Raw genomic sequence first — 57671 nt, 5'->3', positions numbered from 1 at the left:
ACCGTACGGTCCACCCCCGCGTCGTCCAAGGCGGACAGATGGATGTCGAGCGGGTCGTGGACATGGCTGTGGCCGTCGATGATCACGCATGTGCCTTCCGGTGGTACGAGCCGCCCGCGGAATGCGGGCAGGCGCAGTCAGTGTTGATCCCTGACACGGTTGGAAGGTCAAGCGAGGGGGACGGGGCCGTGCGGATCGGGGAGTTGGCCGAGCGGTCCGGGACCAGCGAGCGGCTGCTGCGCTACTACGAGCGGGCGGGTCTGCTGCACCCCGAGCGCCTGGCCAATGGCTACCGGGACTACGCCGAGTCCGACGTCGCCGTCGTACAACGCGTCCGCGCGCTCCTCGCCGCCGGTCTCCCCACCCGCATCATCCGTCAGGTACTGCCCTGCACGACCGGCACCGCCGCCGTACACCCCTGTCCCGGGGTGCTCGACGCCCTCCGGAACCAACTACGTGCTCTCGACCGCCAATTTGCGGACCTCGCTGCTGCCCGTCAAGCACTGCGCGAGACCATCGAAGAGACAACGGCGCGACAGGCGACGGCGCCCACGGACGGCAAGCCGCATGCGGCCGGCAGGGCGCCCGCGGACGGCAATCCGCCTGCGTCACGTACGGATACCCCTCACTCCGCCTCCCCCTCACCCGTCCCCTCCGAAAGCAACGGAAACAACCGGGTGATGAGCGCCACCGGCCGGGCACCATCCGGCCGGGCCAGCGGACGCTGCTCGCGGTCCTGATACGGGGCGAGTGCCCGACGGACGGCATCGGCGACCCGGCGCATCTCTTCGGGCGTCAGGTAGGCGACGGCGCTGAAGGCTTCGTCATGGCGCCATTCGGCCGGTGCTTGGTCGCGTTGGGTGAGCCAACGCTGCCAGCTCTCGTCCTCCAGGCCGCGAGCCAGGTTCCCGAACGCTTCCTCCTCGGACGTACCGGGGGCGGAGCCGCGCCGCGTCAGGCGCCACGGGCGAGCCCGGCCCCCGCGGTGCGGGGCTTCCTCGATGAGGCCGTGGCGTGCGAGTTGCCGAAGGTGAAACGAGCAGAGCCCGGAGCTGTAGCCCAGCCGTGCGGCGGCTTCGGTCGCCGTTACGGTGCCGACTTCCGCCAGCAGGTCCAGCAGGGCCGTACGAACCTCGTGCTCGGGCAGTGCGGCGCCGGCATGCCGCGTGCGGTCAGGGCGGGCGGTGAGATCATCCTCAGTCACTTTGCAAACTCTGCTACTTTGCAAAGCGGGGCGCAAGCACTCCTTGCCCGGAGACATCAGCCACGGTGACGGCCGCGGCACCTGTGACGTGCGCAGAAGGGGAGACAGCGATGTCTGTTCGTCACGAGATCACCCGTACCGCTGACCGGCGGGTCCGTGTGCAGGGCCGGCCCGTCGACGCCTATCCCGCTCTGCCCCCGGAGGCGGAGCGGGGCGCGGTGCGCCGGATCACGGAGGTCGGTGAGGACGTGCTGAGCCGTCCGTGCCAGGAAGTGACCTACTTCGGCTCCGCCGAGTTGTCCACGCTCATCGACGACATGTTCCTGACGATGCATGTGGCCGACGGCGCCGGCCTGGCCGCCAATCAGGTCGGCATCGATTTGCGGCTGTTCGTGTACGACTGCCCGGACGACGACGGGATCCGGCACGTCGGCCACATCATCAACCCGGTCCTGGACGTACTCGACCCCGGAACCCGTCGGCTCGTCGACGCATACGAGGGCTGCCTGTCCGTGCCGGGTGCCACCATGACGGTCCCCCGTACGGACCGTGCCGTCGTCCGCGGTCTCGACAAGGACGGCAGCCCCCTCGTCATCGAGGGCACGGGTTACTTCGCGCGGTGCCTGCAGCATGAGACCGACCACCTTCTCGGCCACACGTATCTCGACCGGCTGTCCAAGCGGGACCGCAAGGAAGCACTCCGGCAGATGGCAGACCGTCGCGAAGAGGTCTTCGCGCGACGCGTGCGGAAGGCCGCCCGTTTGACTTGCGGGTGATGTTCACAGAGTGATCGCCATCGCACCGCAGGCCCCCAGCGAGTTCGAGCGGTTCATCATCGCGAGCAGTCGGCGTCGCCTTTCACCCGCCCCCGGCCACGGCCAACCGCGCCCCTGACGACCGCTCGCAGCAGGTCAGACGGCTGCCCAGGCCGCCTCGATCATCCGGAAGATCTCGTCCACGGCGGCCTGCGGGTCGGCAGCCTCGCGGGCCAGCGCATAGGCATCGATCACGAATCTCGCGATCGTCCGACAGGCCGTCGTGGTCTGCGGCAGGCCGGGATCGGCGGCGATGGCCGAGGCCAGCGACTCCGCGTGGCGCAGCCGCATCGACTCCTCGTACTCCCGCAGGGCCCGCGACTCGTCGATCATGCGGTAGATCGGTGCGGAGCCGTCCGCCGTGCAGTGCCGGACCATGGCCAGGATCTCGCGGCGCAGTGCGGGGATGAGCGGTTCGTGCGGCGCCCGGTCGGTGACCGCCTGCGTCAGGCGTTGTTCGAAGTTGTCGTCCTGCTCGAACACCAGGGCCTCTTTCGAGGCGAAGTGGGAGAAGAGCGTGGTGACGGCCACGTCGGCCTCGGCGGCCACGTCACGGATGCCCACCGCGTCGTACCCGCGTTCCAGGAAGAGCCGCAGAGCGGTGTCGGCGATCTTCTGACGGGTCGCGGCCTTCTTGCGCTCGCGGCGCCCGGTCGGCACGGTCATGCCGCTGACACTACCAAATCCAAATCAATAACCGTTCCAAAAAGCTAACCGTTAGTGCTACGGTCGGCCGCATGAAGAGAGTGAGCTTCGCCGAGTTCGGCGGCCCCGATGTTCTCCGCCTCGAAGACGCCGAGGAGCCCCACGCGGGACCTGGGCAGATACGTATCGCCGTGCGGGTGGCGGGCGTGAACCCCGTCGACTGGCGGATCCGTGAAGGCCAGTTCCAGGAGGCCCACCCGATCGCGTTGCCCGCCGGAGTCGGGCAGGACGCCGCCGGGGTGGTGGACGAGGTCGGCGAGGGAGTCGAAGGGATCGCGGCCGGCGACCACGTGCTCGGGCGGGGATCGAGTACCTACGCCGAGTTCGCCGTGCTGTCGGCCTGGGCCCGTATGCCCGGGAACCTGACCTTCGAAGAGGCGGCCGGATACCCCTCCGTCGTGGAGACCGCGCTGCGCATCATCCGCCAGGTCGGTGTGCAGTCAGGGCAGACGCTGCTGGCCAGCGGCGCGTCCGGGGGAGTCGGATCGGCGGTGCTGCAGATCGCCCGCGACCGCGGCATCAAGGTGATCGGCACCGCCGGGGCCGCGAACCAGGACTACCTGCGGTGCCTGGGCGCCCTCGCCACGACGTACGGCGAGGGCTGGGTCGAGCGGGTGCGGGCACTCGGCCGGGTCGACGCGGCGCTCGACCTGGCCGGCTCGGGCGTCATCCGCGAACTGATCGAACTGACCGGGGATCCGCAGAAGGTGGTCTCCATCGCCGATCTCGGCGCGCCGGAGCTCGGTGTCCGGTTCTCCGGCGTGACCGGGGACGTGCCGCAGGCCCTCGCCGAGGCCGTCGACCTCATCTCTCGGGGGAAGCTCCACATCCCGGTCGAGAAGTCGTACCCGCTCGCCGAGGCCGCGGCAGCACACATCGACAGCCGGGCCGGTCACTCGCGCGGGCGCCGGGTCATCGTCGTCTGAGCCGTATCCCACCCAGCCCCACGGCCCGGCAAGCTGCCTTCCTTCCAGCACGTCTGCCGGCCCACCTGGCAGGCGTACCACCCCCAAGGAGCCCCATGCACACTCCTGTCACGATCATCGGCGCCGGACTCGGCGGCCTCGTCCTGGCCCGTGTCCTGCACCTCCACGGCATTCCGGTCACGGTCTACGAGGCGGATTCCTCCCCGACGTCGCGCTCGCAGGGCGGGATGCTCGACATCCATGACCGCAACGGCCAACCCGCCCTCCAGACGGCCGGCCTGATGGACGAGTTCCGCGGCCTCATCCTGGAGGGCCGCCAAGCGATACGGCTCCTCGACCGGAACGGAACCGTCCTGTTCGACGAGGCCGACGACGGAACGGGCACCAGCCCCGAGGTCCAGCGCGGCGAGCTGCGGCAGATGCTGCTGGACGCGCTCCCCGACGGCACCGTCCGATGGGGCCACCGGGTCACCGGCGTCCGCGCCCTCACCGAGGGGCGCCACGAGGTGACCTTCGCAGACGGCGCCACCGTCGCCACGAGCCTGCTGGTCGGCGCGGACGGCGCGTGGTCACGCGTCCGGCCACTGCTCTCCGACGCCACGCCCGCATACGTCGGCCGGTCCTTCGTCGAGACCTACCTGCACGACGCCGACTCCCGGCACCCGGCCACCGCGAAAGCGGTCGGCGGCGGGACGCTCGTCGCGCTCGACCCGGACGGGAACGGGAATTGGCTCGTTGCCCACCGGGAGAAGGGCGGCACCCTCCACGCCTACATCACCCTGGTCAAGCCGCAGGACTGGTTCGCCACCATCGATTTCACCGATGCCGCCGCGGCCGCCGCGCGGATCGCGGAGGAGTACGACGGCTGGGCACCGGAACTCACCGCCCTGATCACCGCCGGCCGGACCGCACCGATCCTGCGCCCCCTCCACGCCCTGCCGGTCGGACACCGCTGGGAGCGGGTGCCGGGAGTGACCCTGCTCGGCGACGCCGCCCACCTCTCGACGCCCAACGGCGAAGGCGCCGGCCTGGCCATGGAGGACGGCGCCGCACTCGGAAAGGCCCTCGCCGCCCACCCCGACGACATCGAGACCACCCTCGCCGAGTACGAGCGGGAACTGTTCCCCCGCAGCGCCGCGGCTGCCGCGGCAGTCGCACACAACCCCACGCCACAGGAGTTGATCAATTTCTTCACCGTCCAGGCACGGCTGGGCGGCTGACAAGGACGGCGAAGTGGGAGAGGCGGTGACCGGCACCGCCGTGAGGGACGAAGTCTTCGGCCTCGTCCCTCGAACGAGGTACGGACGCGCCCTGCGCGTCTCGGCACCACGACGCATCCGGCTTCCGTCCGGCGCCAACGGTGCTGCGCCGGTACGGAATTCGAGGACCTGAATCAGGTTTGCGCCATGTCCACGAACCGCGAGTAGTGACCCTGGAACGCCACCGTGATCGTCGCCGTCGGGCCGTTACGGTGCTTGGCCACGATCAGGTCGGCCTCGCCCGCTCGGGGGGACTCCTTCTCGTAGGCATCCTCACGGTGGAGCAGGATGACCATGTCCGCGTCCTGCTCGATCGAACCGGACTCACGCAGGTCCGAAACCATCGGCTTCTTGTCCGTACGCTGCTCGGGACCACGGTTGAGCTGCGAGAGCGCGATGACCGGCAGCTCCAGCTCCTTGGCCAGCAGCTTGAGGTTACGGGACATGTCCGAGACCTCCTGCTGGCGGCTTTCGGCGCGCTTGGAGCCGCCGGACTGCATCAGCTGGAGGTAGTCGATGACCACCAGTTTGAGGTCGTTGCGCTGCTTGAGGCGGCGGCACTTGGCGCGGATCTCCATCATCGACAGGTTCGGCGAGTCGTCGATGTAGAGCGGCGCGGCCGACACGTCCGGCATACGGCGGGCCAGCCGGGTCCAGTCCTCGTCCGTCATGGAGCCGGACCGCATATGGTGCAGGGCCACCCGCGCCTCGGCGGACAGCAGACGCATCGCGATCTCGTTGCGGCCCATTTCGAGCGAGAAGATAACGCTCGGCAGATTGCTTTTGATCGAACACGCTCGGGCGAAGTCGAGCGCCAGAGTGGACTTACCCATCGCGGGACGCGCCGCGATGACGATCATCTGGCCGGGATGGAGGCCGTTGGTCAGGGAGTCCAGGTCGGTGAAGCCGGTCGGCACGCCCGTCATCTGGCCCTGGCGGGAGCCGATCGCCTCGATCTCGTCGAGCGCGCCCTCCATGATGTCGCCGAGCGGCAGGTAGTCCTCGCTGGTGCGCTGCTCGGTGACGGCGTAGATCTCCGCCTGGGCGCCGTTGACGATCTCGTCCACATCGCCGTCGGCCGCGTATCCCATCTGCGTGATGCGCGTGCCGGCCTCGACGAGCCGGCGCAGGACCGCCCGTTCGTGGACGATCTCGGCGTAGTACTCGGCGTTCGCCGCCGTCGGTACGGACTGGACGAGGGTGTGCAGGTACGAAGCGCCGCCGACCCGCCCGATCTCACCGCGCTTGGTCAGCTCGGCCGCGATCGTGATGGGGTCGGCCGGTTCACCCTTCGCATACAGGTCGAGGATCGCCTGGTAGATCAGCTCGTGGGCCGGACGGTAGAAGTCATGCCCCTTGAGGACCTCGACGACGTCGGCGATGGCGTCCTTGGACAGCAGCATGCCGCCGAGCACGGACTGCTCGGCGTCCAGGTCCTGCGGCGGTACGCGCTCGAAGCCGCCGGAGGGCCAGCCGCCCTCCTCGTCGCCGCGCTCGCGCCGGTCGTCACGGCCACGGCCGCCCTTGCCCTCGCCTCGACGGGAGCGTGCGGCGGGCAGCCGGTCGCTGGGGCCGGTGTCCGCCCAGGGGTCCTCCACGGGCTCGGGCATGCTCACCCCGACACCTCCTCCCGTCCGCAGCGCGGACCTTGCTGTGCTCTTCTTTCTTACGGCACAGCTCTGACAAAACGAGAGGCCCAGCTCCGGTTACGGCGCGTCGAGTTCGGACGGGTTCTCGGACCGGAACAGGGGCCAGGCGCCGGACTACGGTAGGCCCGGCGACACCGTCCGCCAATCTGGTTATCCACAGGCCATGTGGACGATGGACCCGATCCTGTGGAGAAGTACGCCGATCCTGTGCACGGCACGGGGGACACCGCTGTGGACAAACACACAATCAGTTGGCCACAGCCGCTCTGACCTGCGCCTTTGTCATCCATAGGCTGTGGGGGAGAAAAACTTGGAGAACCTGTTCATGATCGACCCGAACGCCACGGAGCAGAACGCTCCGCCCGGCGCACAGTAAGGATCGCAATACAGTTGTGACGCTTACCTGTGGAAGATTAGATTGGCAGCATGACACAGGCCCCCGCGACGCCGCGGCGCACCGACCGCCGCCACGACCGCGAGATCATCTCGCTCGCCCTGCCCGCCTTCGGCGCGCTCGTCGCGGAGCCCCTCTTCGTCATGGTCGACAGTGCCGTCATCGGCCACCTCGGCACCCGGCAACTCGCCGGGCTCGGCGTCGCCGCCCCGCTGCTGACCACCGCGGTCTCCGTCTTCGTCTTCCTCGCGTACGCCACCACCGCCGCCGTCGCCCGGCGGGTCGGCGCCGGTGACCGCTCCGCCGCCATCCGGCAGGGCGTGGACGGCATCTGGCTCGCGCTCCTGCTGGGTGCGGCCGTCCTGGCCGTGGTCCTGCCCACCGCGCCCTGGCTCGTCGACGTCTTCGGCGCCTCCGCCACCGCCGCTCCGTACGCCATCACCTACCTGCGCATCAGCGCCCTCGGCATCCCGGCGATGCTCATGGTGCTGGCGGCCACCGGTGTCCTGCGCGGCCTCCAGGACACCAGGACCCCGCTGTACGTCGCCGTCGGCGGGTTCTCCGTCAACGCCGCCCTGAACGTCGGGCTGGTCTACGGTGCCGGGCTCGGCATCGCCGGCTCCGCCTGGGGAACCGTCATCGCCCAGTGCGGCATGGCCGCCGTCTACCTGTTCGTCGTCGTACGAGGTGCGCGCCGGCACGGCGCCTCGCTCCGGCCGGACGCCGCCGGGATCCGCGCCTGTGCCCAGGCCGGGGTGCCGCTCCTGGTGCGTACGCTCTCGCTGCGCGCCGTCCTGATGATCGCGACCGCCGTCGCCGCCCGCCTCGGTGACGCCGAGGTGGCCGCCCACCAGATCGTCATCACCCTCTGGCAGCTGCTGGCCTTCGCCCTGGACGCCATCGCCATCGCCGGCCAGGCGATCATCGGCCGCTACCTGGGCGCCGACGATGTGGCGGGAGCCAAGGCAGCCTGCCGCCGGATGGTGCAGTGGGGCATCGCCTCCGGCGTGGTGCTCGGCCTGCTCGTGGTGCTCACCCGCCCCCTGTTCATGCCGCTGTTCACCACCGACCCGGCCGTGAAGGACGTGCTGCTGCCCACGCTCCTGGTCGTCGCCCTCACCCAACCGGTCTCCGGCATCGTCTTCGTTCTCGACGGCGTGCTCATGGGCGCCGGCGACGGCCCGTATCTGGCGTGGGCGATGCTGGTGACACTGGCGCTCTTCGCCCCGGCCGCGCTGCTGGTGCCCGTCGCCGGTGGCGGTCTGACCGCCCTGTGGTGGGCCATGGCCCTCATGATGACCGTGCGGATGCTGACATTGTGGACACGTACCCGGTCGGGCCGGTGGATTGTGACCGGAGCCTCGCGTTGAAGACACCCCAAGTAAACCGGCCGTGCCGATAATGACGGTGTGCGCCCGCTTGCCAGGAAAATCGTCCTGCCCCTGACGCTGACCGTCATCGGGGCAGGCGTCATAGTGGGCTACGCCTCGCAGGAAGCCGACACCAGCAGCCGCGGCAGCGGCACCCTCAGGAGCGGATTCGGCAAATCGGGGGAGGCCGACCACGACCCCCAGGACCAGGATCCGTCCGCCACGGCGCCCGCCGACGACGGCAGCGCGTACACCCCGCGCAGCACCGAACAGAACGCCCGGGTAGGCGCGATCTTCGAGAAGGACGACACCGGCGATCACTTCTGCACCGCCAGCGTCGTCCAGAGCCCCGGCCGGAACATGCTGATCACCGCGGCGCACTGTGCCTTCGACTCCGAGACCGGCCGGCCCGTGGAGGACCTGGTCTTCGCGCCCGACTACCGCGACGGCAAGGAACCGACCGGCCTGTGGAAGGTCAGGAAGGTCGTCGTCGACGACCGCTGGGCCAAGTCCCAGGACGAGGACATGGACGTCGCCTTCCTCGTCCTCGACAGCAAGGACGGCAAGCAGATCCAGGACGTACTGGGCGGCAACACCCTCGGCATCGATCCCGGCTTCGACAACGATGTGAAGATCACCGGCTACCCCACCAGCAGCGAGACCCCCATCTCGTGCCACAACCGCACGACGAAGTTCAGCGACACGCAGATGCGGGTCCAGTGCACCGACTTCGCGGGCGGCACGAGCGGCAGCCCCTGGCTCGCCGACTACGACCCCAAGAGCCACACGGGCACGGTGATCGGCGTGCTGGGCGGCCACGAAGGCGGCGGCGATGAGGACGACGTCTCCTACGCCGCGTACTTCGGTGACGAGGTCGCCGACCTCTACAAGCGGGCCCAGGACGAGGCCGAGGGCTGACGGGCACACGAAAGGGCCGCACCCCGTTTCCGGAGTGCGGCCCTTTCGGCGTGGTGCTACGACCGCTGCGATCAGGCGGCGACGACCTCGACGCCCAGCTTCGCGACGACGTCGGCGTGCAGACGCACGGACACCTGGTGCGAGCCCAGGGTCTTGATCGGCGAGCCGAGCTCGACGCGGCGCTTGTCCACGTCGGGGCCACCGGCGGCCTTGATCGCCGAGGCGACGTCGGCCGGGGTGACGGAGCCGAACAGGCGGCCGGCGTCGCCGGCGCGCACGGCCAGCTTCACCTTGACGCCCTCGAGCTGGCCCTTGACCTCGTTGGCCTGCTCGATCGTGGCGATCTCGCGGATCTTGCGACCGCGACGGATCTGCGCGACGTCCTTCTCGCCACCCTTGGTCCAGCGGATCGCGAAACCACGCGGGACCAGGTAGTTACGGGCGTACCCGTCACGGACGTCGACGACGTCACCAGCGGTGCCGAGGCCGGAGACCTCGTGGGTGAGGATGATCTTCATGTGTCGGTCACCCTTCCCTTATCGCGCAGTGGAGGTGTAGGGCAGCAGCGCCATCTCACGGCTGTTCTTCACGGCCGTGGCGACGTCACGCTGGTGCTGGGTGCAGTTGCCGGTCACCCGGCGGGCACGGATCTTGCCGCGGTCGGAGATGAACTTCCGCAGCAGGTTCGTGTCCTTGTAGTCGACGTAGGAGATCTTCTCCTTGCAGAACACGCAAACCTTCTTCTTAGGCTTGCGAGCAGGCGGCTTCGCCATTGTCTCTCTCCAGTGAGTTCAAGAAGTTTGTGCTGTCGCCCTCAGGCCCCCGGCCGTTTCACGCTGTTTCACGTGAAACAGCGTGCGTACGAGCCGGTCGTCGGACCTAGAAGGGCGGCTCGTCCGAGTAGCCGCCGCCGGAGCCACCGCCCCAGCCACCGCCGCCGCCACCCTGCTGGCCGCCGCCGGCAGGGGCACCGGTCGCCCACGGGTCGTCGGCGGGAGCGCCGCCGCCCTGGCCGCCGCCGGGGCCGCCGCCCCAGCCGCCGCCACCCTGGCCACCGCCCTGCGGACCGCCGCCGAAGCCGCCGCCCTGGCCACCGCGGCCCGAGGTCTTGGTGACCTTGGCCGTGGCATTGCGCAAGCTGGCGCCGACCTCGTCGACGTCGAGCTCGTAGACCGTGCGCTTGACGCCCTCGCGGTCCTCGTACGACCGCTGCTTCAGGCGGCCCTGCACGATCACGCGGGTGCCCCGCGTGAGGGACTCGGCGACGTTCTCCGCCGCCTGACGCCACACCGAGCAGGTCAGGAACAGGCTCTCGCCGTCCTTCCACTCGTTGGTCTGGCGGTCGAAGGTGCGGGGGGTGCTTGCGACGCGGAACTTCGCAACCGCCGCACCCGACGGGGTGAAGCGCAGCTCGGGGTCGTCGACAAGATTGCCGACGACCGTGATGACGGTCTCGCCTGCCATTAGGGGAACCTCTCGGCGGGTGTGCTGCTGGCTGCTGGTGTGGCTACTCGAACCCGGTCACCGCTGACGCTGATGCGTTCAGTGGGTCTCGGGACGGAGGACCTTGGTCCGGAGGACCGACTCGTTCAGGTTCATCTGACGGTCGAGTTCCTTGACGACCGCAGGCTCGGCCTGCAGGTCGATGACCGAGTAGATGCCCTCGGGCTTCTTGTTGATCTCGTACGAGAGACGACGACGGCCCCAGGTGTCGACCTTCTCGACCTTTCCGTTGCCCTCGCGGACGACGGAGAGGAAGTTCTCGATCAGCGGGGAGACAGCGCGCTCCTCGAGATCGGGGTCGAGGATGACCATCACCTCGTAGTGACGCATGTTGAACCCACCTCCTTTGGACTCAGCGGCCACGGTCGTTCCGTGGCAGGAGGGTCATGATGCGTTCCGCACCCGGCCCGACCAGGAGACCTGGGCAGACGTGGGCGCAGACTGTACAGAGTACCCGCCGGCGCGCCTCCGGTTGAAATCCGGAGGCTGATCCCCCCAATCTGGAACACAACGGGTGTGAGCGGCGTTACAGTTCGCCGCCCTGTCATCGGAGGTGTCGCATGGCACAGGCAGTCCGGCCGCAGCACGGCCTCCTCTCTCTACTGAACAGCGACGGCAAGGCCCATCCGGTCGAGAACACCTTGGTCGCCGTGACGCTGGTCTTCGGTTTGACCGCCTTCTTCACCGCCCACTTCCACCAGCTTCACCTGCTGAGTTCCTGGACGGGACTGATCGGCATCGGCACCGGGGCGTGGGGGCAGTTCATCTCCGCGACGACCGGCGAGCGCTTCCTGCTGATCATCGGGCTCGGTGCCGCGGCGGTCGGTTTCCTCCTCGGTATGGCACACGGCGGCCTCTTCGGCGGGGTCCTCGGCTAGCCGGGCCCAGGCGGGCACACGGGGCTACACCCCCCTTCACCCAAACGGGGCGCTCCCCTGTCGCAGTAGGCTTCGGCGCGAGAGCCGGAGCCCCGACCCTGGGGACAAACCTGCCGAGGAGCGCCCCGCATGAGCCTGACCCTGAGGACCATCAGCCGAGAGCAGCATCTGGCGTACATCCAGAGTCTGCCCTCGGCGAGCCACATGCAGGTGCCGGCCTGGGCCGATGTGAAGTCCGAATGGCGCTCGGAGAACCTGGGCTGGTTCGACAAGAGCGGACAGCTGGTCGGCGCGGGTCTGGTCCTCTACCGCCAGCTGCCGAAGATCAAGCGGTACCTCGCCTACCTGCCCGAGGGCCCGGTGATCAACTGGTTCTCCCCGAACCTGGAGGACTGGCTGAAGCCGATGCTGGCGCATCTGAAGCAGCAGGGCGCCTTCTCGGTGAAGATGGGCCCGCCGGTGATCATCCGGCGCTGGGACGCCACCGCGATCAAGGCCGGGATCCAGGACCCGGACGTCAAGCGGCTGCGGGACATCGAGGCCACCCACATCGAGCCGCGGGCCTTCGAGGTGTCCGACAAGCTGCGCCGGATGGGCTGGCAGCAGGGCGAGGACGGCGGGGCCGGCTTCGGTGACGTACAGCCGCGCTACGTCTTCCAGGTGCCGCTGGAGAACCGCTCGCTGGAAGACGTCCACAAGGGCTTCAACCAGCTGTGGCGCCGCAACATCAAGAAGGCCGAGAAGGCCGGCGTCGAGGTCGTCCAGGGCCGCTACGAGGACCTGCCCGAGTGGCAGCGGCTGTACGAGATCACCGCGGAGCGCGACCGCTTCCGGCCGCGGCCGCTCGGCTACTTCCAGCGCATGTGGACGGCCCTCAACACCGAGGACCCCAACCGCATGCGGCTGTACTTCGCCCGGCACAACGGCGTGAACCTCTCCGCCGCGACGATGCTGGTCGTCGGCGGCCACGTCTGGTACTCCTACGGCGCCTCGGACAACATCGGCCGTGAGGTCCGGCCCTCCAACGCCATGCAGTGGCGGATGCTGCGCGACGCCTACGCGCTGGGCGCCACCGTCTACGACCTGCGCGGCATCAGCGACTCGCTCGACGAGAACGACCACCTCTTCGGCCTCATCCAGTTCAAGGTGGGCACGGGCGGGCAGGCAGCCGAGTACCTCGGCGAGTGGGACTTCCCGCTCAACAAGCTCCTGCACAAGGCGCTCGACATCTACATGTCGCGCCGCTGACCGCCCCACCCGTCTGTTTCGATCGCAACGCAGCTACGAGAAAGGTTCCGGGCCCGGCCATGGCGCTCACCCTCTACGTCGACACCGCGCGCTGGCGGGCACACCAGCAGAGCGTTCTGCAGCAGTTCCCGGGGCTCGTCCCGGTCTGCAAAGGCAACGGCTACGGCTTCGGGCACGAGCGCCTCGCCGAGGAGGCGGCCCTCCTCGGTACCGACCTCCTCGCCGTCGGGACGACCTACGAGGCGGCCCGCATGAAGGACTTCTTCAGCGGTGACCTGCTCGTGCTGACGCCCTTCCGGCACGGTGAGGAACCGGTTCCGCTGCCGGACCGTGCCATCCGTTCGGTCTCCTCGGTCGAGGGCGTGGGCGGCCTGGTGGGCGCCCGGGTCGTCATCGAGGTCATGAGCAGCATGAAGCGCCACGGCGTCCTGCCGGAGGACCTGCCGAAGCTGGCCGCTGCCATAGAGGACGTACGGCTGGAGGGCTTCGCCATGCACCTGCCGCTGGACCGTACCGACGGCTCCGACGCGGTGGAGGAGGTCATCGGCTGGATGGACCGGCTGCGGGCCAACCGTCTGCCGCTGCACACCATGTTCGTCAGCCACCTCAAGGCCGATGAGCTGGCCCGTCTCCAGCAGCAGTTCCCGCAGACGCGGTTCCGCGCGCGGATCGGCACGCGCCTGTGGCTCGGTGACCACGACGCGACCGAGTACCGCGGCTCGGTCCTGGACGTCACCCGGGTCGGCAAGGGCGACCGCTTCGGCTACCGCCAGCAGAAGGCCGCGTCGGACGGCTACCTGGTCGTGGTGGCCGGCGGTACGTCGCATGGCGTGGGCCTGGAGTCGCCCAAGGCACTGCACGGTGTGATGCCGCGCGCCAAGGGTGTGGCCCGCGCGGGCCTGGCGACCGTCAACCGCAACCTCTCGCCGTACGTGTGGGCGGGCAAGCAGCGGTGGTTCGCGGAGCCTCCGCACATGCAGGTCTCCATCCTCTTCGTGCCGGGGGACGCCCCCGAGCCGCGGGTGGGTGAGGAACTGGTGGCGCATCTGCGGCACACCACGACGCAGTACGACCGCCTCGTGGACCGCTGAGCCGCCCTCCACGAAAGCATCGGGCCCGGTACCGCAGACCTGCTCTGCCGTACCGGGCCCGTTCCGTGCGCGCGGCTACCGGTGGACGGAGTCTCCGGCCACGCCCCAGCGCACCTGCGCCGCCCCTTCGAACTTCACGGCATGCCGCGACAGCTGGTGCGCTCGGCCCAGCACAAAGACATCCGGCGCGTGATCCAGCACTCCGCCCGACGGGTCGTCCTCACCGTCCCGTCGTACGACGTCCCGCTCCGGCAGCAGCACATCACGCACCACCACGGCACACAGGTACAGCGTCCCCAACAGGTGCAGAAGCATGGCCAGTTGGTATCCCTCCAGCGGCAGCCCCTGGTGCTTGTCACCGTTGCCGGTATAGGCGAGGTACATCCAGATGCCGAGGAAGTACATGACCTCGCACGCCTGCCAGATCAGGAAGTCGCGCCAGCGTGGCCGTGCCAGTGCGGCGAGCGGGACCAGCCACAGCACGTACTGCGGCGAGTAGACCTTGTTGGTGAGGATGAAGAGCGCGACGACCAGGAAGGCGAGCTGCGCGAACCGTGGCCGGCGCGGCGCGTAGAAGGCCAGTAGGGCCAGGGCGCCGCAGCCGAGGATCATGAGCAGGGTGGCGTAGGTGTTCGCGTCCTCCAGCGGATTGCCCGTGCGCTGGGAGATCAGCAGCCAGATGGAGCCGAAGTCGATGGGCCGCTCCTGGCTGAAGGTGTAGAACTTCGCCCAGCCCTCCCTGATGTGGAATCCGGACGCGTCATGCGTGATCATCACCGGCACGTTGACCACCAGCCACGCGGCAGCGGCCCCGGTCACGGCCTTGCCGTAGGCGCGCCACTGCCCGGACCGCCAGCACAGGATGAGCAGCGGCCCGAGCAGCAGCACCGGATACAGCTTCGCGGCGGTCGCCAGTCCGATGAACACGCCCGTCGCGAAGGCCCGGCTGCGCGACCACATCAGCATCCCTACAGCGGTCAGGGCGACGGCCAGCAGGTCCCAGTTGATGGTGGCGGTGAGCGCGAGGGCGGGGGCGAGAGCGACCAGGAGGCCGTCCCACGGACGGCGGCGGTGGGTACGCGCCACGCAGACGGCGAGGACCGCCGCGCACGCCATCAGCATGCCCGCGTTGACCAGCCAGTAGATCTGCTCACGTTGCTGGATCGAGCCCCCGGTCGGCGTCACCCAGGAGGCGACCTCCATGAACAAGCCGGTCAGCACCGGGTATTCGAGGTACTCCATGTCGCCGGGCAGTTTGTCGAAGTACGGGATCAGCCCGTCGGCGAAACCGCGCCCCGCGTACAGGTGCGGGATGTCGGAGTAGCAGGCATGGGTGTACTGGCTGGTGGCGCCGAAGAACCAGCCGCTGTTGTAGCAGGGCAGCTTCTGCACCATGCCGAGCGCGAACATCCCGATGGCGACCAGCGCGACGATGCGTACCGGGTTCCACCAGCCCGTGCGGAAGAAGGCGCGCCGTCCGGCAGGACCGCCGATCAGTTCGCTTCCGGCAGCCGCCACCTCGTCCCGCCTGGTCGGCCGTACGGGCTCGTCCTGTCGCACGCTCGTCATGCGCCCATCCTGCCGTACGGTCCCGGGCCGAACACGGAGAAGCCCCCGGCCCGGATTCACCGGGTCGGGGGCTTCGTCTGCCACGTTTCACGTGAAACAGTCAGCGGTCAGTCGCGTCGTCCTCCCGACGCGCCGCCGGCCGGGCCTCCGATGAAGCCACCGTCGTCACCGCCTCCGGTCCCTCCCGTGTTCGGTCCGGGCGTCGGGGTCGTGCCGCCGGTGTCCCCACCTCCCGGCCTGCCACCGGTCTGGCCACCGTTGGACGTACCGCCGTTGTGCCGGCATTCGATGTCCCAGTCCGCACAGGTCTGGGTCGGAGTGGGGCTCGCGGGCTCGCTGGGCTTCACCGTCTTGGACGGGGTGGGCTTCGGGGAGTTCGGCGCCGGAGCGGACGGGGTGGGCTTCGGGGACGGGCTCATGCCGTCGCCGTAGACCGTCTGACCGATCGGCGCGGGATCCGGGAAGCGTTCGAGCTTCTGGCCCTTCATCGCCTGTGTCATGTACTCCGCCCAGATGCGGGCCGGGAACGAGGCACCGTGAATCTTCTCCTCGCCGCCCACGCCGTACATCTTCAGGAACTGCTGCTGCTTGGCCTGGTCGTCCACCCGCCACATGCCGATCGTGGTGGCCAGCTGCTTCGTGTACCCGGCGAACCACGCCGACTTGTTGTCGTCGGTGGTACCGGTCTTGCCGGCCGCCTCACGGCCGTCGGGCAGCTTCGCCGCCGTACCGGTGCCCTTCTCCACCACGGTCTTCAGGACGTCCGTGACGTTGTCCGCGACCGCCGCGCTGAAGCCCGTCTTGGGCTTCGCGGTGTGCTCGTACTCGGTCTTGCCGTCCTTCTCGACGCTCTCGACCGAGTACGGGTCGTTCTGCTGGCCGCTGGCGGCGAAGGTGGCGTACGCGCCGGCCAGCCGGATCGCGCTGGGCGCCGAGGTGCCCAGCGAGAAGGTCGGGGTGGTCTTCGCCATGCTCTGGTCGTCACGCAGCCCCGCGGCGATGGACGCTTCCTTCACCTTGTCGCGCCCCACGTCCATGCCGAGCTGGATGAACGGTGTGTTCACCGAGAACTGCATGGCCGTACGAAGAGTGATCTTCCCGCGGTTCTCGTTGCCGTCGTTCGCCTGGTGCCACTCCTTGCCGTCCTTGTCGTGCCAGACGGTCCCGTCGTAGTTGAGCAGCTTCAGCTTGTTGTCGCCGTTGTAGATGCTGTTCGGTGAGACCCGCGTGCGCCGTTCGGGATTGTGCGGGTCCCGTACGCCGTCGGTCATGGCCGCCGCCAGCACGAACGGCTTGAAGGTCGATCCGACCTGGACACCGGTGTAGTCGGCGTTGTTCGTATAGTGCTGGGTCGCGTCCTTGCCGCCGTAGATGGCGACGATCTTGCCGGTCTTGGGGTCGACCGAGGCGCCGCCGAACTGGACGTGCTTGTCCACATCGCGCTGGTCGGGCTTGATGTGCTCCTTGGTGACCTTGTCCACGGATTCCGCGAGTTCGTTGACCTTCTTCTCGTCGAAGGTCGTGTGGATCTCGTACCCGCCCATCTTCAGCTGGGAGTCCGTGATCTTGGTGTTCGCCGTGATGTAGTTGTTGGCGAGGTCGACGAGGTAGCCCTTCTGGCCACGGAGGTCCATGGCCTTCTTGGGCTTCCTGGGCATCGGGAATTCCTTGATCTGGTCCCGGTCCGCCTTGTTCATCCGCTTGACCTCGACCTCACGGTCCAGCGTCCACTTCCAGCGGGCCTCGGCGCGCTTGAGGTTCGCGCCCTTGGCCTCCGTCGTGATGTACGGGTCGTAGAGGTTGGGGCCGTTGAGCAGCGCGGCCATGAAGGCACTCTCGCTCGGCGTGAGCTTGTCGCAGTCCTTGCCGTAGTACGCCCGGGCCGCGGCCTGGATGCCATAGGCACCGCGCCCGTAATAGGCGGTGTTGAGGTAACCGGCCAGGATGGTGTCCTTCTTCTCCTTGATGCCCACCTTCACCGAGATGAACAGCTCGGTGATCTTGCGCTTGAGGGTCTGCGACTGGTCGAGGTACGTGTTCTTCACATACTGCTGGGTGATGGTCGAGCCACTCTGGGTCTCGCCGCCCTTGGCCATGTTGAAGACCGCACGCGCGATGCCCATCGGGTCGACGCCCGAGTCCTGGTAGAACGAGGCGTTCTCCGCGGAGATCACCGCGTCCTGCATGGTCTTGGGGATCGAGGTGATCGGTACGATCTGCCGGTTGAGCTCACCACCGCCGGCGACGACCATCGGCTTGCCGTTGGACCAGTAGTAGACGTTCTTCTGCAGCTGCGACGCCTTCTGCACGTCCGGGATGTCCACGTAGGCGAGCGCGAGGCCGGCCGCGCCGACGAGCAGCGCCATGAAACCGATGCAGGTGGTGAGGATCTGCTTCCACGAGGGCACGAAGCGGCGCCAGCCGATCTTGCCGGACCGCGGGTAGTCGATGAACCGCTTCTTGCCGGGCTTGCCCGCTCCCCGGCCGCGCCCACGACCGCCTTCGCCACCACCGCCGCCGGTGCGCCGGCCTCCACCGCGTCCGCCATTGCCACTGCCTGAGGCCATCGCGGCCGTATCGGATGCGCGCCGCCGGCCGCCGCGTTGTGCGGCCCGCCGGGCCTCCGCTCTGCCGCCGGCCGGCCGCTCCTGCCCGTACGCTCCGGAGTCGGGAGCCGGGCCGGGGGCGGGTGCAGAGCCACGGGAGGGCGCCGCGCGGCGCCCCGATTGCTGTGCGGCTCGTCGGGCCGCTGCACGTCCGCCGCCCTGTGGCTGGGGCGGTTTGCGACGGTGCTCGCTCATGGAACGAATACTCCTCGGGCAGGCGCGCTATCTATCTCGTCGCCTGAAGGCGGCAGTTGGCTTCAGGTCCCCCCGACGTACGGCACCCATATGGCTCATGGGGTCGCACTACACCGAGGACGGGGACGTCCCCTGTCGCCCCACGGTTCCCGGCAGTCTGCATGCCGCACAGACTACGCACGGCCAAAACCTGCTCACTGTTGAAATTCACTCCAAATCCGTCAGGTTGGGTGGAACGAAACGGTGATGTGACGCCGCTCACCCTCCCCCCTCTTGTCCCTCCCGTGGACCCGACCTATCGTCTGGATGTATCGAATCGATACATCAGCTCGGCATAAAGAACGCACGAGGACAAGGAGGCGGGCATGAGCAGGCGGTCCGGCATCCTTGAGTTCGCCGTCCTCGGACTGCTGCGCGAATCCCCCATGCACGGCTACGAGCTGCGCAAACGGCTCAACACGTCGCTGGGGGTCTTCCGTGCGTTCAGCTACGGCACCCTCTACCCCTGTCTGAAGGCGCTGGTCGCGAACGGCTGGCTGACCGAGGAGACGGGCAGTGATCCGGAGACCGCGCCCGCGTCCCTCACCGGCCGCCGGGCGAAAATCGTCTACCGGCTGACGCCGGAGGGGAAGAGCCACTTCGAGGAGCTGCTCGCCCACTCGGGCCCGGACGCGTGGGAGGACGAACACTTCGGTGTCCGCTTCGCCTTCTTCGGGCAGACCTCGCGCGACGTACGGATGCGGGTGCTGGAAGGCCGCCGCAGCCGCCTGGAGGAACGCCTCGAGAAGATGCGCACCTCCCTGGCACGTTCGCGCGAACGGCTGGACGACTACACCCTCGAGCTGCAGCGGCACGGCATGGAGTCCGTGGAACGCGAGGTCCGGTGGCTCAACGAGCTGATCGAGAGTGAACGCGCCGGACGCGATCAACGCGCCGTGGACCCCGCTGAGCGGAACCAGAAGGACACGTCAGGAGATACGGGCGGCCTGCCCCGGCGTCGGGGTGGTTCCCGGCCGGATCCGTCCGATGACACCACCACATGAGGCTCCGCAGTCCGCGGGGCCTTGTCGAGAACACAGGGAGCAACCGGAATGGGTTCGGTTCGCGTAGCCATCGCCGGCGTGGGCAACTGCGCCGCCTCGCTGGTACAGGGCGTCGAGTACTACAAGGACGCAGACCCGGACAGCCGCGTGCCCGGCCTGATGCACGTGCAGTTCGGCGACTACCACGTGCGTGACATCGAGTTCGTGGCCGCTTTCGACGTCGACGCCAAGAAGGTCGGCCTCGACCTGGCGGACGCCATCGGTGCCAGCGAGAACAACACCATCAAGATCTGCGACGTGCCGAACTCCGGTGTGACCGTGCAGCGCGGCCACACCCTCGACGGCCTGGGCAAGTACTACCGCCAGACCATCGAGGAGTCCGACGAGGCGCCGGTGGACATCGTCCAGGTCCTCAAGGACAAGCAGGTCGACGTCCTGGTGTGCTACCTGCCCGTCGGCTCCGAGGACGCCGCGAAGTTCTACGCCCAGTGCGCCATCGACGCCAAGGTCGCCTTCGTCAACGCCCTGCCGGTGTTCATCGCGGGCACCAAGGAGTGGGCGGACAAGTTCACCGAGGCCGGTGTGCCGATCGTCGGTGACGACATCAAGTCGCAGGTGGGCGCCACGATCACGCACCGCGTGATGGCCAAGCTCTTCGAGGACCGGGGCGTCGTCCTGGACCGCACGATGCAGCTGAACGTCGGCGGCAACATGGACTTCAAGAACATGCTGGAGCGCGAGCGCCTGGAGTCCAAGAAGATCTCCAAGACGCAGGCCGTCACCTCGCAGATCCGCGACCGCGAGCTGGGCGAGGACAACGTCCACATCGGTCCGTCGGACTTCGTCGCCTGGCTGGACGACCGCAAGTGGGCCTACGTCCGCCTCGAAGGCCGCGCCTTCGGTGACGTCCCGCTGAACCTGGAGTACAAGCTGGAGGTCTGGGACTCCCCGAACTCCGCGGGTGTCATCATCGACGCCCTGCGCGCCGCGAAGATCGCCAAGGACCGCGGCATCGGCGGCCCGGTGCTCTCCGCGTCCTCGTACTTCATGAAGTCGCCGCCGGTCCAGTACTTCGACGACGAGGCGCACGCGAACGTCGAGAAGTTCATCAAGGGTGAGGTCGAGCGCTGAGCACCGCGCCGTCCCCCTAGCCCACAGGCCCCCGGAATTTCCGTCCGGGGGCCTGTGTGCTGTGTGAGGCTGGTCCTCATGTCCGTTGTGCGTGACCTCCGCGTACTGCTTCAGCTGCGTGACTTCCGCTCCCTGCTGGCCGTACGGCTCCTCTCACAGGCCGCCGACGGTGTCTACCAGGTCGCGCTCGCCACATACGTCGTCTTCTCGCCCGAGAGGCAGGCGTCTCCCGCGGCCATCGCCTCCGCCATGGCGGTCCTGCTGCTCCCGTACTCGCTGCTCGGCCCCTTCGCGGGCGTTCTCCTCGACCGGTGGCGCCGTCGTCAGGTCCTGCTGTACGGCAACCTGCTGCGTACCGTGCTCGCCGTCGGGACCGCCGGCCTGATCGCCGCGCGGGCTTCCGACTGGCTCTTCTACGCCTCCGCGCTCTCCGTCATGGCCGTCAACCGCTTCGTGCTGGCCGGGCTCTCGGCATCCCTGCCGCGTGTGGTCGCCGGTACGGAGCAGCTGGTCGTGGCCAACTCCCTGTCCCCGACCGCCGGCACGCTCGCGACGACCGCGGGCGGTGGGCTCGCCTTCGCCGTCCGGTTGGCGGGAGCGCAGTCGAACACGGTCGTCGTGCTGCTGGCCGCCGCTCTGTACCTGGGTGCCGCCGGTGTCTCGCTGCGCATGGGCCCGGGGCTGCTGGGGCCGGACCCTTCCCAGCTCCAACCGCGGGTCGGCGCGGCTCTGTTGAGCACCACGCGCGGCCTGGTGGACGGGCTGCGCCACCTCCTGGACCGACGTACCGCAGCGGCGGCACTGACGGCGATGACCGTACTGCGCTTCTGCTACGGGGCGCTGACGGTAACGGTGCTGATGCTGTGCCGGTACGCGTGGGCCGACAGCGAGTCGGGGGGACTGGCGCTCCTCGGGATCGCCGTCGGCGTATCAGGGGCGGGCTTCTTCGCTGCCGCCGTCGTCACGCCGTCGGCCGTGGCCAGGTACACGCCCCTGGCCTGGATGGCGTGCTGTGCGGGGCTGTCTGCGGTACTGACTCCGGCCCTGGGACTGTCCTTCGCGTACGTACCGCTGCTGATCGCCGCCTTCGTCCTCGGTCTCAGCACTCAGGCAGCCAAGATCTCCACGGACACGGTGGTGCAGTCGTCGGTGGACGATGCCTTTCGCGGCCGTGTCTTCGCGGTCTACGACATGCTCTTCAACGTCGCCTACGTCGGCGCCGCGGCCGTGGCGGCGCTGATGCTGCCGCCGGACGGCAGGTCCGGTGTGCTTGTCATCGCCGTGGCTCTGCTCTACGCGACAACCGCGGTGTCGCTGATCCGCTGCGTACGGCGCTAGCCTCCTGACGCCCATTCCTGGGGCACCCCAGCAGCGACAGGCTCACCCTGCGACCCGATACGTTACGTGCTTTCAGCTCACACGTTGACGCATCGTTTTCAGGGGGACCTTCATGACCATGCCGCCGCCTCCGGGGCAGAACCCGTACGGCCAGCATCCCTACGGCCAGAACTCGTACCCGCAGGCACCGAACGCTCCGTACGGGCAGCCGCCGCAAGGGCCCACTCCATACGGCCAGCCCCCGCAGGCGCCGAACGCGCCGTACGGCCAGCCGCAGGGCGGCTACGCTCCTCCGCCGCAGATGCCGCAGCAGCAGGGCGCCCCCTGGCCGCAGGCAGCACCCCCGCAGCAGCCCTACGGAATGCCCCCGCAAGGTGCGGCACCCCAGCCGCCCGGGCCCCAGCGCTCGGACAGCATGGGCCGGAAGGTCTTCCGCGTGGTCCTGAGCCTTGTCGTGCTGGGCCTGGTGCTCGGCGGCCTCGCGGGCTTCAACTCCCTCTTCGGCACGGACGCCAAGAAGGCCGCCGTCGGTGACTGCATGAAGAACAACGGCACGACCATCCGGCCGGACATGGAGAAGGTGGACTGCACCGCCCCCGATGCCGCCTACAAGGTCGCCGAGGTGCATGACGACACCACCGACGAGAAGCTGTGCGACCTGACGAAGTACAACGCCTATTCGGAAGCCACCGGACGCCGGCACCGCAACAAGATCGTGCTCTGCCTCGAAGACATCAAGAAGTAGAGCCGGTCCCCGTTTCACGTGAAACACGACGGCACCCGCCGTCGTGTTTCACGTGAAACCACGCACTCACTGCTGCGCGGCCCACCACTCCCGCAGAGCGGCGACGGCCTCTTCCCGCTCCATCGGGCCGTTCTCCAGCCGCAGTTCGAGCAGGTGCTTGTACGCCTTGCCGACCTCCGGGCCGGGAGCGATGCCGAGGACCTGCATGATGTCGTTGCCGTTCAGGTCCGGCCGGATCGAGTCCAGCTGCTCCTGCTCCTGCAGTCGTGCGATGCGCTCCTCCAGCCCGTCATAAGCGCGGGAGAGCGCGTTGGCCTTGCGCTTGTTGCGGGTGGTGCAGTCCGAACGCGTCAGCTTGTGCAGGCGCCGCAGCTGCGGGCCGGCGTCCCGCACGTACCGGCGGACCGCCGAGTCGGTCCACTCACCCGTCCCGTAGCCGTGGAAGCGCAGGTGCAGCTCCACCAGCAGCGAGACGTCCTTGATCATGTCGTTGGAGTACTTCAGCGCGGTCATCCGCTTCTTGGCCATCTTCGCCCCCACCACCTCGTGGTGGTGGAAGGAGACCCGGCCGTCGCTCTCGAAACGGCGCGTCCTGGGCTTGCCGATGTCGTGCAGCAGCGCCGCCAGTCGGAGCACCAGGTCGGGGCCGTCCTCTTCGAGGTCGATGGCCTGTTCCAGCACCGTCAGCGAGTGCTCGTAGACGTCCTTGTGACGGTGATGTTCGTCACGTTCCAGGCGCAGTGCGGGCAGCTCCGGCAGCACCCGGTCGGCGATCCCCGTGTCGACCAGCAGCTTGAGGCCCTTGCGCGGGTGGGAGCCCAGCAGCAGCTTGTTCAGCTCGTCCCGCACCCGCTCCGCGGAGACGATGTCGATGCGCTCGGCCATGGCCTTCATCGCGGACACGACGTCCTCGGCCACCTCGAAGTCCAGCTGGGCGGCGAACCGGGCGGCCCGCATCATCCGCAGCGGATCGTCGGAGAAGGACTCCTCCGGCGTCCCCGGCGTCCGCAGGACACGTGCCGCCAGGTCCTCCAGGCCGTTGTGCGGGTCGATGAACTCCTTCTGCGGCAGCGCCACCGCCATGGCGTTCACCGTGAAGTCCCGGCGCACCAGGTCCTGCTCGATGGAGTCGCCGTAGGACACCTCGGGCTTGCGCGAGGTCCGGTCGTACGCCTCGGAGCGGTACGTGGTGACCTCGATGTCGAACGAGTCCTTCTTGCAGCCGACGGTGCCGAAGGCGATGCCGACCTCCCACACCGCGTCCGCCCACGGCCGGACGATCTTCAGTACGTCCTCGGGGCGGGCATCGGTGGTGAAGTCGAGGTCGTTGCCGAGCCGGCCGAGCAGGGCATCCCGTACCGAGCCGCCGACCAGGGCAAGCGTGAACCCGGCCTCCTGGAAACGGCGGGCCAGATCGTCCGCGACGGGGGACACCCGCAACAGTTCTCCGACGGCGCGGCGCTGCACCTGGTTCAGCGCGTCCGTCGACTGCGGGGTCCGCTCGGGCTGCGGGGCGGGGAAGTCATTGTTGGCGTTCGGCACAACAGAACAGGGTACGTGGCCGCGTCGCGCGAGGCGTCCCGTCGGCGGCGGCGCCGGGCAGCGCAGGAAATGGGGACGGGCACCGCTCCCGCCCGCCCGCCGAGCGATCTTGTGGACCAGTCCCCAGCACTTCCCCCCAGCGGGTCTCGTTACCATGCGTGGACGCACATTCCGACGACCACTGACGACGACGAGGGACGGGCGAACGCGTGGCCGAGGCGGCAGGGTTCCAAGGGAGTGAACGGCCGCGCGGTCGGTGGTTGCGCCGGGCCGCGGCGCTGATCGCCGGCGTGCCGCTGCTGGCGGGAATGATGCAGATCCCGGCCGCCCCCGAAGCCCGTGCCGCCGGCCCCCGCACCGTCGATGTCTCCGTCGACGCGCTGACTCCCAGCGCGCCGAAGAAGGACGACACCCTTACCGTCTCCGGCACGCTCACCAACGGCAGCAACGCCCCGATCACCGACGCGCACGTGGGCCTGCGGCGGGGCCCCTCCCTCAACAGCCGCAGCGCCATCGACACGGCCGCCAAGCGCACGGGCTTCTCCCCCGGAGCCGACGGCCAGGAGATCGAGAACCGCACCCAGAAGATCGACAAGCTGGACCCGGGCGTCAGCCGCACCTTCACCCTCCACGTGCCGGTCAAGGACCTCGACCTCGGTGACGACGGCGTCTACCAGCTCGGCGTCTCCGTGTCCGGCCGGTCCCAGGGCGCCTCCTACGAGCAGGTGCTCGGCATCAAGCGGACGTTCCTGCCCTGGCAGACCTCCGACGTGGGAAAGAAGACGCAGCTCACATACCTGTGGCCGCTGATCTCCTCGACGCACCTGACCGCGGAGACCGACGCCGACGCTGAGCAGACGCCGGTCTTCCGCAACGACAACCTGGCATCGGAGATCGCCCCCGGCGGTCGGCTCCAGCAGCTCGTGGCGCTCGGCAAGGACCTCCCCGTCACCTTCGTCATCGACCCCGACGTGCTCGCCTCCGTCGACGCGATGACCAGGACGTACAAGGTCGAAGGGCCGAACGGGCCCACGCCGGGCAAGAACCAGGCGGTCGCCAAGCAGTGGTTGAAGCAGGTGGAGGAGGCGGCGAAGACCCACGAGGTCATCGCGCTGCCCTTCGCCGACCCCGACCTGGCCTCGCTCGCGCACCGCGGTAAGGAGGTCCCCAGCGCCCTCGGGCACCTCGGCCCCGCCACGTCGCTGGCGGCCAAGACCGTGGAGACGGTTCTGGGCGTCAAGCCCCGTACGGACTTCGCCTGGCCCGCCGAGGGCGCCGTGGACTCCTCCATCGTCGATGTCGCCACCTCCGGCGGTGCCCACAACATCATCGCCCGCAGCGACAGCCTCCAGGAGGACAGCCTCTCCTACAGCCCGACGGCGGCCCGTCCGATCGGCGGCGGCAACACCGCCATCGTCGCCGACGCGGGACTGTCCACGGCGTTCGAGGGCGACCTGTCCAAGGCCGAGAACTCGACGCTTGCCGTTCAGCAGTTCCTCGCCCAGAGCCTGATGATCAACGGCCAGGAGCCCGGACGGCAGCGCAACATCGTCGTCGCGCCGCAGCGCACGCCTTCGGTCAGCCAGGCCCAGGCGATGGCCGCAGGCGTGAAGAACCTGGTGCCGGGCCGCTGGGCCGAGCCGCTGAACCTGGCGGGTGCCGCCAAGGCCGCGCCCGACCCCGGGGCCAACCGCGAGGTGCCCGCCGCGGCCGAGTACCCGGCCGCGCTGCGCAAGCAGGAACTCCCGACCGAGGGCTTCGAGGAGATCCAGGACACCCAGACCGCGCTGGACGACTTCGCGCCCGTCCTGGCCCAGCCCGGCCGTGTGGTGACGCCCTTCGGCAACGCCATCATGCGGGAGATGTCCACCGAGTGGCGGGGCGACGAGGCGGGCGCCGCGGCCTTCCGCAGCTCCGTGCGCACCTACCTCGACGGTCTGACGAAGAACGTGCAGCTGATCCAGAAGTCTCCCGCGACGCTCTCCGGGCGCAGCGCGACGATTCCGGTGACGGTGCAGAACAACCTGGTCCAGGGCGTCAAGGGACTGACGCTGGAGCTCACGTCCTCGCAGCCCAACCGGCTCGACACGGGCGAGCCGCAGGAGATCACGGTCGACGGCGGCCACAGCCAGTCGTTCAAGTTCGACACGACGGCGAACGCCAACGGTCCCGTGCAGGTGACGGCGCAGCTCTACACCTCGGACGGCAAGCCGTACGGCCGGCCGATGACCTTCCAGGTCAACGTCACCGAGATCACCTCGACGATCATGCTCGTCATCGCGGGCGGCGTTCTGCTGCTCGTCCTCGCCGGTGTCCGCATCTACCTCCAGCGCAAGCGCGCCGCGTCGGGGCGCGACGGGGACGGGACCAACGGCGACGGCACCGACGGCGACGGCGGGTCCGAGGGCGGCAACGGGGGTGACGGTACGGACGGTGACGAGCCGGTGCAGCCGGGTGACCGCGAGCCGGACACCGGTTCGGAAAGCACGGACGCGTCCGGCTCAGGTGAGAAAGTGGACCGTTGATAGATGGCGGGGCCGGATGGCCGGCGACGGATGAGGTGGGGCAGCGATGAATGCGCCGTACGACGGTGACCGCGGCAGGGGTGCGCACGACACCCCCGCGGGTCAGGGACCGCCGACGCCCCAGGGGCAGCAGCCCCATGACCCGTATGTGCACGACGCGTACGCCAACGACCCCTACCGGTCGCAGGACCCCACGGCCCAGGACCCGGTCAACGACGTCTTCTACGACCGGTCCGCGCACCCCCCGCCGCCTCCCGGGCAGGCCCCGCACCCGCTCTACCAGCAGCCGCCCGCCCCGCAGCACACCCCTGACCCGCAGGTGTGGGCCCCGACCCCGCCGCCCGAGCCGCAGGGTCCGACGCGACACCTGCCGTACGGTGACGACGCCGCCACGACGCAGTTCGTGGGCGTGGACGACCTGATCTCACGGGCCGCCGACGAGCGCCGGGAGCCGGACGCCTTCGCGCACCTGTACCGGGACCAGCAGCAGCCGTACGAGCCGCAGCGTCCGATGACGCCGCAGCAGGAGCCGGTGCCGCAGGCCGCCTCCGTACCGGAGCAGCCGCCGACACCCGCACCGGAGCCAGCGGCTCCCGCCAAGCGCTCCGGCGGGCGCGCGTCGTCGCTGCTGAAGTCCAGTGCGGTCATGGCCGCGGGCACGCTGGTCTCGCGCATCCTGGGCTTCGTCCGCAACCTCGTCATCGCCGCGGCGATCGGCGTCGGCACCCTCAACGACTCGTACCAGGTCGCCAACACCCTTCCGACGATGATCTACATCCTGGTCGGCGGCGGCGCCCTGAACGCGGTGTTCATCCCGCAGCTCGTGCGGGCCATGAAGAACGACGAGGACGGCGGCGAGGCGTACGCCAACCGCCTCCTGACGCTGGTCACCGTGCTGATGGCGGGCATCACCACGGTCTGTGTGCTGGCGGCCCCGGTCTTCATCGGCATGATGTCGCCGAAGATCGCGTCCGATCCCGAGCAGATGGACGTCGCGGTCGCCTTCGCCCGCTACTGCCTGCCCACCATGTTCTTCATGGGCGTGCACGTGGTGCTGGGGCAGATCCTCAACGCCCGCGGGCGGTTCGGCGCGATGATGTGGACCCCGGTCCTCAACAACATCATCGTGATCGCCACATTCGGCGCCTTCATCTGGGTCTTCGGCAGCTTCTCGCAGAGCGGTGTGAGCGCGGGCAACGTCTCCGCCGACGCGGTCCGGCTGCTCGGTATCGGCACGCTGCTCGGTCTGACCGTGCAGGCACTCGCCATGTTCCCCTACCTCCGGGACGCCGGTTTCCGGCTCCGCCCGCGCTTCGACTGGCGCGGCCACGGGCTGGGGAAGGCCGCGCGGCTGGCCAAGTGGACCTTCTTCTTCGTGCTCGCCAACCAGCTCGGCCTGGTCGTGGTGACCCAGATCGCCACCTGGGCCGGCTCGGTCGCCGAGGGCCAGGGCCACTCCGGTACGGGTATCACCGCCTACAACTACGCGCTGCAGCTGTGGCAGATGCCGCAGGCCATCATCACCGTCTCGGTCATGACCGCCGTCCTGCCGCGCATCTCACGGGCCGCCCACGATGGAGACGTCACCGCCGTACGCGACGACATCTCCTACGGTCTGCGCACCTCCGCGGTGGCCATCGTGCCGTGCGCCTTCGCGTTCCTCGCGCTCGGTGTCCCCATGGCGACGCTGATGTTCTCCAGCGCTGGTGCCGGTGCCACCAACATCGGCTACGTGATCATGGCGTTCGGCCTGGGCCTGATTCCGTACTCCGCGCAGTACGTCATCCTGCGCGGTTTCTACGCCTACGAGGACACCCGCACGCCGTTCTTCAACACCGTGATCGTGGCCGCCGTCAACGCCGCGGTCTCCGGTCTGTGCTTCCTGGTCCTGCCGGCCCGCTGGGTCGTGGTGGGCCTCGCCGCGGCCTATGGACTGGCCTACGCCGTCGGCGTCGGCGTGGCCTGGCGGCGACTGCGCACACGGCTGGGCGGCGACCTGGACGGGCCGCACGTCATTCGTACGTACGCCCGCCTCGCCGGGGCCTGTGTGCCCGCCGCCCTGGTCGGCGGCGCGGCCGCATACGGAATCACCCTGGCGCTCGGCAGCGGTGTCACCGGTTCCCTGGCCGCCTTGGTCGGCGGCGGTGTCACACTGATCGCCGTCTTCTTCCTCGCCGCGAAGCGGATGCGGGTCGAAGAGATGAACGCGATGGTCGGCATGGTGCGCGCCAAGCTGGGCCGCTGATCGGGCACAACCATCGTCCGCAACCGTGTGTCGTGCATAGTGGCGGACTGTGGGCACAATTGTCTTGGCTCGGAGAGCCTGCAACGGATGGGGAGGCAGGAACGACGGTGGCGGAACGGAGCACGGCTGCCGTCGACGTGGCCGACACGAGCGGTGAGGAACCGCTGACCGCCCAGGCGGGACAGGCCACGAACGACGGTGCGGAGGCCGAGAGCGTAACCGGCACGGACAAGGACACCGCACGCACCGGCGATCAGCGTGCCGTGGTGTCCGACACCAAGCCGCCCGAACTGCACAGCGGCCACAAGCTGGCCAGACGCTACCGCCTCGAAGAGTGCGTCACCCGTCTGGACGGATTCAGCAGCTGGCGTGCGGTCGATGAGAAACTGCGCCGTGCCGTCGGCGTACACATCCTGCCCGCCGACCACCCGCGGGCCCGCCCCGTGCTGTCCGCCGCCCGCTCCGCCGCGCTGCTCGGTGACCCCCGCTTCGTGCAGGTCCTGGACGCGGTCGAGGAGAACGACCTCGTCTACGTCGTGCACGAATGGCTGCCGGACGCCACCGAGCTGACCGCCGTGCTCGCGAACGGCCCGCTCGAACCGCACGACGCCTACCAGCTCGTCAGCCAGGTCTCCCAGGCCATGGCCGCCGCCCACCGGGAGGGCCTGTCCCATCTCAGGCTCAACCCGAGTTCGGTGCTGCGGACCGAGTCCGGGCAGTACCGCATCCGGGGCCTGGCGGTGATGGCCGCGCTGCGCGGCATCACCAGCGAGCACCCGCAGCGCACGGACACCGAGGCGATCGGCGCGCTCCTGTACGCCGCCCTGACCCAGCGCTGGCCGTACGAGAGCGACGCGTACGGCCTGTCGGGGCTGCCCAAGGACGTCGGCATGATCCCCCCGGACCAGGTACGGGCCGGCGTGCACCGCGGCCTGTCCGAGCTGGCCATGCGCGCGCTGGTCAACGACGGTGCCACCGCGTCCCGCCAGGAGCCGGCCTGCACCACTCCGGAGGAGCTGGCGAAGGCCGTCACGGCCATACCGCGCATCCGTCCGCCGGAGACGTCCTTCACCTCGCCGCCGCCCTACCAGCGCACCGGCTACCAGCAGGGCACGTACGGCCAGCCGCCGACGCGCGCCGGCGGGGCGTCGGCGCGGACCGCACCGGTACCCACCCCGCCGCCACCGCTGCAGAGCCGTACCGGCCGGGCGCTGAAGTGGTGCGTTTCCGGCCTGCTCATCGCGGCGCTGGGACTCGGGAGCTGGCAGCTGGCCGACACCCTGTTGCAGAACGAGGGCCAGGACAACCAGGAGAACTCGCAGCCGGAGAGCGGGACACAGCAGAAGAAGCCCCCGCCGAAGCCGATCGCGATCGACGACGTCACCGAGTTCTCGCCGCTCTCCAGCAGTCCCGTCGCCGGTCGGCATGATCCGCCGTCGAACGCCGTGGACGGTGACCTCGGCACCGCTTGGATCACCGGCGAGTTCAAGGGCTGGGCGAACTTCGGCAACCTGCCGCCCCGCAAGGACGGCAGCGGCCTCGTCGTCGACCTGGGGAGCGTGAAGGAGGTCTCCAGCGTCGAGGTCAGCATGTACCGGCCGGGCCACACGGCCGAAGTGCTCGCCGCCGACCCGTCCGCCTCCAGCCCGACCACCCTCGGCGCGTTCCCGCAGCGCCTGTCGAAGCTGGAGAAGTCGGGCAACACCTTGTCCGTGAAGCTCGACAAGCCCATAAAGACGCGTTACGTCCTGGTTCACATCACGGAGCTGCCCAGCGAGGATTCGGGCGGCGGTTACCGGGGCGGCATTTCGGAGATCAAGGTCAGCGGCTGATCCCTTCGATTGCTTATCACCGAACCCGAAGCCGAAGAAATCAACGGGTCGGCAAGGACAATCCAGTGGGTGCCTTCGTGACCACCGGAATAAAGAGACAGCAGTCGGGCTCTGGCCGGTTCATCGGCCAGAGCCCGGTGCGCGAATCCAGCGCTGTTCAGTTCCAGCGGGTGCAGTAGACCTTGTTGTTTCCGTAGTACCCGCAGGCCCGCACCGAGTATCCCGGGCCGTCGTTCTGCAGCTTGTTGTTCGCAATCGCGGCGGTGTCACCGGGGTTGAGAGTGAAACGCCGCTTCTGGACCAATCCCTTCCAGGTCTTCCCGCCGTTACGGGATACATCCATCCAAAGCGCCCCCTCGCTGTCGCTGTCGTTCGCCGTCATGCTGGCCATCGTCCAGTCATGGCCGTCGCCACACCGGTAAACGAGCAGCTTCACCGTGGCGTGACCGCCGTAGGTCTTCGCGGTCAGCGTCTTGCGGTGACTGCAGCTGCCCTTGGAATACGCGGACGCCGAGGCCGGCATCGCACCGAGGGCGATTATCGACGCCACCGCGATCAACAGCAGGCGCTTGAGGTTCCTCATGAAAAGCCACTCCTGAAACTTTCTCCGCCAGCGAGAAACTGACGACATGGACGTCCGACCGGGGCCGCATTCAACGACTCCGGTGGAATCACCGGCGCTCATGATCGTTTCAGTTCGTTCAGACCTCAGCAAGTCAGCCGATGAGTGCCCTTTTACAGCACCGAAGTGACAGCACACCGCAACATGTGAACCACCGGCTGCGCACCTGGCCGGTAACGCGGTGCAACACCTCACCGACGTTTACTTTCGCAGCGTGGCGGGCTTCAATGGAGCCACATATCCGCTGACCGCGCGAGCAGGGGGACCTGTGGGGCCTGAGACAGGCGGCTCTGACGTGGCGAGCGATGGAGACCTCCTCGCACGCCACGTGGCCGGCGACCCCGACGCCTTCGGCGAGCTGGTCCGGCGACACCGCGACCGGCTCTGGGCGGTGGCCCTCCGTACCCTCGGCGACCGGGAAGAGGCCGCGGACGCCGTCCAGGACGCGCTCGTCTCCGCCTACCGCGCCGCCCACACCTTCCGCGGCCAGTCGGCCGTCACGACCTGGCTGCACCGCATCACGGTCAACGCCTGTCTGGACCGGGCCCGCAAGGCGGCCTCCCGGCGTACGTCCCCGGTAGCCGAGACGGAGCAGCTGGAGCAGCTGCTGGAGCCGCACGAGTCCGCCGCCGTACCGGCCGAGCGGCAGGATCTGCACCGGGAGCTGCTCCGTGCGCTGCGCACGCTGCCCGAGGAACAACGTGCTGCCCTGGTCCTCGTTGACATGCAGGGATACCCGGTGGCCGAGGCGGCCGCGATCCTCGACGTGCCCACCGGGACGGTGAAAAGCCGCTGTGCGCGGGGCCGGGCACGCTTGCTGCCGATGCTCACCCATCTGCGTTCGGAAGAAGGGGATAGCAGACCCGTCAGCCGGGGAAGGAACCGGGCGCAGGGGACATCCGTCCCAGAGGCGGCAGGACCGAAGGACACAGATGCCGTGAAGGGCGGAGGTGGGCGCTCGTGACTTCGACGACCGACACGGACGAGCACCCGGAGGTCTCCGAGATCTCCGCGCTCACGGACGGTCTGCTGTCACCGTCCCGCACCGCTGATCTACGCGATCACCTGGCGTGCTGTGAGCTGTGCGAGGACGTACTCGCCTCCCTGGAGGAGATCCGGGGACTGCTCGGTACGCTCCCCGGGCCGGCTCGTATGCCGACCGATGTGGCGGAACGCATCGATGCGGCGCTGGCGGCCGAGGCGCTACTCGACTCGACCGCACCGGACCAGGACTCCGTTGTTTCACGTGAAACGCCCGAGGTTACGGTCGCCGCCGTTTCACGTGAAACCGAAACAGCACCGGCCGCGTCTCCTTCCGGGCCTGTCACCCGGCCGTCCGGACACCCCCGGGCCGCTACCGGTCCGGGCCGCCAGGCGCCTGGAGCCCGCTCCCGGAACCGTCGCTGGCCGAGGGCGCTGCTCGGCGCCGCTGCCGCCGCGGCGGTCCTCAGTGTGGGCGGAGTCATCATCCAGAACATCGGGTCCGGCGGCGGGCAGGGCGATGCACAGAAGCAGCACGCCGAAACGGCGAAGCAGGGCGCCGGTGCCGCCTCTGTCCTGACGTCCGCCACCCTGGAGACACGCGTCCACGACCTCCTCACCACCTCGGGCGGCAAGAAGACTCCGGACGTCGGCACGCAGAGTTCCCCCGATTCCGCGCTGCGCGGCGCGACGGACACCGTGCCCTCCTGCGTCCAGCGGGGCACCGGACGGACCGAGGCCCCCTTGGCCTCCACCCGCAGCTCTTACGAAGGCCAGGACGCGTACCTTGTCGTTCTGCCGCACCCCACCGATCCCAGCCGCGTCTCCGCCTATGTCATCGCGTCCTCCTGCGTCTCCGCGTCCCCGCCGGCACCGGGGAAGGTGCTGCTGACCCACTCGTACCGGCGAGACTGAGCCGACGGCGAGGGCGCCGGGGCACCACGGGAATGCCTGCCCCGTAGGATCCGTTGGGTGGGGTGAGAGTTCACCGAGAGCCCCAGCAAGCAGTCGGCAGAGACAAGGAAGACACCCGTGAGCGACGTCCGCAACGTGATCATCATCGGCTCCGGGCCCGCGGGCTACACCGCCGCGCTCTACACCGCCCGTGCCTCCCTGAAGCCGCTGGTTTTCGAGGGCGCCGTCACCGCCGGTGGCGCGCTGATGAACACCACCGAGGTGGAGAACTTCCCCGGGTTCCGCGACGGCATCATGGGCCCCGACCTGATGGACAACATGCGCGCCCAGGCCGAGCGCTTCGGCGCCGAGCTGGTGCCGGACGACGTGGTCGCGGTCGACCTGACCGGGGAGATCAAGACCGTCACCGACACCGCCGGCACCGTGCACCGCGCCAAGGCCGTGATCGTCACCACCGGCTCGCAGCACCGCAAGCTGGGCCTGCCCCGCGAGGACGAGCTGTCCGGCCGCGGTGTCTCCTGGTGCGCCACCTGCGACGGGTTCTTCTTCAAGGACCAGGACATCGCCGTGGTCGGCGGCGGCGACACCGCGATGGAGGAGGCCACCTTCCTCTCCCGCTTCGCCAAGTCGGTCACGATCATCCACCGCCGTGACACGCTGCGCGCGAGCAAGGCGATGCAGGAGCGGGCCTTCGCCGACCCGAAGATCAGCTTCGTCTGGGACAGCGAGGTCGCCGAGATCCACGGCGAGAACAAGCTCTCCGGCCTGACGCTGCGCAACCTGAAGTCCGGCGAGACCTCGGAGCTCCCGGTGACCGGCCTGTTCATCGCGATCGGCCACGACCCGCGCACCGAGCTGTTCAAGGGCCAGCTGGAGCTGGACGACGAGGGGTACCTCCAGGTGGAGTCCCCCAGCACCCGGACGAACCTCACGGGCGTCTTCGCCGCCGGCGACGTCGTGGACCACACCTACCGGCAGGCGATCACCGCGGCCGGCACCGGGTGCTCCGCGGCCCTGGACGCCGAGCGGCACCTCGCCGCCCTCTCGGACAGCGACGACGTGCCGGAGCCGGAGAAGACCGCTTCCGCCTGACCCCGCCCCGACGCCCCAACCCCACCCAGTAAGGAGATTGCCATGGCCGGTGCCACGGTGACCGTGACGGACGCCAACTTCGAAGAGGTCGTCCTCAAGAGCGACAAGCCCGTTCTCGTCGACTTCTGGGCCACCTGGTGCGGCCCGTGCCGCCAGATCGCCCCGTCGCTGGAGGCCATCGCCGCCGAGCACGACGAGATCGTCATCGCCAAGCTGAACACCGACGAGAACCCGACCACCACCGCCAAGTACGGCGTCATGTCGATCCCGACGATGAACGTCTACCAGGGCGGCGAGGTCGTGAAGACCATCGTCGGCGCCAAGCCGAAGGCCATGCTGGAGCGCGAGCTGGGCGACTTCCTCGCCTGACCGCATCCCGCGTGCCACGCGAACGGGCCCACCCCTTCGGGGGTCGGGCCCGTTCGCGTGGTGCGGGTGGCCCTCACAGCGGGCGCAGGGCGGGCTCCTTCTGCACCGCGCCCAAGAGGCGGTCGAGGGCCAGTTCCACGTCTTCCTTCCAGGAGATCGTGGTGCGCAGCTCCAGTCGCAGGCGCGGGAAGCGGGGGTGCGGTCGTACCGTCTTGAAGCCGACGGCCAGGAGGTGGTCGGCGGGGAGCACGCACGCGGGCTCCTCCCACCGGGCATCGCCGAACGCCTCAAGCGCCTTGAAGCCGCGGCGGATCAGGTCCTTCGCCACCGTCTGCACCATCACGCGGCCCAGGCCCTGCCCCTGGTAGCCGGGCGTCAGCCAGCCCGTCAGGAGCTGTACGGCGTCGGGGGAGACGGGGCTCGTGGGGAAGGCCGTGGAGCGCGGCACGTACGCGGGAGGGGCGTACAGCACGAAGCCGACCGGGACGTCGTCGACATAGACGACGCGTCCGCAGGAGCCCCATTCGAGGAGGACGGCCGAGATCCATGCCTCCTTCTCCAGCTCGGGGCGGCCCGCTCTTACCGCGGCTTCCCCGCTGACGGGGTCCAGCTCCCAGAAGACGCACGAGCGGCAGCGCTTGGGGAGATCCGGAAGGTTGTCCAGCGTGAGCGGTACGAGCCGACGGCCCATGAAGACAGGTCCTCACTTCCCTCGCCCGCCGCACCGCGCGATGCCGTCCGCAGCTCCCGCTCCGTGAGCAGGCCACCGACGAAACCGCCGACTGCTCCGAGGCCGAAGCCCGCTGCCACCAGTCCGGTGCGGCTCACCGTTCGCATGGCTTACTCCTCGTTGTGGGGGTTTCCCCGTGGATGTGCGCCATACCCGATCGCATCGTATCCACGGTCCGCGTACGCGGGTACCGCCACACAGCAAAGGGCGGGCCGTGTTCCGCAATCCGCTCGGAACACGGCCCGCCCTCGGGGGCCGGACGGCTCGGGTCAGTCAGTCCTCGTCGCCGTTCTCCTCGTCGAGGCTCTTGTCGAGCACCCGACCCTCACCGGGGGCGAGGGTGCCGAGGATGCGCTCCAGGTCGTCTATCGAGGCGAACTCGACGACGATCTTGCCTTTCTTCTGTCCCAGGTCGACCTTCACCCGGGTCTCGAAGCGGTCGGAGAGCCGGGAGGCGAGGTCGCTCAGGGCGGGGGACACCCGGGTGCCGGCCCGCGGCTTCTTCGCCTTGGAACCGCCGGCGGGCTTGGCGCCCATGAGCGTCACGATCTCCTCGACCGCGCGCACCGACAGCCCCTCGGCCACGATGCGGTGCGCCAGCCGGTCCTGCTCCTCCGCGTCCTCCACGGAGAGCAGGGCGCGGGCGTGCCCCGCGGAGAGCACCCCGGCGGCGACCCGACGCTGTACGGACGGCGAGAGCTTCAGCAGCCGCAGAGTGTTGGATACCTGCGGACGCGACCGGCCGATGCGGTCGGCCAGCTCGTCGTGGGTGCACTTGAAGTCGCGCAGCAGCTGGTCGTAGGCGGCGGCTTCTTCGAGAGGGTTGAGCTGTGCCCGGTGGAGGTTCTCCAGCAGCGCATCCAGCAGCAGCTTCTCGTCGTCGGTCGCGCGGACAATGGCCGGGATCTTCTCCAGGCCGGCCTCGCGGCAGGCCCGCCAGCGGCGCTCGCCCATGATGAGCTCGTACCGCTGGGGTCCGGTCTGCCGGACGACCACCGGCTGGAGGAGGCCGACTTCCTGGATGGAGGTGACCAGTTCGGCGAGGGCGTCCTCGTCGAAGACCTCACGTGGCTGCCGCGGGTTGGGCGTGATCGCGTCGAGGGGCAGTTCGGCGAAGTGCGCGCCGGCGACCTCCTGCGCCCCGTCCGTGGTGGCTTCCTCCTCCTGCGGCTCATCCGTTTCACGTGAAACGGCCTTCGCCGCGATCGAGGTGACCTTCGCCGCCGCCACGCCCCGGTCCGCTGTCAGGACCGGCACCGCGGACGGCGATGTCGTGCCCCGGCTCACCGCGGGAGCGGCGTTGTCCGCGGCTTGCGGTGCCGCGGGGATCAGCGCACCGAGCCCACGGCCTAGTCCCCTGTTCCGTCGTTGGCTCACTGGTTCCCCTCCGACATGCTGTGCTGTGGTTCGTAGTTCACGTTGAGGCCCTGCATCCCGGTGCCGGTCCCGGCCACCCCGCGCAGGGCGATCTCCCGGGCCGCCTCCAGGTAGGAGAGCGAGCCGCTGGAGCCCGGGTCGTAGGTGAGGACCGTCTGTCCGTAGCTGGGCGCCTCGGAGATGCGTACCGAGCGGGGGATGCTGGTGCGCAGCACCTCATTGCCGAAGTGGTTGCGCACCTCGTCCGCGACCTGGGAGGCCAGCCGGGTCCGGCCGTCGTACATGGTGAGCAGGATCGTCGACACATGGAGCTTGGGGTTGAGGTGCCCGCGCACCAGGTCGACGTTGCGCAGCAGCTGGCCGAGCCCTTCCAGCGCGTAGTACTCGCACTGGATGGGGATCAGCACCTCGGCACCGGCCACCAGGGCATTGACGGTCAGCAGGCCGAGCGAGGGCGGGCAGTCGATGAGGATGTAGTCCAGCGGCTGTTCGTACGCCTTGATGGCCCGGTCCAGCCGGCTTTCACGGGCCACCAGCGAGACCAGTTCGATCTCGGCGCCGGCCAGGTCGATCGTGGCGGGCGCACAGAACAGGCCCTCCACGTCGGGTACGGGCACCACGACGTCGGACAGCGGCTTGCTCTCCACCAGTACGTCGTAGATCGATGGGACTTCGGCGTGGTGGTCGATGCCGAGGGCCGTGGAGGCGTTGCCCTGCGGGTCGAGGTCGATGACCAGGACGCGGGCGCCGTGCAAGGCAAGGGAGGCGGCGAGGTTGACCGTGGTGGTGGTCTTGCCGACCCCGCCCTTCTGGTTGGCGACCACCATGACCCGGGTTTCCTCGGGCCGGGGCAGTGGTTCTCCCGTTCGGCCAAGCGTCTGTACCGCCAGCTGAGCTGCACGACCGATCGGGGTGTCGTCCATCGGGGACGGCGTTTCACGTGAAACGTCATCCCCGAGCGACTCGCTACGGGGACCGGGGACCGGATCGGTCATCGGTCCCGCGATGTTGGCGTCGGACCGCAAGGATTCACTCTCCTCGACATCAGGCTCGCAGTGCTCAGAGCCTGCCATGCTTTCGGTGTCGTGAACCAGTGAGGTCCGCTCTCCTGTGGATGAACCCGCTTCTGTGGATACTTCCGTGACCTGTGTGGGTCTGCGGTTACGCGGCTCGGCAGCTGCGCGACCACGGCTGATGATTCCATGCAGCAGAGAACGACGTTTCACGTGAAACACGATGACAGCGCCGCGTCCGTTTTGTACGCGACACTCCGCTTTATGTCGTTTTGTTAGTTTCCCCGGGCTATCCGTCGTACCCCCGGGACTCGCTCAGCGCCGCCGCCCCCTCGACGCCCGGCTGGGCCGGGCCGCCTTGGCGCGCTTGGCCGCGAAGCGCACACCGCCCGGGCTCTCGCCGACCTCCACCCGCACCACGGTCGACATCGGGTCCACGATCCCCTCACCGACCTGGACCACCGAGGTTTCCACGACACCGAGCTTGCCCAGTGCGGCGCGGGCGCCCTTCAGCTCCTCCTCGGCGGTGTCGCCCTTGAGCGCGAGCATCTCGCCGTACGGGCGCAGCAGCGGGACGCCCCATCCCGCCAGCCGGTCGAGCGGCGCCACGGCTCGCGCGGTCACCACATGGACCTGCGGAAGCTTGCCCATGACCTCCTCGGCGCGGCCGCGTACCACCGTCACGTGGTCCAGCCCCAGCAGCTCGACGACCTCCAGGAGGAAGTTCGTCCGGCGCAGCAGCGGCTCCAGCAGCGTGATCTTCAGGTCCGGGCGCACCAGGGCCAGCGGAATGCCCGGCAGTCCCGCACCCGAGCCCACGTCGCATACGGTGACGCCCTCGGGCACCACCTCGGAGAGCACCGCGCAGTTCAGCAGGTGCCGCTCCCACAGTCGCGGCACTTCACGCGGTCCGATCAGTCCTCTGCGTACGCCCGCGTCGGCGAGCAGTTCCCCGTAGCGCACGGCCTCCGGGAACCGCTCACCGAACACCTCGCGCGCCACATCCGGCGCCGGTGGGAGCTCCGCTGCTGCGTCCGTCACGGGAACCGCCTTCCTCTGGACTGTTATCAGGCTGACAAGACATGGCCCCGCCTGCGAGTACAGACGGGGCCGGATAGATCAAGGGCTGTTCGGGGCTCGGGCCGTCAGGCCGGGAGAACCACCACACAGCGCTGGGGCTCCTCGCCCTCGGACTCGCTGCGCAGCCCGGCCGCCGCGACGGCGTCGTGCACGACCTTGCGCTCGAAGGGCGTCATCGGCTTCAGCTTGACCGGCTCACCGGTGCCCTTGGCCTCCTCCGCCGCCTTCGCGCCCAGCTCCGCGAGCTCCTCGCGCTTGCGGGCCCGGAAGCCCGCGATGTCCAGCATCAGACGGCTGCGGTCACCGGTCTCGCGGTGCACCGCGAGACGGGTCAGCTCCTGCAGCGCCTCCAGCACCTCGCCGTCCCGGCCGACCAGCTTCTGCAGGTCGCGGCTGGTCGAGTCGCTGATGATCGACACGGCGGCGCGGTCGGCCTCGACGTCCATGTCGATGTCGCCGTCGAGGTCGGCGATGTCCAGCAGGCCCTCAAGGTAATCGGCCGCGATCTCACCCTCCTGCTCCAGGCGGGTCAGGGTGTCGGTGCCCTCGGCGGCCGGGGTCGTGTCCGTCACGGAAGGACTCCTTCTTACTTCTTGGACGGGTGCTTGGGCCGCTGCTGGCCCTTGCGCTGTCCGGACTTGGCGTTACGGGAGCCGGAGGCGGAGGAACCGCCCTTCGGCTTGCTGTCCTGCGGTGCCTTCTTCTCCAGGGACTGCTTCTTCGAAGCGTCCGCGTCGGAGGCACCGGAAGCGCTGGAGCCGGCCCCCGCGCGGGTACGCCGGGGCTGCTGGCCGCCACCCGCCGGCCTGCCGCCGGCCTGCTTGCCGGTGGTGGGCTGGGTCTGGCGCTGGGACTTGCTCTGCCGCTTGGGCTGCTGCCGGTTCTGGCGCGCCTCCTCGGCGGCCTTCCTGGCCTCGACCTCGGCCGGGTCCTCCTTGAGCTTGCCCTTGGCCCGCAGCCGCTCCTGGCGCTCCTGGAACGCCTTGCTGCCCGGGGTCGGGTTGCGGCGGATGACGAACATCTGCTGGCCCATGGTCCACACGTTGGTGGTCAGCCAGTACAGGAGGACACCGACGGGGAAGCCGGGGAAGCCGATACCGAAGACGGCGAACATGACCGGGAAGACGTACATCAGCATCTTCTGCTGCTGCATGAACGGCGTCTTGACCGTCAGGTCGACGTTCTTGGTCATCAGCTGGCGCTGCGTGTAGAACTGCGAGGCCGACATCAGCACGATCATGATGACGGTAACCACGCGCACGTCGGTGACCGAGGCGCCCAGCGACTGGATCTTCTCCGGCGTGTCCAGGAACTTCGCGGCCAGCGGGGCACCGAAGATGTGCGCCTTCTGGGCGCTCTCCAGCAGCGACTGGTTGATGACGCCGACCGTCTGGTTGTTCGCGATGTGGCTGAGGACCTGGTACAGCGAGATGAAGAAGGGCGACTGCGCCAGGATCGGCAGGCAACTGGAGAGCGGGTTGGTGCCCGTCTCCTTGTACAGCTTCATCATCTCTTCGGACTGACGCTGCTTGTCGCTCTTGTAGCGCTCCTGGATCGCCTTCATCTTCGGCTGGAGCGCCTGCATGTTCCGCGTCGACTTGATCTGCTTCACGAAGAGCGGGATCAGGCAGATACGGATCAGTACCACCAGCGAGACGATGGACAGACCCCACGCCGCGCCACTGTTCTCGTCGAAGATGAGGCTGTAGAACGAGTGGAACTGGACGATGATCCAGGAAACTGCGTAATAGAGAGGACTGAGGATCGTGTCCACGAATCAGGCTCCTTGGGCGGTGGGCTGAGTCTCAGGCTGTGCGGCAGGCTCAGGGACGGTGGACCCGCCCAGGCGGCTTCTCAGCCGCCGATGCCAGACCGGACGCTTCCGGGGTGGTACGTGGTCGACGCCACCTGGCGACCACGGGTTGCAACGCAGGATGCGCCAAGCCGTCAGCGCGGTCCCTTTCACGGCGCCGTGCCGGTCGATGGCCGTATAGCCATAGTGGGAGCACGACGGGTAGTACCGGCAGACCGGCCCCAGCAAGGGGCTGATGGTCCACTGATACAGCTTGATCAGCAGCAGCAGCGGGTACTTCATCGCGGCACCCTCCCCTGACCTTCGGTTGGGGGATCTCCACCCAGCAGCCGCTGCAGCGCGGTGTCCAGGTCGCGGGCCAGCTGGTCGTGACCCGCATCACCCGCACCGGGCAGCGCCCGTACGACAACCAGGCTACCGGCGGGCAGCCGGTCCAGCCGGTCGCGCACCAGGTGGCGCAGCCGCCGCTTGACCTGGTTGCGGACGACGGCACCGCCGACGGCCTTGCTCACGACGAAACCCGCACGCGCCGGGGGAGGGCTCTCCCCCGCTGCGTGCGGGTCCGTTGCACCGCTGCGTAGGTGGACGACGAGGAGCGGGCGCCCGGCCCTGCGTCCCCGGCGTACCGCGGTCGCAAAGTCCTCGCGCCGCCTCAGCCGATGCTCGGTAGGCAGCACGTCATGGACCTAGCTCAGGGCTCAGGCCGACAGGCGGGCGCGACCCTTGCCACGGCGGGACGCGAGGATCGCGCGGCCGGCACGGGTGCGCATACGCAGGCGGAAGCCGTGGGTCTTCGCGCGACGGCGGTTGTTCGGCTGGAAGGTGCGCTTGCTCACTCGGGGGCTCCAGAGATGCTTGGTGTCTCCGGGGAGACAGGTGTGGGGCGTCGACTGGCTGTCACCGTGCGCCCACGAGTAGCTCGCAACGCCCGAGTGCACCGCTACTTCGATCACTAGAGCGCGATCTTTGCCCATCGGAGGCAGGCGGCAGCAGCCATCGACAACTCGACCTGGTTACGGTACGCGCGGCGGCGTCATCCGGTCAAACCGGCCCTCGGTCGGGACACACTGTGCACAGCCTGTGGACAACAACTTGAATCACCACGGTCGCCCTGACTACCGTGGGTCAACTCCGATTCCTTCCCGCCCGTCCTGAGAATCACACATTCGTGGGACCTGTGAGAGAGCGTGCTCTGTGGCTGACGTACCTGCCGATCTTGCCGCAGTGTGGCCACGCGTACTTGATCACCTCCTGCGGGCGGAGAGCGACAGCCTCAAGCCGAAGGACCAGGACTGGCTGAAGCGGACCCAGCCGTTGGCGCTGGTGGCCGACACGGCCCTGCTGGCGGTGCCCAACGAGTTCGCCAAGGGCGTGCTGGAGGGCCGGCTCGCGCCGCTCATCGGTGAGGCGCTGAGCCACCAGTGCGGCCGCCCGATCCGGATCGCGATCACCGTCGACGACTCCGCCGAGGAGCCGCAGCCCCAGCAGCCGATGCCCTCGGCCCCGCCGCCGTCCCCTGTACAGCAGCAGCGGCACCAGTCCCAGCAGCAGCCGGGGCAGCAGCACGACGCGTACGGCGGCTACGACGGCCGGCAGAGCGACGGCTACGACAACCGGCAGAGCTACGGGCACCAGGACGACGACCTGCCGCACGTGCGCCCCGCGTATCCGGAATACCAGCAGCAGCACCAGCAGCCCCGGCACGATCCCGGCGCCTGGCCGCAGCAGCACTCCGGGATGGGCGGCCAGGGCGGCCCCGGCCCCCGTGAGGACTACGGGTGGCAGCAGCAGCGGCTCGGCGGTTTCCCCGAGCGCGACCCTTACGCCACGCCGCCCCCCGCACACGTACAGCAGCAGCACTCCCAGCGGTCACAGGGTGACTACCGTTCGTCGGCGCCCGAGCACGGCGGCGCGCCGCAGCACCAGCACTCCGAGGGCCACTCCCCGTACGACCAGCAGCCGCCGCAGCGTCGTGACCTGGCCGAGCACCAGCCGCCGGCGCACATCCAGAACCCCGGACCGGGCGGGATGACAGCGCCCAGCGGCGCCCCCGGCCCGCTCGCCGCGCAGCCCGCACCCGCGACCGGGCCCGGCGAGCCGACCGCGCGCCTGAACCCGAAGTACCTCTTCGACACCTTCGTCATCGGCGCTTCGAACCGCTTCGCGCACGCCGCCGCGGTGGCCGTGGCCGAGGCGCCGGCCAAGGCGTACAACCCGCTGTTCATCTACGGCGAGTCCGGCCTCGGCAAGACGCACCTGCTGCACGCCATCGGGCACTATGCGCGCAGCCTCTACCCGGGCACCCGGGTGCGGTACGTCAGCTCGGAGGAGTTCACCAACGAGTTCATCAACTCCATCCGCGACGGCAAGGCGGACGCGTTCCGCAAGCGCTACCGCGACATGGACATCCTGCTCGTCGACGACATCCAGTTCCTGGCCAGCAAGGAGTCGACGCAGGAGGAGTTCTTCCACACGTTCAACACGCTGCACAACGCGAACAAGCAGATCGTGCTGTCCTCGGACCGGCCGCCCAAGCAACTGGTGACCCTGGAGGACCGGCTGCGCAACCGCTTCGAGTGGGGTCTGATCACCGACGTCCAGCCGCCCGAGCTGGAGACCCGGATCGCGATCCTGCGCAAGAAGGCCGTGCAGGAGCAGCTCAACGCGCCGCCCGAGGTACTGGAGTTCATCGCCTCGCGGATCTCGCGCAACATCCGCGAGCTGGAGGGGGCGCTGATCCGCGTCACCGCCTTCGCGTCCCTCAACCGCCAGCCCGTGGACCTGGGCCTGACGGAGATCGTCCTGAAGGACCTGATCCCCGGGGGCGAGGACGCGGCGCCCGAGATCACCGCGACCGCCATCATGGCCGCGACCGCCGACTACTTCGGGCTGACCGTGGACGATCTGTGCGGATCCTCGCGCAGTCGCGTCCTGGTGACGGCCCGGCAGATCGCGATGTACCTGTGCCGTGAGCTGACGGACCTGTCGCTGCCGAAGATCGGCGCGCAGTTCGGCGGGCGCGACCACACGACGGTGATGCACGCGGACCGCAAGATCCGGGCGCTGATGGCCGAACGGCGCTCCATCTACAACCAGGTGACGGAGTTGACCAACCGCATCAAGAACGGCTGACGCGGCCCCGACGAGGGGCCGCCGGAGCTTCGAGGGCGCCCCGGGACGTACGCACTCCCGGGGCGCCCTTCGTTGTTCGTACGGCGGGCCGCTCGCCCGTGGGTGCGGGGAGCCGGCGCCGTACGGAGGAGTTCTCGCCGTACGAGGGGCGCCGACCGCGCGCAGAGGCGCCCACAGCCGCCGTACGACCGCCCCGAAGCCCCCTCAAAACCGTCCCCGAGCGGCGCTCCGACCGGCCGCAGACCACGCCGCGCCCCCGCCCACCACCATCCCAACCCTGTGGAAGGCCCCGCCTCTGTTCGATTCCGTGTCAGGTCACGGCCGTGCTCCACAGATTGGCCAAGAATCTTCCGTCCACACGCTGGGGACTGGGAAGTTATCCCTGTGAAGTCCACAGGAGGGCTGGCTGCGGAAGTATCTGCCCAGGTCAGCGCCGTGTGGATTTGTGGCTAACACTCATCCACAGGGTGTGGACAGAAGATCGTTCCACAGCGGGCGGGTCGCGTTGTCCACGGGCCGCCCACAGGTGCGCCGCCCTTGTCCCCAAGTTCTCCACACCCCTGTCCACTGTTCGGCAAGGTGACACCCGGGCTCACCGGGGCGAGTGAAAGGCATCACACCAAGGTGCCGGATTGGGCTGTGGGGAACCTGGGTAAAGCTGGGGACAGGACTGGGGAGAAGTAGGGGTCCCCTGTGCATCGGGTGTGTATGAAGGACGCCGGTCCACAGATGAGGCCGGTTGTCCACGGCTGCCGCCCACAGGTCCGGTGGACAAAGAAACCGCGTTGACCTGCACAGATTCAGTTGTCCACGGTTTCCACAGGCCCTACTACTACGACCACAGATAGCTACCGGTGAACTCGTTTCGAATCGGGTGCTGTGCACAACTTGGGGATCGGTCGTCCGACGCGTCTCGACCCGACTTGACCCCGAGCAGCAACGGCTGTCGGTGACGTACGTCAGACTGGTCTCCGGCGACCCAGCCGACGAAGAAGGCCAGCAGGGCGTAAGCCAGCAACAGCAGGAGGCGGTTTCCGGTGAAGATCCGGGTGGAGCGCGATGTACTCGCGGAGGCAGTGGCCTGGGCGGCCAAGAGCCTCCCGGCCCGTCCGCCGGTGCCCGTCCTCGCGGGCCTGCTGCTGAAGGCGGAGGAGGGCAGCCTGAGCCTCTCCGGCTTCGACTACGAGGTCTCCGCGCGCGTGTCCGTGGAAGCGGAGACGGAGGAAGAGGGGACCGTCCTGGTCTCCGGCCGCCTGCTGGCCGACATCTGCCGCGCGCTCCCCAACCGCCCGGTGGAGATTTCCACCGACGGTGTACGGGTCACCGTCGTCTGCGGCTCCTCGCGCTTCACCCTCCACACGCTTCCTGTGGAGGAGTACCCGGCCCTGCCGCAGATGCCGACCGCCACCGGCACCGTGCCCGGTGAGGTCTTCGCCGCTGCCGCCGCCCAGGTCGCCATCGCCGCCGGCCGTGACGACACCCTCCCGGTGCTCACCGGTGTGCGCATCGAGATCGAGGGCGACACCGTCACCCTGGCCTCCACCGACCGCTACCGCTTCGCCGTGCGCGAGTTCCTGTGGAAGCCGGAGAGCCCGGACGCCTCCGCGGTGGCGCTGGTGCCCGCCAAGACGCTGCTGGACACCGCCAAGTCCCTCAGCAGCGGCGACAGCGTCACCCTGGCGCTGTCCGGCTCGGGCGCCGGTGAGGGCCTGATCGGTTTCGAGGGCGCGGGCCGCCGTACGACCACGCGGCTGCTGGAGGGCGACCTCCCCAAGTACCGCACGCTCTTCCCCACCGAGTTCAACTCGGTCGCCGTGATCGAGACCGCCCCGTTCGTCGAGGCCGTCAAGCGTGTGGCGCTGGTCGCCGAGCGGAACACCCCGGTGCGCCTGAGCTTCGAGCAGGGTGTGCTGGTCCTGGAGGCCGGCTCCAGCGACGACGCACAGGCTGTGGAGCGGGTGGACGCGGACCTGGAGGGCGACGACATTTCCATCGCCTTCAACCCGGGCTTCCTCCTGGAGGGCCTGTCGGCGATCGACTCCCCGGTGGCCCAGCTGTCCTTCACGACCTCCACGAAGCCGGCGCTGCTGAGCGGCCGCCCGGCCAAGGACGCCGAGGCGGACGACGCGTACAAGTACCTGATCATGCCGGTGCGTCTGTCCGGCTGATCCCCACAGGCTGTGGACGGCTGCCCGCGGTTCCCGCCGCCGGCAGTCTCCCGGAAGCTTCCCGCCCCTGGCGCGCGCCGTCGGCTCGTGTCGGGGGCGGAGCTGTTTGCCGTACGTACCGGACCGGCGCGTGGGCACTCGTACGGGCGAGCAGGCCGGTACGAGTGGTTACGGGGCGCGACGGAGCAGCTGGTGCGTCTGTCAGGCCCGGGCGCTACAGCCGGGCCCGGGCAGGCATGCCTGAGACGTTTCCGCCGCGATCAGATGCCGTCGGCAGTCGGCTCCCGCGCCGCCCCGTAATCCGGGAAGAACGCGGCCAGCAACGAAAACCCGCACGTCCCGGGCCCGGCGCGGGTCACGCGCCGCTGGTTGTCCACAGCTGTGGGGGCCGCGCCGCCGCGTCGTGGCTTCGCGCGTAAACTCGACGCGTAGGTCGGGGATGTGCCGTAACGCAACGTAAGGGGTACTGATGGAGCTCGGTCTCGTCGGTCTCGGCAAGATGGGCGGCAACATGCGCGAGCGCATCCGCCGCGCAGGCCACACCGTCATCGGATACGACCGCAATCCGGACCTGGCTGACGTCCACAGCCTCAAGGAGCTGGTGGACGGTCTCAAGGGGCCGCGTGTGGTGTGGGTCATGGTGCCCGCCGGCGCCGCCACCCAGTCCACCATCGACGAGCTGGGCGAGCTGCTGTCCCCCGGCGATGTGGTGGTCGACGGCGGCAACTCCCGCTGGACCGACGACGAGAAGCACGCCGAGGAGCTGCGCGCCAAGGGCATCGGCTTCGTCGACTGCGGCGTCTCGGGCGGCGTCTGGGGTCTGGAGAACGGCTACGCGCTGATGTACGGCGGCTCCTCGGAGGACGTCGCCAAGGTGCAGCCGATCTTCGACGCGCTCAAGCCGGAGGGCGAGTACGGCTCGGTGCACGCCGGCAAGGTCGGCGCGGGCCACTTCGCGAAGATGGTCCACAACGGCATCGAGTACGCCATGATGCAGGCTTACGCCGAGGGCTGGGAGCTGCTGGAGGCGGTCGACTCGGTCACCGATGTGCGCGAGGTCTTCCGCTCCTGGCAGCAGGGCACGGTCATCCGTTCCTGGCTGCTGGACCTGGCGGTCAACGCGCTGGACGACGACGAGCACCTGGAGAAGCTGCGGGGCTACGCCGCCGACTCCGGCGAGGGCCGCTGGACCGTCGAGGCCGCGATCGACAACGCCGTACCGCTGCCCGCGATCACGGCGTCGCTCTTCGCGCGCTTCGCCTCGCGCCAGGAGGACTCGCCGCAGATGAAGATGATCGCGGCGCTGCGGAACCAGTTCGGCGGCCACGCGGTCGAAAACGTGAAGAAGTAAGAACCAAACAGTCCGGTAGAGAAGTCCGGTAGCCGGGGGAGGTCGGCGCGCCACATGCATGTATCGCATCTCTCGCTGGCCGACTTCCGCTCGTACGCCCGGGTCGAGGTCCCGCTCGACCCGGGCGTCACCGCGTTCGTGGGCCCCAACGGGCAGGGGAAGACCAACCTCGTCGAGGCGGTGGGCTATCTGGCCACCCTCGGCAGCCACCGGGTCTCCTCGGACGCCCCGCTGGTGCGCATGGGCGCCGAGCGGGCCATCGTGCGGGCCGCGGTCGTCCAGGGCGAGCGGCAGCAGCTGGTGGAGCTGGAGCTGAACCCCGGCAAGGCCAACCGGGCCCGTATCAATAGATCGTCGCAGGTCAAACCGCGTGACGTGCTGGGGATCGTACGGACGGTGCTGTTCGCGCCGGAGGACTTGGCGCTGGTCAAGGGCGATCCGGGGGAGCGCCGCCGCTTCCTGGACGAGCTGATCACCGCCCGCTCGCCGCGGATGGCGGGTGTGCGCTCGGACTACGACCGGGTGCTCAAGCAGCGCAACACGCTCCTGAAGAGCGCGGCGCTGGCCAGACGGCACGGCGGTCGGCAGATGGACCTGTCGACGCTCGACGTGTGGGACCAGCACCTGGCGCGGGTCGGAGCTGAGCTGCTGGCGCAGCGGCTCGACCTGATCGCCACGCTCCAGCCGCTGGCCGACAAGGCGTACGAGCAGCTGGCGCCGGGCGGCGGCCCGCTGTCGATGGAGTACCGCGGCTCGGCGGGCGAGGGTCTGGGTGGCGCCTCGACGCGCGAGGAACTGTACGGGCTGCTGGTCGAGTCGCTCGGCGCCGCCCGCAAGAACGAGATCGAGCGCGGGGTGACCCTGGTCGGTCCGCACCGCGACGACCTGCTGCTCAAGCTGGGCCAGCTGCCCGCCAAGGGGTACGCGAGCCACGGCGAGTCCTGGTCGTACGCGCTCGCGCTGCGCCTGGCCTCGTACGACCTGCTGCGCGGTGAGGGCAACGAGCCGGTGCTGGTGCTCGACGACGTGTTCGCGGAGCTGGACAGCCGGCGGCGGGAGCGGCTGGCGGAGCTGGTGGCGCCCGGCGAGCAGGTGCTGGTGACCGCGGCGGTGGACGACGACGTGCCGGGCGTGCTGTCCGGGGCGCGGTTCGCGGTGTCGGAGGGCGTGGCGGAGAAGGTCACGCCGTGAGCGGGCGACGGAGCAGGTGATGAACGGCGAGCATCCGGACCGTCCCTCCGAGGAGCCCTCGGAGCGGCCGCCCGGCGCCGACCAGCCCAAGCCCCCGGAGCTGTCCGGGATCGATCTGGCCCGGCAGGCGCTGGTCGCCGCCAAGGAGCAGGCGCGGGCGCGGGGCGCCGCCGCGCAGCAGAAGAAGCAGGCGCGCCGCGGCGGCCTGCGGTCCGGCGCGCGCGCCGACGGGCGCGATCCGCTGCCGCTGAGTGCGGCGATCAACCGGCTCATCACGGAGCGCGGCTGGGAGACCCCGGCCGCGGTCGGCGGCGTCATGGGGCGCTGGCCGCAGCTGGTCGGCCCGGAGGTGGCGCAGCACTGCGAGCCGCAGCGGTACGACGAGGAGGCGCGCGTGCTGACGGTGCAGTGCGACTCGACGGTGTGGGCGACGCAGCTGCGGCTGCTGGCGCCGCAGCTGGTGGCCCGGCTGAACCAGGATCTGGGCCAGGGCACGGTGAAGCTGATCAAGGTGTTCGGGCCGGGCGGACCGGCGCGGCGGTACGGGCCGCTGCGGGCGCCCGGGAGCAAGGGCCCGGGTGACACGTACGGCTGAGGTGTACGGGTGGGGCGGGTGAGACTCCGCTCACCGTAGCCGGAGGTTGACAGCCCGAAGCGCTGAACGCCCTCTAGAGCGTCCTGGGGGCCCGTCGCAGATATGGGGAGTCGGCCAACGGCACTTCAGGGCGGCACATGACGACTCAGGCGCCCGCAAACCCCCATTAGTGTCGGCGCTACCGGTAGACTGGTAGCAATCCCGCCCACTCGCGGAACATGTCGAACGACGCAGCCGCCCTGCTTCTGATGGAAGGCGGCTCGTGCTGTGCCAGAAAGGGCGCTTCGTGGCCGACTCCGGCGACCTCAACGAGAACAACACGGCTTCTACTGAAGAGGGGGTTCCTGCCGGCGCCAGTGGCGACTCTCCGGAAGAGAAGTCGTACGACGCCAGCGCGATCACCGTCCTTGAGGGCCTGGACGCGGTCCGTAAGCGCCCTGGTATGTACATCGGCTCGACCGGCGAGCGTGGTCTGCACCACCTCGTGTACGAGGTCGTCGACAACTCCGTCGACGAGGCGCTGGCCGGGCACGCGGACACCATCGACGTGACGATCCTGCCGGACGGCGGCGTGCGCGTCGTCGACAACGGCCGCGGCATCCCCGTGGACATCGTGCCGTCGGAGAAGAAGCCGGCCGTCGAGGTCGTGCTGACGGTGCTGCACGCGGGCGGCAAGTTCGGCGGCGGCGGCTACGCGGTCTCCGGTGGTCTGCACGGCGTCGGTGTCTCCGTCGTCAACGCGCTGTCGCAGAAGGTGTCCGTCGAGGTCAAGCGGGACGGTTACCGCTGGACGCAGGACTACAAGCTCGGTGTGCCGACGGCGCCGCTGGCCCGTAACGAGGCCACCGACGAGACCGGCACGACGGTCACGTTCTGGGCCGACGGCGACATCTTCGAGACGACCGAGTACAGCTTCGAGACGCTCTCGCGCCGCTTCCAGGAGATGGCGTTCCTCAACAAGGGCCTGACGATCGCGCTGACCGACGAGCGCGAGGCCCATGTGGACGAGGAGGGCAAGCCGCTCACGGTCAAGTACCACTACGAGGGCGGCATCGTCGACTTCGTGAAGTACCTGAACTCGCGCAAGGGCGAGGTCGTGCACCCCACGGTGATCGACATCGAGGCCGAGGACAAGGAGCGGATGCTCTCGGTCGAGGTGGCGATGCAGTGGAACACCCAGTACACCGAGGGTGTCTACAGCTTCGCCAACACCATCCACACCCACGAGGGCGGCACCCACGAAGAGGGCTTCCGCTCGGCGATGACGGGCCTGATCAACCGTTACGCCCGGGACAAGAAGCTGCTGCGGGAGAAGGACGACAACCTCACGGGTGAGGACATCCGCGAGGGTCTGACGGCGATCATCTCGGTCAAGCTGGGCGAGCCGCAGTTCGAGGGCCAGACCAAGACGAAGCTGGGCAACACCGAGGCCAAGACCTTCGTGCAGAAGGTGGTCCACGAGCACCTGGCGGACTGGCTCGACCGCAACCCGAACGAGGCCGCGGACATCATCCGCAAGGGCCTGCAGGCCGCGACCGCGCGGGTGGCGGCCCGCAAGGCCCGGGACCTGACGCGCCGCAAGGGGCTGCTGGAGACGGCGTCGCTGCCCGGCAAGCTGTCGGACTGCCAGTCCAACGACCCCACCAAGTGCGAGATCTTCATCGTCGAGGGTGACTCCGCCGGCGGCTCGGCCAAGTCCGGCCGCGACCCGCAGTACCAGGCCATCCTGCCGATCCGCGGCAAGATCCTGAACGTGGAGAAGGCGCGGGTCGACAAGATCCTGCACAACAACGAGGTGCAGGCGCTGATCTCGGCCTTCGGTACCGGGGTCCACGAGGACTTCGACATCGAGAAGCTCCGCTACCACAAGATCATTCTGATGGCGGACGCCGATGTCGACGGCCAGCACATCAACACCCTGCTGCTCACCTTCCTCTTCCGCTTCATGCGGCCGCTGGTGGAGGCCGGGCACGTCTACCTGTCCCGCCCGCCGCTCTACAAGATCAAGTGGAGCCGGGACGACCACGAGTACGCCTACTCCGACCGGGAGCGCAACGCCCTGATCGAGCTCGGCAAGCAGAACGGCAAGCGGATCAAGGACGACTCGGTCCAGCGCTTCAAGGGTCTGGGCGAGATGAACGCCGAGGAACTGCGGGTGACGACGATGGACGTCGACAGCCGGGTGCTCGGCCAGGTCTCGCTGGACGACGCGGCGCGCGCCGACGACCTGTTCTCGGTGCTGATGGGTGAGGACGTCGAGGCCCGGCGCTCCTTCATCCAGCGCAACGCCAAGGACGTCCGCTTCCTCGACATCTGAGCCCTGTCGGCCCTCCCCCGCCCGCCGGCGGGGACCGCAGCAGCCGCAGCTCGAAAGGATTTTGAACAGCAATGGCCGACGAGAACCCCCCTGTGACCCCGGACGGCGTGACCGCCGAGGGCGCGGCCCCCGCCATCGAAGGCGTGGGCATGCGTGTCGAGCCCGTCGGGCTCGAGACGGAGATGCAGCGCTCCTACCTCGACTACGCGATGTCCGTCATCGTCTCGCGCGCGCTGCCGGACGTGCGGGACGGCCTCAAGCCGGTGCACCGCCGTGTCCTGTACGCGATGTACGACGGCGGGTACCGCCCCGAGAAGGGCTTCTACAAGTGCGCCCGCGTCGTCGGCGACGTGATGGGTACGTACCACCCGCACGGTGACTCCTCCATCTACGACGCCCTGGTCCGCCTGGCCCAGCCGTGGTCGATGCGGATGCCGCTGGTGGACTCCAACGGCAACTTCGGCTCGCCCGGAAACGACCCGGCCGCGGCCATGCGGTACACCGAGTGCAAGATGAAGCAGCTCTCCATGGAGATGCTGCGGGACATCGACGAGGAGACCGTCGATTTCCAGGACAACTACGACGGCCGCAACCAGGAGCCGACGGTCCTGCCGTCGCGCTTCCCGAACCTGCTGATCAACGGCAGCGCCGGCATCGCGGTCGGCATGGCGACCAACATCCCGCCGCACAACCTGCGCGAGGTCGCCGCCGGTGCCCAGTGGGCGCTGGAGAACCCCGAGGCGTCCAACGAGGAGCTGCTGGACGCCCTCATCGAGCGGATCAAGGGCCCGGACTTTCCGACCGGCGCTCTGGTGGTGGGCCGCAAGGGCATCGAGGACGCGTACCGCACCGGCCGCGGCTCGATCACGATGCGCGCCGTGGTCGAGGTCGAGGAGATCCAGAACCGCCAGTGCCTGGTGGTCACGGAGCTGCCGTACCAGGTCAACCCGGACAACCTCGCGCAGAAGATCGCCGACCTGGTCAAGGACGGCAAGATCGGTGGCGTCGCCGACGTACGGGACGAGACCTCCTCGCGTACGGGCCAGCGGCTGGTGATCGTCCTCAAGCGGGACGCCGTCGCCAAGGTCGTGCTGAACAACCTGTACAAGCACACCGACCTGCAGACGAACTTCGGCGCGAACATGCTCGCGCTGGTGGACGGCGTGCCGCGCACCCTGTCGCTGGACGCGTTCATCCGCAACTGGGTCAACCACCAGGTCGAGGTCATCGTCCGGCGGACCAAGTTCCGGCTGCGCAAGGCCGAGGAGCGGGCCCACATCCTGCGTGGTCTGCTCAAGGCGCTGGACGCGATCGACGAGGTCATCGCGCTGATCCGGCGCAGCGATACGGTCGAGGTGGCGCGCGAGGGCCTGATGGGCCTGCTGAGCATCGACGAGATCCAGGCCAACGCGATCCTGGAGATGCAGCTGCGCCGGCTGGCCGCCCTGGAGCGCCAGAAGATCACCGCCGAGCACGACGAGCTGCAGGCGAAGATCAACGAGTACAACGCGATCCTCGCCTCGCCGGAGAAGCAGCGGCAGATCATCAGCGAGGAGCTGGCGGCGATCGTCGAGAAGTTCGGCGACGACCGGCGCTCGAAGCTGGTGCCCTTCGAGGGCGACATGTCCGTCGAGGACCTGATCGCCGAGGAGGACATCGTCGTCACGATCACCCGTGGCGGCTATGTGAAGCGGACGAAGACCGACGATTACCGGTCGCAGAAGCGCGGCGGCAAGGGCGTACGGGGCACGAAGCTGAAGGAAGACGACATCGTCGACCACTTCTTCGTCTCCACCACCCACCACTGGCTGCTGTTCTTCACCAACAAGGGCCGGGTCTACCGGGCCAAGGCGTACGAGCTGCCGGACGCCGGCCGGGACGCGCGCGGCCAGCACGTCGCCAACCTGCTGGCCTTCCAGCCGGACGAGCAGATCGCGCAGATCCTGGCGATCCGCGACTACGAGGCCATGCCCTACCTGGTGCTCGCCACCAAGGGCGGCCTGGTGAAGAAGACGCCGCTCAAGGACTACGACTCGCCGCGCTCCGGCGGTGTCATCGCGATCAACCTCCGGGAGACGGAGGAGGGCGCGGACGACGAGCTGATCGGCGCCGAGCTGGTCTCCGCCGAGGACGACCTGCTGCTCATCAGCAAGAAGGCGCAGTCGATCCGGTTCACCGCCACGGATGAAGCCCTGCGTCCGATGGGACGTGCCACCTCGGGTGTCAAGGGCATGAGCTTCCGCGAGGGCGATGAACTGCTCTCGATGAATGTGGTGCGGGCCGGTACGTTCGTCTTCACCGCCACCGACGGCGGCTACGCCAAGCGCACCTCGGTGGACGAGTACCGCGTCCAGGGCCGCGGTGGCCTCGGTATCAAGGCCGCCAAGATCGTGGAGGACCGGGGTGAGCTGGTCGGCGCCCTGGTGGTCGAGGCGACCGACGAGATCCTGGCCATCACGCTCAGCGGTGGTGTGATCCGTACGCGGGTCAGCGAGGTCCGGGAGACCGGCCGTGACACCATGGGCGTCCAACTGATCAACCTGGGCAAGCGCGATGCCGTGGTCGGTATCGCCCGTAACGCCGAGGCCGGTCGCGAGGCCGAAGAGGTCGACGGGGACATCGAGCCCGAGTCGGCCGACGAGGCGGCGGGTACCGAGTCCGCGGTGGCCGAGGGCGGCGAGCCTTCGGCGGAGTAACGCGAGGAGTAGGTCGTGAGTGGAGCCACGGGCGCTGCGGCGGGTGGGTCGGGAAAGAAGAAGAATTCCCGGCCGGGACCCGCGACCGTGACGGAGGACAGCGCCCGTGGCTCCGCCACGTCCGGCGGCTCCTCGTCCGAGGACTCCTACCAGGGGGGAACCGTGACCGACACGCGTCAGCCGTATCCACAGAAGCCGCACTCCGGGTCCCAGCCGCAGCCGCCCGCACAGGGGCAGGCGTCCGGGTCCCAGGGCGGCGGAGCGCCGTACCAGCCGCCCCAGGCGTACCGCTCGGGTGCGGGCCAGGGCGCGGGGGCGCAGCAGGGGGTGCGCGTGCCGCGTACGGGCGCGCGTACGACCCCGCGTACGCGCAAGGCACGGCTGCGGGTCGCCAGGGCCGACCCGTGGTCGGTGATGAAGGTCAGCTTCCTGCTGTCCATCGCGCTCGGCATCTGCACGATCGTGGCGGTCGCGGTGCTGTGGATGGTGATGGACGCGATGGGGGTGTTCACCACCGTCGGCGGCACGATCAGCGAGGCGACGGGTTCGGGCGACGGCGGCGGCTTCGACCTCCAGACGTTCCTGTCGCTGCCGCGGGTGCTGCTGTTCACGTCGGTGATCGCGGTGATCGACGTCGTGCTCGCCACGGCGCTGGCCACGCTCGGTTCCTTCATCTACAACATCTCGGCCGGGTTCGTGGGCGGCGTGGAGCTGACCCTCGCCGAGGACGAGTGACGGCCGCGGGTGTTCCGGAGGGGGCCGTGCCGCGGCCCCGTCCGGGGGCGTTCCCCGGGCTCCGGGGACACGATTTTGGGAACGCCTCTGAAGTGCGCTAATCTTTCGGTGCAGCGCGGGGCTATAGCTCAGACGGTTAGAGCGCTTCCCTGATAAGGAAGAGGCCACAGGTTCAAGTCCTGTTAGCCCCACCAGCGCGAAGAGGTCCCACCGGAGACGGTGGGGCCTCTTCGGCTTTCAGGCGCGCATGCGGCTCGGAGCGCTGCGGAACGTTTCGTTCCGGTCGGTGGTGGTGCGGCGCCTCCCGGGTGCGGCCGGCGGGCGCCGCGCACCGGTCCGGCCCTAGGTCACCGAACGGTATCGACCGGTGTGTATCATCGGCCCCCAGAGGTCCCCTACGTCAACGAAAGACGAGGTCGCGCGGTGAAGAAGCTTCTCCTGGTCGCACTGGCCGCCATCGGCGGGCTCCTCGTGTACCGCCAGATCCAGGCGGATCGCGCCGAGCAGGATCTGTGGACGGAGGCGACCGACTCCGTGCCCGCAGGTTCGGGTGTGTGAGACGCAGCAGTTCGTCATCCAACGTACGTACCCCGGCCACCGCGCGACGGTGACCGGGGTCTCGTGCGTCCGGGGGCGGGACGGCGCGCGGCGGGGGGCGTGCGGTGCGGGGAGCGCCGTACGTCACGCGGGGCGCGGCCGTGCCGACGGGTTTGCCATAGCACATAAGTAGCTTGCATAAGCAAATGTGGTGAGGGGTGGCTCGTGGTGAGGGGGCGCACGATCAGGGGCGGGCGTGCCGGAAGGCCGGCACCGGTCCTGATGCCCGGATTGATGCCCGTACTGGTGCCGGCGCTGGTGTCCATATCCGCTGTGCTGTCCGTGCCCGTGCTGACGGGTTCCGCGGCTGCGGCACCGGCGGCAGGTTTACGGGGCGATCCGCCCGCCTACAGGGCAGCGGCCGGCGCCCGGCCCGTACAGGGCACCAAGAGCCCGCCCGGCGCCCCACGGCTCGCCCCTGGGACGTACACCGACTCCCTGGCCCGCGGCGACGAGAAGTTCTACGCCGTGCACCTGGACGCGAAGTCCAGCGCCTACCTCTCGGCGGTGGCCGCGCCCCGGTCCGGCAGCGAGGTCGCGGACCACACCGACAGCCTGAAGGTCAGCATCCGCGACGCCGACGGCAACACCTGTTCCTCCGGGGGCAGTACGGCCTTCCATGGCCGCGGCATGGCGTACCCGATCGCCGACTACGCCACCCGCCGCATCGACGGCCCGCGCACCAACTGCCAACGGGCGGGCACCTACTACTTCGTCGTCAAGCGGACCGGCGTCGGCAAGCCGTCCGCCGAGGGCGCCGGCCGCTGGCCCGTCGAACTCCGCCACCAGCGCGAGCCCGGCCTCACCGGCACCCCGCCCGCCCCGCCCGGCCCCGGCACCTGGTCCACCACGGCCCCCGTACCGCTCACCGGGGGCACGAAGAAGGACACCGAGGGCGGCACCGGCTTCAACGACGCCGCGCCGGTCGGCAAGGGCGTGTGGCAGGACCGCATCAAGCCCGGGGAGACCCGGTTCTACCGGGTGCCGGTGGACTGGGGGCAGCAGCTCAATGTGAGTGTGGAGTTGGGGGCGGCGAAGCTGCTGGGGAGCGGTGGGGAGCCGGGTCCACGTTCGGCGTCGGGCTTGGGCCCCGGGCCGGGTGTGGTGGCCGGATCACGGCTTGTGGCGAGTGCGTTGGGGCTCGGGGTCTACAACCCGGCGCGCGGCCCGGTCAGCGGCACCCGCTTCGTCCCGTACGACGGGAAACCGGCCGCCAACAAGCTCTTCACGGCCCCGGTGGCCTACGGGAACCGCTACAACGCCGCCGCTCCCGTCAGCGCGATGCGCTTTGCGGGCTCGTACTACTTGGCCGTTTCGCTGCACCCGGACGCCGCGAAGTACTTCGAGGACGGAGCGCCGGTCACCTTGCGGGTCGATCCTGTGGGCCGCCCACAATCAGGCCCCGACTACCGGGAGAAGGCCACCGACTTCTCCGTAGCACCTCGGGAACGGGCGGCGGCCGACGACGGCATGTCGGTCCAACAAGCGGGGCAGCACGGGACATTGCGGCTGGTGGGGTACGGCGGGATCAGCACAGGGACGGTGCTGCTGCTGGCGTTGGGAGTGTGGGCGGTGGTGGCGCGCTGGAGAGATGGCCGCACCTGACGGGCAGGGGGCGGATGGATCAGCTGACGGACAAGGCCCAGACGCCGACAGCGATGCACAGCAGCGCTACGACGATTACCGGTACGGCGACCTTCGGCGGCGGTCCGGGCCGGTGCTGCGGCAGGGCCCGGTGCCGGTGGGCCGGAGCACGGCCGACGGGCGGCAGGGGCTGCGGCTGGTCGGGGGTGTAGGGGCGGGTGGGCTGGGAGTTCGGCTGGTGCGGGGAGAGAGGCTGTGGGACCGGTGCCTGGCCGGTGGCGTGTTGCGGGGGGGGGTGTTGCGGCGCGGGCAGGACCGTGGACGGTGGCGCGAGAGGGAAGTCGCCGCTGTCGGACGTGTTCGTCGGGGGCGGTGGTGGCGTCGAGGGGAAGGGCGGTATGGAGGGAAGCGGCGGCGATACGTTGCCGGTCCGCGCCGGGGTGGCCGGAACCGGAGGCGTCTCTTCCGGCGCATCCGTACCCGTGCCCGTACCAGCCCCCGTGCCCGTATCAGCCCCTGTACCTGAAGGCGGGTCTGCATCCGTACCCGAATCCGCCCCTACGCGAGGGTCCGCCCCCGCAC

51 protein-coding genes and 1 tRNA gene (2 of these 52 only partly in view) are annotated in these 57671 nt (G+C 69.2%); 31 read left to right on the top strand and 21 right to left on the bottom strand.

All coding sequences use genetic code 11. From position 1 onward, the window contains the following. A protein-coding gene (locus ADK86_RS15195) for an amidohydrolase family protein (RefSeq protein ID WP_053697066.1) crosses the window boundary here: on the bottom strand, window positions 1-86 show its start. Its footprint begins 721 nt before the window's first position; only the first 86 of its 807 coding nucleotides appear in the window; the start codon lies at window positions 84-86; its stop codon lies off the left edge, out of view. On the opposite strand from ADK86_RS15195, the gene ADK86_RS40845 reads away from it, so the two are divergent. Next, window positions 1-740 carry the 3' portion of a MerR family transcriptional regulator gene (locus ADK86_RS40845; RefSeq protein WP_324611393.1) on the top strand. 22 nt of this gene lie to the left of the window's left edge, so the window shows 740 of its 762 coding nt (coding positions 23-762); the start codon falls outside the window, past its left edge; it ends in the stop codon at window positions 738-740. The genes ADK86_RS15195 and ADK86_RS40845 overlap by 108 nt on opposite strands. Here the strand turns inward: ADK86_RS40845 and ADK86_RS15185 are convergent. Further along, a complete protein-coding gene (locus ADK86_RS15185; RefSeq protein WP_053697064.1) occupies window positions 626-1204 on the bottom strand; it encodes a winged helix-turn-helix domain-containing protein in 579 nt (192 codons plus the stop codon). The genes ADK86_RS40845 and ADK86_RS15185 overlap by 115 nt on opposite strands. Window positions 1205-1314: 110 nt before the next feature. Between ADK86_RS15185 and def the strand changes: the two genes are divergently transcribed. Beyond that, a complete protein-coding gene (def, locus tag ADK86_RS15180; protein WP_053697063.1) occupies window positions 1315-1980 on the top strand; it encodes a peptide deformylase in 666 nt (221 codons plus the stop codon). 135 nt (window positions 1981-2115) lie between these two features. Here the strand turns inward: def and ADK86_RS15175 are convergent, their stop codons facing one another. Further along, window positions 2116-2685, bottom strand: a complete 570-nt coding sequence (locus ADK86_RS15175) for a TetR/AcrR family transcriptional regulator (RefSeq protein WP_053697062.1) — start codon at window positions 2683-2685, stop codon at window positions 2116-2118. Between the two features lie 71 nt (window positions 2686-2756). Here ADK86_RS15175 and ADK86_RS15170 point away from each other — a divergent pair, with 71 nt between their 5' ends. Together ADK86_RS15170 and ADK86_RS15165 are read left to right on the top strand one after the other, a co-directional pair. Further along, window positions 2757-3650: an NADP-dependent oxidoreductase gene (locus ADK86_RS15170; RefSeq protein WP_053697061.1), complete on the top strand. Its 894-nt coding sequence runs from the start codon at window positions 2757-2759 to the stop codon at window positions 3648-3650. A 95-nt stretch (window positions 3651-3745) separates the two neighbouring features. Beyond that, a complete protein-coding gene (locus ADK86_RS15165; RefSeq protein ID WP_053697060.1) occupies window positions 3746-4870 on the top strand; it encodes an FAD-dependent oxidoreductase in 1125 nt (374 codons plus the stop codon). 173 nt (window positions 4871-5043) lie between these two features. Here ADK86_RS15165 and dnaB read toward each other — a convergent pair whose 3' ends face one another. Continuing rightward, a complete protein-coding gene (gene dnaB, locus ADK86_RS15160) occupies window positions 5044-6519 on the bottom strand; it encodes a replicative DNA helicase (protein ID WP_030598821.1) in 1476 nt (491 codons plus the stop codon). A gap of 465 nt (window positions 6520-6984) precedes the next feature. On the opposite strand from dnaB, the gene ADK86_RS15155 reads away from it, so the two are divergent. Beyond that, window positions 6985-8322 (top strand): MATE family efflux transporter, encoded by a 1338-nt coding sequence (locus tag ADK86_RS15155; RefSeq protein ID WP_053697059.1) that lies wholly within the window; start codon window positions 6985-6987, stop codon window positions 8320-8322. Window positions 8323-8361: 39 nt separating this feature from the next. Continuing rightward, entirely contained in the window at window positions 8362-9240 is an 879-nt protein-coding gene (locus tag ADK86_RS15150) for a trypsin-like serine peptidase (protein WP_053697058.1), read from the top strand. A gap of 71 nt (window positions 9241-9311) precedes the next feature. Here ADK86_RS15150 and rplI read toward each other — a convergent pair whose 3' ends face one another. The 4 genes from rplI to rpsF form a co-directional block, all read right to left on the bottom strand. After that, the gene (gene rplI / locus ADK86_RS15145) at window positions 9312-9758 is read right to left on the bottom strand and encodes a 50S ribosomal protein L9 (protein WP_030373511.1); all 447 of its coding nucleotides are present in this window, start codon (window positions 9756-9758) and stop codon (window positions 9312-9314) included. 18 nt (window positions 9759-9776) lie between these two features. Then, window positions 9777-10013: a 30S ribosomal protein S18 gene (gene rpsR, locus ADK86_RS15140; RefSeq protein ID WP_003978893.1), complete on the bottom strand. Its 237-nt coding sequence runs from the start codon at window positions 10011-10013 to the stop codon at window positions 9777-9779. Between the two features lie 106 nt (window positions 10014-10119). Further along, complete coding sequence (locus ADK86_RS15135) at window positions 10120-10704, bottom strand: single-stranded DNA-binding protein (RefSeq protein ID WP_030598827.1); 585 nt, start codon at window positions 10702-10704, stop codon at window positions 10120-10122. 78 nt (window positions 10705-10782) lie between these two features. Continuing rightward, complete coding sequence (gene rpsF, locus ADK86_RS15130) at window positions 10783-11073, bottom strand: 30S ribosomal protein S6 (protein WP_003978891.1); 291 nt, start codon at window positions 11071-11073, stop codon at window positions 10783-10785. 230 nt (window positions 11074-11303) lie between these two features. On the opposite strand from rpsF, the gene ADK86_RS15125 reads away from it, so the two are divergent. The 3 genes from ADK86_RS15125 (at window position 11304) to ADK86_RS15115 (ending at window position 13960) form a co-directional block, all read left to right on the top strand. After that, entirely contained in the window at window positions 11304-11621 is a 318-nt protein-coding gene (locus ADK86_RS15125; protein ID WP_053697057.1) for a hypothetical protein, read from the top strand. 129 nt (window positions 11622-11750) lie between these two features. Beyond that, window positions 11751-12869, top strand: a complete 1119-nt coding sequence (locus ADK86_RS15120; RefSeq protein ID WP_030373509.1) for a lipid II:glycine glycyltransferase FemX — start codon at window positions 11751-11753, stop codon at window positions 12867-12869. A gap of 59 nt (window positions 12870-12928) precedes the next feature. After that, entirely contained in the window at window positions 12929-13960 is a 1032-nt protein-coding gene (locus ADK86_RS15115) for an alanine racemase (protein ID WP_053697056.1), read from the top strand. 75 nt (window positions 13961-14035) lie between these two features. Here ADK86_RS15115 and ADK86_RS15110 read toward each other — a convergent pair whose 3' ends face one another. Further along, the gene (locus tag ADK86_RS15110) at window positions 14036-15529 is read right to left on the bottom strand and encodes a glycosyltransferase family 87 protein (RefSeq protein WP_053697055.1); all 1494 of its coding nucleotides are present in this window, start codon (window positions 15527-15529) and stop codon (window positions 14036-14038) included. 107 nt (window positions 15530-15636) lie between these two features. Further along, window positions 15637-18330 carry a transglycosylase domain-containing protein gene (locus ADK86_RS15105; RefSeq protein WP_053697054.1) on the bottom strand — a complete coding sequence of 898 codons (2694 nt, stop codon included), beginning with the start codon at window positions 18328-18330 and terminating at the stop codon, window positions 15637-15639. A gap of 365 nt (window positions 18331-18695) precedes the next feature. Between ADK86_RS15105 and ADK86_RS15100 the strand changes: the two genes are divergently transcribed. From ADK86_RS15100 to ADK86_RS44475, 4 genes are all read left to right on the top strand, one after another. Then, a complete protein-coding gene (locus tag ADK86_RS15100) occupies window positions 18696-19373 on the top strand; it encodes a PadR family transcriptional regulator (RefSeq protein ID WP_030598834.1) in 678 nt (225 codons plus the stop codon). Between the two features lie 48 nt (window positions 19374-19421). Further along, window positions 19422-20504 (top strand): inositol-3-phosphate synthase, encoded by a 1083-nt coding sequence (locus ADK86_RS15095; RefSeq protein ID WP_030598837.1) that lies wholly within the window; start codon window positions 19422-19424, stop codon window positions 20502-20504. A gap of 78 nt (window positions 20505-20582) precedes the next feature. Next, window positions 20583-21842 carry an MFS transporter gene (locus ADK86_RS15090; protein WP_053697087.1) on the top strand — a complete coding sequence of 420 codons (1260 nt, stop codon included), beginning with the start codon at window positions 20583-20585 and terminating at the stop codon, window positions 21840-21842. Between the two features lie 112 nt (window positions 21843-21954). Further along, window positions 21955-22587, top strand: coding sequence for an LppU/SCO3897 family protein (locus tag ADK86_RS44475; RefSeq protein WP_063789001.1), 633 nt, complete (start codon window positions 21955-21957; stop codon window positions 22585-22587). A 66-nt stretch (window positions 22588-22653) separates the two neighbouring features. On the opposite strand, the gene ADK86_RS15080 is transcribed toward ADK86_RS44475, so the two are convergent. Then, on the bottom strand, window positions 22654-24129 hold the full coding sequence (locus ADK86_RS15080) for a CCA tRNA nucleotidyltransferase (protein ID WP_033034618.1): 1476 nt from the start codon (window positions 24127-24129) through the stop codon (window positions 22654-22656). A gap of 260 nt (window positions 24130-24389) precedes the next feature. Between ADK86_RS15080 and ADK86_RS15075 the strand changes: the two genes are divergently transcribed. The 3 genes from ADK86_RS15075 to ADK86_RS15065 all read left to right on the top strand — a co-directional run bounded on the left by ADK86_RS15075 (window position 24390) and on the right by ADK86_RS15065 (window position 30731). Next, window positions 24390-26654, top strand: coding sequence for a DUF6049 family protein (locus ADK86_RS15075; RefSeq protein WP_267888793.1), 2265 nt, complete (start codon window positions 24390-24392; stop codon window positions 26652-26654). Window positions 26655-26700: 46 nt separating this feature from the next. Beyond that, window positions 26701-28899 carry a murein biosynthesis integral membrane protein MurJ gene (gene murJ, locus ADK86_RS15070; RefSeq protein ID WP_053697052.1) on the top strand — a complete coding sequence of 733 codons (2199 nt, stop codon included), beginning with the start codon at window positions 26701-26703 and terminating at the stop codon, window positions 28897-28899. 107 nt (window positions 28900-29006) lie between these two features. Next, window positions 29007-30731: a protein kinase family protein gene (locus ADK86_RS15065; protein WP_053697051.1), complete on the top strand. Its 1725-nt coding sequence runs from the start codon at window positions 29007-29009 to the stop codon at window positions 30729-30731. A 157-nt stretch (window positions 30732-30888) separates the two neighbouring features. On the opposite strand, the gene ADK86_RS15060 is transcribed toward ADK86_RS15065, so the two are convergent. After that, window positions 30889-31314, bottom strand: a complete 426-nt coding sequence (locus ADK86_RS15060) for a hypothetical protein (protein WP_053697050.1) — start codon at window positions 31312-31314, stop codon at window positions 30889-30891. Between the two features lie 307 nt (window positions 31315-31621). Here ADK86_RS15060 and sigM point away from each other — a divergent pair, with 307 nt between their 5' ends. From sigM to trxA, 4 genes are all read left to right on the top strand, one after another. Continuing rightward, window positions 31622-32317, top strand: a complete 696-nt coding sequence (gene sigM, locus ADK86_RS15055; protein WP_053697049.1) for an RNA polymerase sigma factor SigM — start codon at window positions 31622-31624, stop codon at window positions 32315-32317. After that, on the top strand, window positions 32314-33249 hold the full coding sequence (locus ADK86_RS15050) for an anti-sigma factor family protein (RefSeq protein WP_053697048.1): 936 nt from the start codon (window positions 32314-32316) through the stop codon (window positions 33247-33249). The genes sigM and ADK86_RS15050 overlap by 4 nt, the downstream gene beginning before the upstream one ends. A gap of 117 nt (window positions 33250-33366) precedes the next feature. Beyond that, window positions 33367-34341 (top strand): thioredoxin-disulfide reductase, encoded by a 975-nt coding sequence (trxB, locus tag ADK86_RS15045; protein WP_030373495.1) that lies wholly within the window; start codon window positions 33367-33369, stop codon window positions 34339-34341. 42 nt (window positions 34342-34383) lie between these two features. Then, window positions 34384-34710 carry a thioredoxin gene (gene trxA, locus ADK86_RS15040; protein ID WP_030017069.1) on the top strand — a complete coding sequence of 109 codons (327 nt, stop codon included), beginning with the start codon at window positions 34384-34386 and terminating at the stop codon, window positions 34708-34710. 73 nt (window positions 34711-34783) lie between these two features. Here the strand turns inward: trxA and ADK86_RS15035 are convergent, their stop codons facing one another. The 9 genes from ADK86_RS15035 to rpmH all read right to left on the bottom strand — a co-directional run bounded on the left by ADK86_RS15035 (window position 34784) and on the right by rpmH (window position 41559). Further along, window positions 34784-35401 (bottom strand): GNAT family N-acetyltransferase, encoded by a 618-nt coding sequence (locus ADK86_RS15035; protein ID WP_003978871.1) that lies wholly within the window; start codon window positions 35399-35401, stop codon window positions 34784-34786. 312 nt (window positions 35402-35713) lie between these two features. After that, complete coding sequence (locus tag ADK86_RS15030) at window positions 35714-36817, bottom strand: ParB/RepB/Spo0J family partition protein (RefSeq protein WP_053697047.1); 1104 nt, start codon at window positions 36815-36817, stop codon at window positions 35714-35716. After that, complete coding sequence (locus ADK86_RS15025; RefSeq protein ID WP_078952053.1) at window positions 36814-37890, bottom strand: AAA family ATPase; 1077 nt, start codon at window positions 37888-37890, stop codon at window positions 36814-36816. The genes ADK86_RS15030 and ADK86_RS15025 overlap by 4 nt, the downstream gene beginning before the upstream one ends. A gap of 255 nt (window positions 37891-38145) precedes the next feature. Then, a complete protein-coding gene (gene rsmG, locus ADK86_RS15020; protein WP_030598865.1) occupies window positions 38146-38871 on the bottom strand; it encodes a 16S rRNA (guanine(527)-N(7))-methyltransferase RsmG in 726 nt (241 codons plus the stop codon). A 104-nt stretch (window positions 38872-38975) separates the two neighbouring features. Beyond that, complete coding sequence (locus ADK86_RS15015) at window positions 38976-39482, bottom strand: protein jag (protein ID WP_003978867.1); 507 nt, start codon at window positions 39480-39482, stop codon at window positions 38976-38978. Between the two features lie 14 nt (window positions 39483-39496). Next, window positions 39497-40684, bottom strand: coding sequence for a membrane protein insertase YidC (gene yidC, locus ADK86_RS15010; RefSeq protein ID WP_053697045.1), 1188 nt, complete (start codon window positions 40682-40684; stop codon window positions 39497-39499). Window positions 40685-40687: 3 nt separating this feature from the next. Beyond that, entirely contained in the window at window positions 40688-41005 is a 318-nt protein-coding gene (yidD, locus tag ADK86_RS40835) for a membrane protein insertion efficiency factor YidD (protein ID WP_003978865.1), read from the bottom strand. Next, window positions 41002-41400: a ribonuclease P protein component gene (gene rnpA, locus ADK86_RS15005; RefSeq protein ID WP_030598868.1), complete on the bottom strand. Its 399-nt coding sequence runs from the start codon at window positions 41398-41400 to the stop codon at window positions 41002-41004. Before rnpA ends, yidD begins: the two co-directional genes overlap by 4 nt. A 21-nt stretch (window positions 41401-41421) precedes the next feature. Beyond that, window positions 41422-41559 carry a 50S ribosomal protein L34 gene (gene rpmH, locus ADK86_RS15000; protein ID WP_003949374.1) on the bottom strand — a complete coding sequence of 46 codons (138 nt, stop codon included), beginning with the start codon at window positions 41557-41559 and terminating at the stop codon, window positions 41422-41424. Window positions 41560-41917: 358 nt separating this feature from the next. Here rpmH and dnaA point away from each other — a divergent pair, with 358 nt between their 5' ends. The 11 genes from dnaA (at window position 41918) to ADK86_RS14950 (ending at window position 57110) form a co-directional block, all read left to right on the top strand. Beyond that, window positions 41918-43855: a chromosomal replication initiator protein DnaA gene (dnaA, locus tag ADK86_RS14995; protein ID WP_078952052.1), complete on the top strand. Its 1938-nt coding sequence runs from the start codon at window positions 41918-41920 to the stop codon at window positions 43853-43855. A gap of 1037 nt (window positions 43856-44892) precedes the next feature. Continuing rightward, complete coding sequence (gene dnaN / locus ADK86_RS14990; RefSeq protein WP_003978862.1) at window positions 44893-46023, top strand: DNA polymerase III subunit beta; 1131 nt, start codon at window positions 44893-44895, stop codon at window positions 46021-46023. Window positions 46024-46492: 469 nt separating this feature from the next. Next, window positions 46493-47374: a phosphogluconate dehydrogenase (NAD(+)-dependent, decarboxylating) gene (gene gnd, locus ADK86_RS14985; protein ID WP_003978861.1), complete on the top strand. Its 882-nt coding sequence runs from the start codon at window positions 46493-46495 to the stop codon at window positions 47372-47374. A gap of 54 nt (window positions 47375-47428) precedes the next feature. Next, window positions 47429-48565, top strand: coding sequence for a DNA replication/repair protein RecF (gene recF / locus ADK86_RS14980; RefSeq protein WP_053697043.1), 1137 nt, complete (start codon window positions 47429-47431; stop codon window positions 48563-48565). A gap of 19 nt (window positions 48566-48584) precedes the next feature. Then, entirely contained in the window at window positions 48585-49160 is a 576-nt protein-coding gene (locus ADK86_RS14975) for a DUF721 domain-containing protein (protein WP_030648294.1), read from the top strand. A 262-nt stretch (window positions 49161-49422) separates the two neighbouring features. After that, window positions 49423-51477: a DNA topoisomerase (ATP-hydrolyzing) subunit B gene (gene gyrB / locus ADK86_RS14970; protein ID WP_053697042.1), complete on the top strand. Its 2055-nt coding sequence runs from the start codon at window positions 49423-49425 to the stop codon at window positions 51475-51477. A gap of 71 nt (window positions 51478-51548) precedes the next feature. Next, window positions 51549-54173, top strand: a complete 2625-nt coding sequence (gene gyrA, locus ADK86_RS14965) for a DNA gyrase subunit A (RefSeq protein WP_030598879.1) — start codon at window positions 51549-51551, stop codon at window positions 54171-54173. 15 nt (window positions 54174-54188) lie between these two features. Further along, window positions 54189-54908 (top strand): DUF3566 domain-containing protein, encoded by a 720-nt coding sequence (locus ADK86_RS14960; protein ID WP_078952051.1) that lies wholly within the window; start codon window positions 54189-54191, stop codon window positions 54906-54908. Between the two features lie 117 nt (window positions 54909-55025). Further along, window positions 55026-55102 (top strand) — tRNA-Ile (locus ADK86_RS14955). A 229-nt stretch (window positions 55103-55331) separates the two neighbouring features. After that, window positions 55332-55466: a DLW-39 family protein gene (locus ADK86_RS40825; RefSeq protein WP_003958712.1), complete on the top strand. Its 135-nt coding sequence runs from the start codon at window positions 55332-55334 to the stop codon at window positions 55464-55466. Between the two features lie 273 nt (window positions 55467-55739). After that, complete coding sequence (locus tag ADK86_RS14950) at window positions 55740-57110, top strand: hypothetical protein (RefSeq protein ID WP_053697041.1); 1371 nt, start codon at window positions 55740-55742, stop codon at window positions 57108-57110. Window positions 57111-57671: the final 561 nt, after the last annotated feature.

Source organism: Streptomyces sp. NRRL F-5755 (genome assembly GCF_001279365.1).
Taxonomy (GTDB): Bacteria; Actinomycetota; Actinomycetes; order Streptomycetales; family Streptomycetaceae; genus Streptomyces; species Streptomyces rimosus.
The sequence above is the reverse complement of the archived record's forward strand: the minus strand, read 5'-3'. Positions and strand labels throughout refer to the sequence as shown.

What these genes read in the sequence shown, in the direction of transcription:
- ADK86_RS15100 (WP_030598834.1), top strand. Translation starts at nt 18,696, where the DNA reads ATGAGCAGGCGGTCCGGCATCCTTGAGTTCGCCGTCCTCGGACTGCTG.
- ADK86_RS44475 (WP_063789001.1), top strand. Translation starts at nt 21,955, where the DNA reads ATGACCATGCCGCCGCCTCCGGGGCAGAACCCGTACGGCCAGCATCCC.
- ADK86_RS15175 (WP_053697062.1), bottom strand. Translation starts at nt 2,685, where the DNA reads ATGACCGTGCCGACCGGGCGCCGCGAGCGCAAGAAGGCCGCGACCCGT.
- ADK86_RS15115 (WP_053697056.1), top strand. Translation starts at nt 12,929, where the DNA reads ATGGCGCTCACCCTCTACGTCGACACCGCGCGCTGGCGGGCACACCAG.
- ADK86_RS15135 (WP_030598827.1), bottom strand. Translation starts at nt 10,704, where the DNA reads ATGGCAGGCGAGACCGTCATCACGGTCGTCGGCAATCTTGTCGACGAC.
- murJ (WP_053697052.1), top strand. Translation starts at nt 26,701, where the DNA reads ATGAATGCGCCGTACGACGGTGACCGCGGCAGGGGTGCGCACGACACC.
- rpsR (WP_003978893.1), bottom strand. Translation starts at nt 10,013, where the DNA reads ATGGCGAAGCCGCCTGCTCGCAAGCCTAAGAAGAAGGTTTGCGTGTTC.
- yidD (WP_003978865.1), bottom strand. Translation starts at nt 41,005, where the DNA reads ATGAAGTACCCGCTGCTGCTGCTGATCAAGCTGTATCAGTGGACCATC.
- def (WP_053697063.1), top strand. Translation starts at nt 1,315, where the DNA reads ATGTCTGTTCGTCACGAGATCACCCGTACCGCTGACCGGCGGGTCCGT.
- ADK86_RS15035 (WP_003978871.1), bottom strand. Translation starts at nt 35,401, where the DNA reads ATGGGCCGTCGGCTCGTACCGCTCACGCTGGACAACCTTCCGGATCTC.
- ADK86_RS15125 (WP_053697057.1), top strand. Translation starts at nt 11,304, where the DNA reads ATGGCACAGGCAGTCCGGCCGCAGCACGGCCTCCTCTCTCTACTGAAC.
- recF (WP_053697043.1), top strand. Translation starts at nt 47,429, where the DNA reads ATGCATGTATCGCATCTCTCGCTGGCCGACTTCCGCTCGTACGCCCGG.
- ADK86_RS14950 (WP_053697041.1), top strand. Translation starts at nt 55,740, where the DNA reads ATGCCCGTACTGGTGCCGGCGCTGGTGTCCATATCCGCTGTGCTGTCC.
- ADK86_RS15170 (WP_053697061.1), top strand. Translation starts at nt 2,757, where the DNA reads ATGAAGAGAGTGAGCTTCGCCGAGTTCGGCGGCCCCGATGTTCTCCGC.
- trxA (WP_030017069.1), top strand. Translation starts at nt 34,384, where the DNA reads ATGGCCGGTGCCACGGTGACCGTGACGGACGCCAACTTCGAAGAGGTC.
- ADK86_RS15060 (WP_053697050.1), bottom strand. Translation starts at nt 31,314, where the DNA reads ATGAGGAACCTCAAGCGCCTGCTGTTGATCGCGGTGGCGTCGATAATC.
- ADK86_RS15095 (WP_030598837.1), top strand. Translation starts at nt 19,422, where the DNA reads ATGGGTTCGGTTCGCGTAGCCATCGCCGGCGTGGGCAACTGCGCCGCC.
- rplI (WP_030373511.1), bottom strand. Translation starts at nt 9,758, where the DNA reads ATGAAGATCATCCTCACCCACGAGGTCTCCGGCCTCGGCACCGCTGGT.
- rpsF (WP_003978891.1), bottom strand. Translation starts at nt 11,073, where the DNA reads ATGCGTCACTACGAGGTGATGGTCATCCTCGACCCCGATCTCGAGGAG.
- gyrA (WP_030598879.1), top strand. Translation starts at nt 51,549, where the DNA reads ATGGCCGACGAGAACCCCCCTGTGACCCCGGACGGCGTGACCGCCGAG.
- ADK86_RS15155 (WP_053697059.1), top strand. Translation starts at nt 6,985, where the DNA reads ATGACACAGGCCCCCGCGACGCCGCGGCGCACCGACCGCCGCCACGAC.
- ADK86_RS14975 (WP_030648294.1), top strand. Translation starts at nt 48,585, where the DNA reads ATGAACGGCGAGCATCCGGACCGTCCCTCCGAGGAGCCCTCGGAGCGG.
- ADK86_RS15025 (WP_078952053.1), bottom strand. Translation starts at nt 37,890, where the DNA reads ATGGCAGGCTCTGAGCACTGCGAGCCTGATGTCGAGGAGAGTGAATCC.
- dnaB (WP_030598821.1), bottom strand. Translation starts at nt 6,519, where the DNA reads ATGCCCGAGCCCGTGGAGGACCCCTGGGCGGACACCGGCCCCAGCGAC.
- ADK86_RS15090 (WP_053697087.1), top strand. Translation starts at nt 20,583, where the DNA reads ATGTCCGTTGTGCGTGACCTCCGCGTACTGCTTCAGCTGCGTGACTTC.
- ADK86_RS15105 (WP_053697054.1), bottom strand. Translation starts at nt 18,330, where the DNA reads ATGAGCGAGCACCGTCGCAAACCGCCCCAGCCACAGGGCGGCGGACGT.
- ADK86_RS15120 (WP_030373509.1), top strand. Translation starts at nt 11,751, where the DNA reads ATGAGCCTGACCCTGAGGACCATCAGCCGAGAGCAGCATCTGGCGTAC.
- gnd (WP_003978861.1), top strand. Translation starts at nt 46,493, where the DNA reads ATGGAGCTCGGTCTCGTCGGTCTCGGCAAGATGGGCGGCAACATGCGC.
- ADK86_RS15110 (WP_053697055.1), bottom strand. Translation starts at nt 15,529, where the DNA reads ATGACGAGCGTGCGACAGGACGAGCCCGTACGGCCGACCAGGCGGGAC.
- ADK86_RS15165 (WP_053697060.1), top strand. Translation starts at nt 3,746, where the DNA reads ATGCACACTCCTGTCACGATCATCGGCGCCGGACTCGGCGGCCTCGTC.